The organism is Cupriavidus cauae (genome assembly GCF_026210475.1).
Classification (GTDB): Bacteria; Pseudomonadota; Gammaproteobacteria; order Burkholderiales; family Burkholderiaceae; genus Cupriavidus; species Cupriavidus cauae.
In genome coordinates this window covers 850,467-908,137 of sequence record NZ_CP080293.1, presented here as the reverse complement: position 1 = coordinate 908,137, position 57,671 = coordinate 850,467, and the positions used below count along the sequence as shown (strand labels likewise).

General features: G+C 68.2%; 47 protein-coding genes (1 of these 47 only partly in view). 26 read left to right on the top strand and 21 right to left on the bottom strand.

The genetic code is table 11. The features are described from left to right. Positions 1–248 precede the first annotated feature (248 nt). The 4 genes from gatB to gatC all read right to left on the bottom strand — a co-directional run bounded on the left by gatB (position 249) and on the right by gatC (position 4,422). A complete protein-coding gene (gene gatB / locus KZ686_RS04070) occupies positions 249–1,706 on the bottom strand; it encodes an Asp-tRNA(Asn)/Glu-tRNA(Gln) amidotransferase subunit GatB (protein WP_149317337.1) in 1,458 nt (485 codons plus the stop codon). Between the two features lie 215 nt (positions 1,707–1,921). Beyond that, the gene (locus KZ686_RS04065) at positions 1,922–2,428 is read right to left on the bottom strand and encodes a hypothetical protein (RefSeq protein WP_223819592.1); all 507 of its coding nucleotides are present in this window, start codon (positions 2,426–2,428) and stop codon (positions 1,922–1,924) included. Then, on the bottom strand, positions 2,425–3,948 hold the full coding sequence (gene gatA, locus KZ686_RS04060) for an Asp-tRNA(Asn)/Glu-tRNA(Gln) amidotransferase subunit GatA (protein WP_149317338.1): 1,524 nt from the start codon (positions 3,946–3,948) through the stop codon (positions 2,425–2,427). The genes KZ686_RS04065 and gatA overlap by 4 nt, the downstream gene beginning before the upstream one ends. A 174-nt stretch (positions 3,949–4,122) precedes the next feature. Continuing rightward, positions 4,123–4,422: an Asp-tRNA(Asn)/Glu-tRNA(Gln) amidotransferase subunit GatC gene (gene gatC / locus KZ686_RS04055; RefSeq protein WP_149317339.1), complete on the bottom strand. Its 300-nt coding sequence runs from the start codon at positions 4,420–4,422 to the stop codon at positions 4,123–4,125. 744 nt (positions 4,423–5,166) lie between these two features. Here gatC and KZ686_RS04050 point away from each other — a divergent pair. The 5 genes from KZ686_RS04050 (at position 5,167) to rodA (ending at position 11,622) form a co-directional block, all read left to right on the top strand. Continuing rightward, positions 5,167–6,210, top strand: a complete 1,044-nt coding sequence (locus KZ686_RS04050) for a rod shape-determining protein (protein ID WP_023264573.1) — start codon at positions 5,167–5,169, stop codon at positions 6,208–6,210. A 215-nt stretch (positions 6,211–6,425) separates the two neighbouring features. Then, a complete protein-coding gene (gene mreC / locus KZ686_RS04045; RefSeq protein WP_150083243.1) occupies positions 6,426–7,490 on the top strand; it encodes a rod shape-determining protein MreC in 1,065 nt (354 codons plus the stop codon). Then, positions 7,487–7,999: a rod shape-determining protein MreD gene (gene mreD, locus KZ686_RS04040; protein WP_006579990.1), complete on the top strand. Its 513-nt coding sequence runs from the start codon at positions 7,487–7,489 to the stop codon at positions 7,997–7,999. Before mreC ends, mreD begins: the two co-directional genes overlap by 4 nt. 60 nt (positions 8,000–8,059) lie before the next feature. Beyond that, entirely contained in the window at positions 8,060–10,468 is a 2,409-nt protein-coding gene (gene mrdA, locus KZ686_RS04035; RefSeq protein WP_265633064.1) for a penicillin-binding protein 2, read from the top strand. An 11-nt stretch (positions 10,469–10,479) separates the two neighbouring features. Continuing rightward, complete coding sequence (rodA, locus tag KZ686_RS04030; protein WP_149317343.1) at positions 10,480–11,622, top strand: rod shape-determining protein RodA; 1,143 nt, start codon at positions 10,480–10,482, stop codon at positions 11,620–11,622. Between the two features lie 33 nt (positions 11,623–11,655). Here the strand turns inward: rodA and KZ686_RS04025 are convergent, their stop codons facing one another. Continuing rightward, on the bottom strand, positions 11,656–12,285 hold the full coding sequence (locus tag KZ686_RS04025) for a tetratricopeptide repeat protein (protein WP_262484892.1): 630 nt from the start codon (positions 12,283–12,285) through the stop codon (positions 11,656–11,658). Between the two features lie 400 nt (positions 12,286–12,685). Between KZ686_RS04025 and KZ686_RS04020 the strand changes: the two genes are divergently transcribed. The 3 genes from KZ686_RS04020 (at position 12,686) to KZ686_RS04010 (ending at position 15,914) form a co-directional block, all read left to right on the top strand. Then, positions 12,686–13,672, top strand: a complete 987-nt coding sequence (locus tag KZ686_RS04020; protein ID WP_265633063.1) for a LysR family transcriptional regulator — start codon at positions 12,686–12,688, stop codon at positions 13,670–13,672. Positions 13,673–13,936: 264 nt separating this feature from the next. Further along, on the top strand, positions 13,937–14,932 hold the full coding sequence (locus KZ686_RS04015; protein ID WP_149317346.1) for a Bug family tripartite tricarboxylate transporter substrate binding protein: 996 nt from the start codon (positions 13,937–13,939) through the stop codon (positions 14,930–14,932). A 10-nt stretch (positions 14,933–14,942) separates the two neighbouring features. Then, a complete protein-coding gene (locus KZ686_RS04010) occupies positions 14,943–15,914 on the top strand; it encodes a M14 family metallopeptidase (protein ID WP_149317347.1) in 972 nt (323 codons plus the stop codon). A gap of 42 nt (positions 15,915–15,956) precedes the next feature. Here KZ686_RS04010 and KZ686_RS04005 read toward each other — a convergent pair whose 3' ends face one another. Continuing rightward, positions 15,957–16,949, bottom strand: a complete 993-nt coding sequence (locus KZ686_RS04005) for an Rpn family recombination-promoting nuclease/putative transposase (protein ID WP_265633062.1) — start codon at positions 16,947–16,949, stop codon at positions 15,957–15,959. Positions 16,950–17,263: 314 nt separating this feature from the next. On the opposite strand from KZ686_RS04005, the gene KZ686_RS04000 reads away from it, so the two are divergent. Then, on the top strand, positions 17,264–19,267 hold the full coding sequence (locus KZ686_RS04000; RefSeq protein ID WP_265633061.1) for a methyl-accepting chemotaxis protein: 2,004 nt from the start codon (positions 17,264–17,266) through the stop codon (positions 19,265–19,267). A gap of 84 nt (positions 19,268–19,351) precedes the next feature. Here the strand turns inward: KZ686_RS04000 and KZ686_RS03995 are convergent, their stop codons facing one another. Next, a complete protein-coding gene (locus KZ686_RS03995) occupies positions 19,352–20,008 on the bottom strand; it encodes an Sbal_3080 family lipoprotein (protein WP_265633060.1) in 657 nt (218 codons plus the stop codon). A gap of 360 nt (positions 20,009–20,368) precedes the next feature. Here KZ686_RS03995 and KZ686_RS03990 point away from each other — a divergent pair, with 360 nt between their 5' ends. The 9 genes from KZ686_RS03990 (at position 20,369) to KZ686_RS03950 (ending at position 33,495) form a co-directional block, all read left to right on the top strand. Next, positions 20,369–23,725, top strand: a complete 3,357-nt coding sequence (locus tag KZ686_RS03990; protein WP_265633059.1) for a carboxyl transferase domain-containing protein — start codon at positions 20,369–20,371, stop codon at positions 23,723–23,725. Positions 23,726–23,783: 58 nt separating this feature from the next. Next, entirely contained in the window at positions 23,784–25,565 is a 1,782-nt protein-coding gene (locus tag KZ686_RS03985; RefSeq protein ID WP_150083235.1) for an AMP-binding protein, read from the top strand. A 118-nt stretch (positions 25,566–25,683) separates the two neighbouring features. Beyond that, positions 25,684–26,697, top strand: coding sequence for a Bug family tripartite tricarboxylate transporter substrate binding protein (locus tag KZ686_RS03980; protein ID WP_265633058.1), 1,014 nt, complete (start codon positions 25,684–25,686; stop codon positions 26,695–26,697). An 83-nt stretch (positions 26,698–26,780) separates the two neighbouring features. Continuing rightward, complete coding sequence (locus KZ686_RS03975; RefSeq protein WP_265633057.1) at positions 26,781–27,614, top strand: IclR family transcriptional regulator; 834 nt, start codon at positions 26,781–26,783, stop codon at positions 27,612–27,614. Between the two features lie 183 nt (positions 27,615–27,797). Further along, positions 27,798–29,405 (top strand): ABC transporter substrate-binding protein, encoded by a 1,608-nt coding sequence (locus tag KZ686_RS03970; RefSeq protein WP_226107920.1) that lies wholly within the window; start codon positions 27,798–27,800, stop codon positions 29,403–29,405. A gap of 90 nt (positions 29,406–29,495) precedes the next feature. After that, positions 29,496–30,407, top strand: coding sequence for an ABC transporter permease (locus KZ686_RS03965; protein WP_265633056.1), 912 nt, complete (start codon positions 29,496–29,498; stop codon positions 30,405–30,407). Further along, positions 30,400–31,311, top strand: a complete 912-nt coding sequence (locus KZ686_RS03960; RefSeq protein WP_223819588.1) for an ABC transporter permease — start codon at positions 30,400–30,402, stop codon at positions 31,309–31,311. Before KZ686_RS03965 ends, KZ686_RS03960 begins: the two co-directional genes overlap by 8 nt. Beyond that, positions 31,308–32,333 (top strand): ABC transporter ATP-binding protein, encoded by a 1,026-nt coding sequence (locus KZ686_RS03955; protein ID WP_226107916.1) that lies wholly within the window; start codon positions 31,308–31,310, stop codon positions 32,331–32,333. The genes KZ686_RS03960 and KZ686_RS03955 overlap by 4 nt, the downstream gene beginning before the upstream one ends. Before the next feature lie 130 nt (positions 32,334–32,463). Beyond that, positions 32,464–33,495, top strand: coding sequence for an ABC transporter ATP-binding protein (locus KZ686_RS03950; protein WP_265633055.1), 1,032 nt, complete (start codon positions 32,464–32,466; stop codon positions 33,493–33,495). A gap of 284 nt (positions 33,496–33,779) precedes the next feature. Here the strand turns inward: KZ686_RS03950 and KZ686_RS03945 are convergent, their stop codons facing one another. The 3 genes from KZ686_RS03945 to gcvA form a co-directional block, all read right to left on the bottom strand. After that, the gene (locus tag KZ686_RS03945) at positions 33,780–34,064 is read right to left on the bottom strand and encodes a hypothetical protein (protein WP_150083230.1); all 285 of its coding nucleotides are present in this window, start codon (positions 34,062–34,064) and stop codon (positions 33,780–33,782) included. A gap of 169 nt (positions 34,065–34,233) precedes the next feature. Then, the gene (locus tag KZ686_RS03940; RefSeq protein WP_226107910.1) at positions 34,234–34,947 is read right to left on the bottom strand and encodes an MgtC/SapB family protein; all 714 of its coding nucleotides are present in this window, start codon (positions 34,945–34,947) and stop codon (positions 34,234–34,236) included. A gap of 87 nt (positions 34,948–35,034) precedes the next feature. Continuing rightward, complete coding sequence (gcvA, locus tag KZ686_RS03935) at positions 35,035–35,934, bottom strand: transcriptional regulator GcvA (RefSeq protein ID WP_150083229.1); 900 nt, start codon at positions 35,932–35,934, stop codon at positions 35,035–35,037. A 161-nt stretch (positions 35,935–36,095) separates the two neighbouring features. Here gcvA and KZ686_RS03930 point away from each other — a divergent pair, with 161 nt between their 5' ends. Together KZ686_RS03930 and KZ686_RS03925 are read left to right on the top strand one after the other, a co-directional pair. Continuing rightward, positions 36,096–37,505 (top strand): amidase, encoded by a 1,410-nt coding sequence (locus tag KZ686_RS03930; RefSeq protein ID WP_150083228.1) that lies wholly within the window; start codon positions 36,096–36,098, stop codon positions 37,503–37,505. 1 nt (position 37,506) lies between these two features. Next, positions 37,507–38,751 carry an MFS transporter gene (locus tag KZ686_RS03925; RefSeq protein ID WP_149317361.1) on the top strand — a complete coding sequence of 415 codons (1,245 nt, stop codon included), beginning with the start codon at positions 37,507–37,509 and terminating at the stop codon, positions 38,749–38,751. A 98-nt stretch (positions 38,752–38,849) separates the two neighbouring features. On the opposite strand, the gene mnmE is transcribed toward KZ686_RS03925, so the two are convergent. The 6 genes from mnmE to rpmH all read right to left on the bottom strand — a co-directional run bounded on the left by mnmE (position 38,850) and on the right by rpmH (position 44,165). Next, positions 38,850–40,283 (bottom strand): tRNA uridine-5-carboxymethylaminomethyl(34) synthesis GTPase MnmE, encoded by a 1,434-nt coding sequence (gene mnmE / locus KZ686_RS03920; protein ID WP_265633054.1) that lies wholly within the window; start codon positions 40,281–40,283, stop codon positions 38,850–38,852. A gap of 19 nt (positions 40,284–40,302) precedes the next feature. Further along, positions 40,303–41,313 carry a CHAD domain-containing protein gene (locus tag KZ686_RS03915; protein WP_265633053.1) on the bottom strand — a complete coding sequence of 337 codons (1,011 nt, stop codon included), beginning with the start codon at positions 41,311–41,313 and terminating at the stop codon, positions 40,303–40,305. A 182-nt stretch (positions 41,314–41,495) separates the two neighbouring features. After that, positions 41,496–43,157, bottom strand: coding sequence for a membrane protein insertase YidC (gene yidC, locus KZ686_RS03910; RefSeq protein WP_149317363.1), 1,662 nt, complete (start codon positions 43,155–43,157; stop codon positions 41,496–41,498). 20 nt (positions 43,158–43,177) lie between these two features. Then, positions 43,178–43,438, bottom strand: coding sequence for a membrane protein insertion efficiency factor YidD (gene yidD, locus KZ686_RS03905; RefSeq protein ID WP_149317364.1), 261 nt, complete (start codon positions 43,436–43,438; stop codon positions 43,178–43,180). Between the two features lie 14 nt (positions 43,439–43,452). After that, a complete protein-coding gene (rnpA, locus tag KZ686_RS03900; RefSeq protein ID WP_149317610.1) occupies positions 43,453–43,866 on the bottom strand; it encodes a ribonuclease P protein component in 414 nt (137 codons plus the stop codon). Positions 43,867–44,030: 164 nt separating this feature from the next. Beyond that, positions 44,031–44,165 carry a 50S ribosomal protein L34 gene (gene rpmH / locus KZ686_RS03895; protein WP_006578231.1) on the bottom strand — a complete coding sequence of 45 codons (135 nt, stop codon included), beginning with the start codon at positions 44,163–44,165 and terminating at the stop codon, positions 44,031–44,033. 813 nt (positions 44,166–44,978) lie between these two features. Here rpmH and dnaA point away from each other — a divergent pair. The 3 genes from dnaA (at position 44,979) to gyrB (ending at position 50,876) form a co-directional block, all read left to right on the top strand. Continuing rightward, positions 44,979–46,688, top strand: coding sequence for a chromosomal replication initiator protein DnaA (dnaA, locus tag KZ686_RS03890; RefSeq protein ID WP_149317365.1), 1,710 nt, complete (start codon positions 44,979–44,981; stop codon positions 46,686–46,688). Between the two features lie 322 nt (positions 46,689–47,010). After that, entirely contained in the window at positions 47,011–48,126 is a 1,116-nt protein-coding gene (gene dnaN, locus KZ686_RS03885; RefSeq protein ID WP_023264426.1) for a DNA polymerase III subunit beta, read from the top strand. Positions 48,127–48,350: 224 nt separating this feature from the next. Beyond that, positions 48,351–50,876, top strand: a complete 2,526-nt coding sequence (gyrB, locus tag KZ686_RS03880; RefSeq protein WP_149317366.1) for a DNA topoisomerase (ATP-hydrolyzing) subunit B — start codon at positions 48,351–48,353, stop codon at positions 50,874–50,876. A 122-nt stretch (positions 50,877–50,998) separates the two neighbouring features. On the opposite strand, the gene KZ686_RS03875 is transcribed toward gyrB, so the two are convergent. Both KZ686_RS03875 and KZ686_RS03870 read right to left on the bottom strand, forming a co-directional pair. After that, positions 50,999–51,535, bottom strand: coding sequence for a dihydrofolate reductase family protein (locus tag KZ686_RS03875; protein WP_149317367.1), 537 nt, complete (start codon positions 51,533–51,535; stop codon positions 50,999–51,001). Between the two features lie 115 nt (positions 51,536–51,650). Beyond that, entirely contained in the window at positions 51,651–52,634 is a 984-nt protein-coding gene (locus tag KZ686_RS03870) for a GlxA family transcriptional regulator (protein ID WP_226108170.1), read from the bottom strand. 242 nt (positions 52,635–52,876) lie between these two features. Between KZ686_RS03870 and KZ686_RS03865 the strand changes: the two genes are divergently transcribed. Next, positions 52,877–53,638 (top strand): SDR family oxidoreductase, encoded by a 762-nt coding sequence (locus tag KZ686_RS03865; RefSeq protein WP_265633052.1) that lies wholly within the window; start codon positions 52,877–52,879, stop codon positions 53,636–53,638. A 52-nt stretch (positions 53,639–53,690) separates the two neighbouring features. Here the strand turns inward: KZ686_RS03865 and KZ686_RS03860 are convergent, their stop codons facing one another. Both KZ686_RS03860 and KZ686_RS03855 read right to left on the bottom strand, forming a co-directional pair. Beyond that, on the bottom strand, positions 53,691–55,103 hold the full coding sequence (locus KZ686_RS03860) for a saccharopine dehydrogenase NADP-binding domain-containing protein (protein ID WP_407648532.1): 1,413 nt from the start codon (positions 55,101–55,103) through the stop codon (positions 53,691–53,693). Positions 55,104–55,473: 370 nt separating this feature from the next. Further along, a complete protein-coding gene (locus KZ686_RS03855) occupies positions 55,474–56,397 on the bottom strand; it encodes an NAD(P)-dependent oxidoreductase (RefSeq protein WP_265633402.1) in 924 nt (307 codons plus the stop codon). An 83-nt stretch (positions 56,398–56,480) separates the two neighbouring features. On the opposite strand from KZ686_RS03855, the gene KZ686_RS03850 reads away from it, so the two are divergent. Further along, positions 56,481–56,801, top strand: a complete 321-nt coding sequence (locus tag KZ686_RS03850) for a winged helix-turn-helix transcriptional regulator (RefSeq protein ID WP_149317371.1) — start codon at positions 56,481–56,483, stop codon at positions 56,799–56,801. Next, positions 56,785–57,582 (top strand): aminoglycoside N-acetyltransferase AAC(3)-IVb, encoded by a 798-nt coding sequence (aac(3)-IVb, locus tag KZ686_RS03845; RefSeq protein ID WP_265633050.1) that lies wholly within the window; start codon positions 56,785–56,787, stop codon positions 57,580–57,582. The genes KZ686_RS03850 and aac(3)-IVb overlap by 17 nt, the downstream gene beginning before the upstream one ends. 50 nt (positions 57,583–57,632) lie before the next feature. Here the strand turns inward: aac(3)-IVb and KZ686_RS03840 are convergent, their stop codons facing one another. Continuing rightward, positions 57,633–57,671: the 3' portion of an FKBP-type peptidyl-prolyl cis-trans isomerase gene (locus KZ686_RS03840; protein WP_265633049.1), read on the bottom strand. 399 nt of this gene lie beyond the right edge of the window; the window shows 39 of its 438 coding nt (coding positions 400–438); its start codon lies beyond the right edge, outside the window — the gene reads right to left on this strand; the stop codon is at positions 57,633–57,635.

Genomic DNA, 57,671 nt, shown 5'->3' with positions numbered 1-57,671 from the left:
TCATCGAACGATTTGCGCTGGAGTGTAGCAAACGCAGTTGGTGAGGAGCGGGCAGCCCTCTCCCCAGGCTCTCTCCCGCAGGCGGGAGAGAGGAGAAAAACGCTGTCGGTGTTCTCCCTCTCCCGCCTGCGGGAGAGGGCCGGGGAGAGGGGCCGGGCGATCGATCGACCAGCATGGCGCCAAACCCGCCGCGCCATGAAAAAACCCGCGCCTGAGCGCGGGTTCGTCATCTGCCTGCACCGCGCCTGTCAGCCGAGCTTCTTGCGCAGCAGTTCGTTGACCTGGGCCGGATTGGCCTTGCCCTTGGTCGCCTTCATCGCCTGGCCGACCAGCGCGTTGAACGCCTTCTCCTTGCCGGCGCGGAATTCCTCGACCGACTTGGCGTTGGCGGCCAGCACCTCGTCGATGATGGCCTCGAGCGCGCCGGTGTCCGACATCTGCTTCAGGCCCTTGGCCGCGATGATCGCGTCCGCGTCGCCGTCGCACTCGCCGGCCCACATCGCCGGGAACACGTCCTTCTTGGCGGTGTTGTTCGACACCGTGCCGTCGGCGATGCGCTTGAGCAGCAGCGCCAGCTGCGCGGGGCGGATCGGCGCGCCGTCGATCTCGATGCCCTCGCGGTTCAGCTGCGAGGCGACATCGCCCATCAGCCAGTTGGCCGCGGGCTTGGCGTTGGCCGCGCCGGCTTCGGCGACGACCTGCTCGAACCAGTTTGCCAGCGCCTTCGACGAGGTCAGCACGCTGGCATCGTAGGCGGGCAGGCCATATTGCGAGACGAAGCGCGCCTGCATCGCGGCCGGCAGCTCCGGCATCGCGGCGCGCACGCGCTCGACCCAGGCCGGCTCGATCTCGAGCGGCAGCAGGTCCGGATCGGGGAAGTAGCGGTAGTCGTGCGCGTCTTCCTTGGTCCGCATCGCGCGCGTCTCGCCGGTGTCCGGATCGAACAGCACGGTGGCCTGCTGGATCTCGCGGCCGTCCTCGATCTCGGCGATCTGCCAGCGCACCTCGTATTCGATGGCCTGTTGCAGGAAACGGAACGAGTTCAGGTTCTTGATCTCCCGGCGCGTGCCGAGCTTGTCGCTGCCGACCGGCCGCACCGACACGTTGGCGTCGCAGCGGAAGCTGCCTTCCTGCATGTTGCCGTCGCAGATGCCCAGCCACACCACCAGCGAATGCAGCGCGCGCGCATAGGCGACCGCCTCGGCGGCGCTGCGCATGTCGGGCTCGGTGACGATCTCGAGCAGCGGCGTGCCGGCGCGGTTCAGGTCGATGCCGGTCATGCCGGCGAAGTCCTCGTGCAGCGACTTGCCCGCGTCCTCCTCGAGGTGGGCGCGGGTCAGCTGCACGGTCTTCTCGTAGAACTCGCCCTTGCGGCCCTCCACCTGGAAGGTCAGGCTGCCGCCCTGCACCACCGGGATCTCGTACTGGCTGATCTGGTAGCCCTTGGGCAGGTCCGGGTAGAAGTAATTCTTGCGCGCGAACACGCTATGCGGCGCGACATGGGCGCCGATCGCCAGGCCGAACTGGATCGCACGTTCGACCGCGGCCTTGTTCAGCACCGGCAGCGTGCCGGGCAGCGCCAGATCGACCGGGCAGGCCTGGGTATTGGGCGCCGCGCCGAACGCGGTGGAGGCGCCGGAAAAAATCTTCGAGGCCGTCGATAGCTGCGTATGCGTTTCGAGGCCGATCACCACTTCCCATTGCATGGCGGTATTCCTGTTGGTTCCTTGCGGCGGCGCCGGCATGGGCCGCGTCGCCGTTTGCTTTCGCGTTCTGCGTTGTGCGTTCCGCGTTCTGCGTTGTGCGTTCCGCGTTCTGCGTTGTGTCGCTGTGCGTTCTGCGTTGTGTCGCTGTGCGTTCTGCGTTGTGTCGCTGTGCGTTTCGTCGCTGTGCGTTCCGTCGCTGCGGGTTCTGCCGCGCGTTATTGCGTGCGCGCGCAGGTGCCGGTGCCCGGTTCGAACATGACCGGCCACGCCTCTTCGTAGATGCCCGGCGTGCAGCGGCTCTGGCAATTGGCATGCGCCAGCGTGACGCGGCGCGGGTCCTGCCAGACCAGCAGCTTGCACGCGCTGCCGTCGCGCGCGGCCAGTTCGATATGCGGCTTGCGGCGGGTCTGGCGGAACTCGGCCAGGTCGAAGCTGCACGAGCCGCGCTTGCCGACCCACAGCTTCCACGACAGCTGCTGCACGTTGTTGTCCGACACGCGCAGCTGCGCGTCCTCGCGGAACCCGTCCTCCTCGGTGCGGCGGCAGTCGCCGGCCAGGTCGATATCGCGATCGGCGATCGGTGTCGGACCGCCGATGCGCGGCAGCGGAATGCAGCCGGCCAGCGCGGCCAGCAGCACGGCGGTCAAGCCCAGGCGGCCGGCCGAAAGACCGGCGGACGGACGGCGGGACGGGCGGGTCGAAAGCAGCGCGTTCATGGTCATGCCTGCGAAGGCTGGCGCAGATGCCAGTCGGTAGCCTGCTGGAAGGCGTGCGCGGTCTGCAGCAGCTGCGCCTCGCCGAAGTAGTTGCCGATCATCTGCAGGCCAACCGGCATGCCGCCCTCGCCGAAGCCGCAGGGCACGCTCATGCCGGGCAGGCCGGCCAGGCTGGTCGACAGCGTGAAGATGTCGGCCAGGTACATCTGCACCGGATCGGCGCTCTTCTCGCCGAGCTTCCACGCCACCGTCGGCGCGACCGGTCCCATGATCACGTCGCATTCGCCGAAGGCGCGCTGGAAGTCGTCCGCGATGATGCGGCGGATCTTCTGCGCCTGCAGGTAGTAGGCGTCGTAGTAGCCGTGCGACAGCACATAGGTGCCGACCAGGATGCGGCGCTTGACCTCCCAGCCGAAGCCCTCGGCGCGGGTCTTCTTGTACATGTCGAGCAGGTCGCGGTACTCGGCGGCGCGGTGGCCGTAGCGCGCGCCATCGAAGCGCGACAGGTTCGACGACGCCTCGGCCGGCGCGATCACGTAGTAGACCGGGATCGACAGTTCGGTCTTCGGCAGCGACACCTCGACCAGCGTCGCGCCGAGCTTCTCGTATTCGCGCAGCGCGGCGCGCACCGCGGCCTCGACATCGGCCGACAGTCCGGCGCCGAAGTACTCGCGCGGCAGGCCGATGCGCAGGCCGGCCAGCGGCTGGCTGGCGCTGGCCCCGCCGCGCGGCTGGCCCAGCAGCCGCGTGAAGTCCTCGTCCACGCCGCCCTGCGCCGGCGTCAGCGAGGTCGAATCGCGCTCGTCGAACCCGGCCATCGCATTGAGCAGCAGCGCGCAGTCCTCGGCGCTGCGGGCCATGGGGCCGGCCTGGTCCAGCGACGAGGCGAACGCGATCATGCCGAAGCGCGACACGCGGCCGTAGGTCGGCTTGATGCCGGTGATGCCCGAGAACGCGGCCGGCTGGCGGATCGAGCCGCCGGTGTCGGTGCCGGTGGCGGCCGGCGCGAGGCCCGCGGCGACCGCCGCGGCCGAGCCACCCGACGAGCCGCCGGGCACGCGCGACGCGTCCCACGGGTTGCGCACCGGGCCGAAGTGCGAGTTCTCGTTGGACGAGCCCATCGCGAATTCGTCCATATTGGTCTTGCCCAGCGTCACCATGCCGGCGGCGGCCAGCCGCTCGACCACGGTGGCGTCGAACGGGCTCTCGTAGTCTGCCAGCATGCGCGAGCCGGCGGTCGAGCGCCAGCCGCGCGTGACGAACACGTCCTTGTGGGCGATCGGCACGCCGGTCAGCGGACCGGCCTCGCCGCGCGCGCGGCGTTCGTCGGCGGCGCGGGCCTGGGCCAGCGTCAGTTCGGCGTCGACATGGACATAGGCGTTCAGCGCGCCGGCCTGCTCGATGCGGGCCAGATAGTCACGCGCCAGTTCTTCGGCCGACACCGCGCCGGCGGCGAGCGCGTCGGCGATCTGGCGCAGCGAGGTCACGGTCGAGCCGACCGGGAAGGAGGAAGCGGAAGAAGACATGGAGTGTCGGAAAAGCTTCGGAGAACGGCCGGCGGGGCATGGACGCCGCCGGCGGATCGATTCGGGAGATGCCACCTTGGCGTATCGGTACGTCGATACGGAAATTTCGGGCGACGTCGGCGAGCCGGGTGCGGGACCGTTATCGGGACCTTATCGGGGCCGTTATCGGGAACGTTATTCGATCACCTTCGGCACCAGATACAGGCCGGCCTCGGTGGCCGGCGCGGGACGCTGGTAGTCATCGCGCCGGTTCGGCTCGGTGACGACGTCGTCGCGCAGGCGCTGCTGCATCTCGCGGACCGCCGACAGCGGATGCGCCAGCGGCGCGACGCCGCTGGTGTCCACCGCCTGCATCTGCTCGACCAGCGAGAAGAATTGATTCAGTTGCCCGAGCGTCTGGCCGGCTTCTTCATCGCTGATGTCGATGCGGGCAAGATGGGCGATGCGCTTGACGTCGGTTAGCTCGAGTGCCATGGCGTGGGTGCGAGGAATTCCAGAGGGCCCGGCAGTCCGGCGCAAGGCCGGAACGAAACCGGGAGAAGGACGACCGTGCGGACAGCGTCGGGAGCGCCGGACCGGGCCAGGCGGGCGTGCCTTGGGCGGCGCCGCGTCCGGACCGCTGTCGGGCAGTTGCCGGGCCATTGCCGGGCCATTGCCGGGCCGTTGCCGCGTCGACATCGGCCTGGGGAAAGTGCCGCGCGCGACGCCCCACAATCGTCAGAATTACAGGTTTTTTCAGGGCAATTTGCCGCCGAAACACGCGGAATTATAAGGTATCATTCCGTTTTGCCGCCGCCCCTGGCGGCGCCTTCGCCGCTTGGACCCAGCGTCCGGCCGCTGAAGGACGCCGGACCCGACTGCCCGCGGGGCCCGGACCAGGATCCTCCGATTAGACCGACTCGCCGCTGCCCCCTTGTGGGTGCCGGGTCTGTGGCGCCCGGACCGCCGTCCGGCCATCCGCCAAATGAAGTTTGGCGAACTTTCTGGCGCCGTCTAATCAAAGGTTCCCGTGGGAATGCGTTCCGCCGGCCCGGCGGGCGAAATCCCTCAGGACTGTCGCGGTTCGCCTGGCGCACCGCAACGGCATGGGCGGGACCGTGGATGCGCGGAAGGACGCGCGCCGTTTCCATCGAAGACATATGAATATCGCGGCCGGCGCCAAGGACTGGCGCCGGCCGCTTCGCATACCTGCGAACCCACCAGAAAACAGGACTCCTGATGTTCGGATTTCTCCGCAGCTACTTTTCCAACGATCTCGCGATCGACCTCGGCACCGCCAACACGCTGATCTACATGCGTGACAAGGGCATCGTGCTGGACGAACCGTCGGTGGTCGCGATCCACCTGGGCGGCGGCCCGAACGCCAAGAAGACCATTCAGGCAGTCGGCAAGGAAGCCAAGCAGATGCTGGGCAAGGTGCCGGGCAACATCGAGGCGATCCGCCCGATGAAGGACGGCGTGATCGCCGACTTCACCGTCACCGAGCAGATGCTCAAGCAGTTCATCAAGATGGTGCACGACAGCAAGCTGCTGCGTCCGTCGCCGCGCATCATCATCTGCGTGCCGTGCGGTTCGACCCAGGTCGAGCGCCGCGCGATCCGCGAGTCGGCGCTGGGCGCCGGCGCCTCGCAGGTCTACCTGATCGAGGAACCGATGGCCGCCGCGATCGGCGCCGGCCTGCCGGTGTCGGAGCCGTCGGGCTCGATGGTCGTCGATATCGGCGGCGGCACCACCGAGGTCGGCATCATCTCGCTGGGCGGCATGGTCTACAAGGGCTCGGTGCGCGTCGGCGGCGACAAGTTCGACGAGGCCATCGTCAACTACATCCGCCGCAACTACGGCATGCTGATCGGCGAGCAGACCGCCGAAGCCATCAAGAAGGAAATCGGCTCGGCCTTCCCGGGTTCGGAAGTGCGCGAGATGGAGGTCAAGGGCCGCAACCTGTCCGAGGGCATCCCGCGCGCGTTCACGGTCTCGTCCAACGAGATCCTGGAAGCGCTGACCGATCCGCTGAACCAGATCGTCTCCACCGTGAAGATCGGCCTGGAGCAGACCCCGCCGGAACTGGGCGCCGACATCGCCGAGCGCGGCATCACGCTGACCGGCGGCGGCGCGCTGCTGCGCGACCTGGACCGCCTGCTGGCCGAGGAAACCGGCCTGCCGGTGCTGGTGGCCGAGGATCCGTTGACCTGCGTGGTGCGCGGCTCGGGCATGGCCCTGGAGCGCATGGACAAGCTCGGCAGCATCTTCGCCTACGAGTAAGCCGGTCCGGCAAAAGGATCGTTCCCGTGGCGAAGCGCGCCCTGCCCGCACCGCTGGCCCAGGCCGGCCACGGGCAGGTCCGCCGCCGCGCCACCCTGGCCAAGCCGGCCGCCGCCTGCCGGCGGCCCGCGCGACTCCGCCAATTCCGGTCCGCCCCCGGACGCCCGAGCGCGGCGTGCCGGCGATGCGGACCGCCACCGCCTGCGTACGGCTAAATGGATTACACGCCGCCACCGCTATTCAAGCAGGGCACGTCCGCGTTCGCGCGCCTGGTCATCTTCGTGACGATGGCGCTGGTGCTGCTGGTCGTCGACGCCCGCTTCGATGCGCTGTCCACGGTCCGGCAGGTCGCCGCCACCGTGCTGATGCCGGTCGAGCGCGCCGTGCTGGTGCCGCGCGACATGGCGCGCGCCGCGTTCGACTATCTGCAGTCGTCCGCCGCGCTGGCCAGCGAGAACCGCGAGCTGCGGCGGCGCGCGGTGGCGCAGGCCGACGACGCGCTGCGCCAGGCCCAGCTCGAGGCCGAGAACCGCCAGCTGCGCAAGCTGCTGGACCTGAAGGAGCAATCGGCCACGCCGGTCACGGCGGCCGAGGTGCTGTACGACGCGCGCGATCCGTACAGCCAGCGCATCGTGATCGACCGCGGCAGCCAGCACGACGTGCGGGCCGGCTATCCGGTGATCGACGATCGCGGCGTGGTCGGCCAGGTCACGCGCGTGACGCCGTTCCAGTCCGAAGTCACGCTGCTGACAGACAAGGACCAGGCGATCCCGGTGCAGGTGGTACGCAACGGCCTGCGCAGCATTGCCTTCGGTGGCGGCAAGGCCGGCATGCTGGACCTGCGCTTCATGGCGGCGTCGGCCGATCTGCAGCAGGGCGACCTGCTGGTGACCTCGGGCCTGGACGGGGTCTATCCGGCCGGGTTGCCGGTCGCGCGCATCGTGCAGATCGAACGCAAGGCCGATACCGCGTTCTCGCGCGTCTACTGCGAGCCGGTCGCGGGCGTGCGTTCGCACCGCCAGCTGCTGGTGGTGCGCTACGAGGCCGAGAAGCCCTCGCGCGACCTGCCGGCCGGCGACGACGGCAAGAACGCGGGCAAGGCAGGCAAGACGGACAAGGCAGGCAAGGCCTCGAAAGCCGACAAGCCCGAGAAAGCCGACAAGGCGGAAAAAACCGAGAAGGCGCCCAAGCCCAAGGCGGACGCCGCGGCTACGGCCGCCACAGTTGCTACGGTCGCCGCGGCGCCCGCGGCCGCGCCGAGCCAGGAGCAGAAGCGGTGACCCATCCCCAATACCTGCTGCGGCCGGTCAACCCGGCCTTCATCGCGCTGACCTTCGTGCTGGCGTTCCTGTTCAACCTGCTGCCGTGGGGCGACATCCTGTGGGTGCCGGACATGGTGGCGCTGGTGCTGGTGTTCTGGAACATCCACCAGCCGCGCAAGGTCGGCATGGGCGTGGCCTTCGTGCTGGGCCTGCTGATGGACGTACACGATGCCCGCCTGCTCGGCGAGCACGCGATGGCCTACACGCTGCTGGCCTACTTCGCCATCACGATCCACCGCCGCGTGCTGTGGTTCAGCGTCTATACGCAGGCACTGCACGTGCTGCCGCTGCTGTTCATCGCGCATGCGGTACCGGTGGTGATCCGGCTGCTGATGGGCGCGCCGCTGCCCGGCTGGCCGTTGCTGGTCGCGCCCGGCATCGAGGCGCTGCTGTGGCCGCTGGCCACCGGCCTGCTGCTGGCGCCGCAGCGCCGCTCCATCGACGTCGACGAAACCCGGCCGATCTGACGGCATGGCACTCCGCTCGCAGCCTCTCTCCGTGCCCCGACCGCCCGTCCCCGCAGCACCATGACCGAAATCCGCAACGTCGAACTCGAGCTCGGCCGCTTCCGCCTTCGCGTGGCGGCCGCGGCGCTGTTCGCCGTGATCCTGTTCGGCCTGCTGTTCCTGCGCTTCTTCTGGCTGCAGTGGTACAAGCACGACCAGTATTCGGCCAAGGCCGAGGACAACCGCATCTCGGTGGCGCCGATCGAGCCGAACCGCGGCATCATCATGGACCGCAACGGCATCGTGCTGGCGCGCAACTATTCGGCCTACACGCTGGAGATCACGCCGTCCAAGCTGACGCAGTCGCTGGATGACACCATCGATGAACTGTCCGAACTGATCGACATCCAGCCGCGCGACCGCCGCCGCTTCCGCCGGCTGATGGAAGAGTCGCGCAGCTTCGAGAGCCTGCCGATCCGCAGCCAGCTCAGCGACGAGGAGGTGGCGCGCTTCTCCGCGCAGCGCTTCCGCTTCCCCGGCGTCGACGTGCGCGCGCGGCTGTTCCGCCAATATCCGATGGGCGAATCGGCCTCGCACGTGGTCGGCTACATCGGCCGCATCTCGCAGCGCGACCAGCAGCGCATCGAGGCGATGGACGTGGCCAACGACGCCAATCCGGCCAACTACGACCCGCGCAAGGATGCCGACAACTACAAGGGCACCAACTACATCGGCAAAGTCGGCATCGAGCAGAGCTACGAGACCGAGCTGCACGGGCTGACCGGCATCGAGGAAGTCGAGGTCAGCGCCGGCGGGCGGCCGATCCGCACGCTGTCGACCGCGCCGGCGACGCCGGGCAACAACCTGATCCTGTCCCTCGACATCCGGCTGCAGCAGCTGGCCGAGGCGCTATTCGGCGACCGCCGCGGCGCGCTGGTGGCGATCGAGCCGGCCACCGGCGACATCCTGGCTTTCGTCTCCAAGCCGACCTTCGACCCGAACCTGTTCGTCGAGGGCATCGACACCGCGACCTGGAACGAGCTGAACAATTCGCCGGACAAGCCGCTGCTGAACCGCCCGCTGCGCGGCACCTATCCGCCGGGCTCGACCTACAAGCCGTTCATGGCGCTGGCGGCGCTGGCGACCGGCAAGCGCACCGCCAACTGGGGCATGCACGATCCCGGCTTCTTCACGCTGGGCAACCATACCTTCCGCGACGACAAGCCGGGCGGCCACGGCTGGGTCGACATGTACAGCTCGATCGTGGCCTCGTGCGACACCTACTACTACGCGCTGGCGCGCGACATGGGCGTCAACGCGATCCACGACTTCATGAAGCCGCTCGGCTTCGGCCAGCTGACCGGCATCGACATCGAGGGCGAGAGCCGCGGCATCCTGCCGTCGACCGACTGGAAGCGGCGCGCCTACCGCAAGCCCGAGCAGCAGCGTTGGTATGACGGCGAAACGATCTCGCTGGGGATCGGCCAGGGCTACAACAGCTTCACGATCCTGCAGCTGGCGCACGCGACCTCGATCCTGGTCAACAACGGCGTCGTGATGAAGCCCCACCTGGTCAAGGCGGTCGAGGACGCGGTCACCCGGCAGCGCCGCCTGACGGTGCCGAAGGAAAGCTATCGCCTGCCGTTCAAGCAGTCCGATATCGACGTGATCAAGCGCGCGATGGTCGGCGTCACGCATTCGGGCACCGCGGCGCGCGTGTTCGCCGGCGCCGCCTACGAGTCAGCCGGCAAGACCGGCACCGCGCAGACCTTCTCGCTGAGCAAGGGCGAGAAGTACAACCACCACGCGCTGGCCGAGCACAAGCGCGACCATGCGCTGTACACCGCGTTCGCGCCGGCCGACAAGCCGAAGATCGCGCTGGCGCTGATCGTCGAGAACGCCGGCTTCGGCGCGCAGCACGCCGCGCCGATCGCGCGCAAGGTGATGGACTACTACCTGCTGGGCAAATGGCCCGCCGAGCTGGCCGAGATCGCGCCGCCGGCCGCCGAGCGCGCGCACGGGCTGCCGCCGGTCGATACGCCGAGCGTCTTTACCACCGGCCATACCGCCAGCATCGCCAGCGCGACCGCGATGGGCAACACGCTGGCCAACGAGGACGCGCAAGGCGAGCCGGGCGGCAAGGACGAAGGCGCCAAGGGCACCAGGAATGGCGGCGGCGGCAACCAGGACGGCGCCAGTGCGGTAGCCGCCGCGCCGACCATCGATCCGCAGGCGATCGCGCCCGCCTCGGCGCCGCTGACGCTGGGGGACCGCATGCGCCAGGCGCTCGGCCACAGCAAGCCGCCGCATGACGGCGCGCCCGCGGCTCCGTCCTCGCCATCCGCCCCGGCCGCCCCGGCCGCACCGGGTGCACCGGGCGAGCGCAAGACGCGCCCAGCCACGCCGCCCGCCGCGCCGGGCCCCGCACCGTCTCCCGCATCCCGCACCCGGCAGGCCGCCGCGGCGCCGGGCGCCAACGTCACGCATTGAAGGAGGCGCAGATGGATCGCAGACGCGCCCTGTCCCTGATCAAGACCGCGCTGACCGGCTTCGACAAGCCGCTCGCGCTGATCGTCTTCCTGTTGTTCGCCACCGGCATCGTGGCGCTGTACTCGGCGTCGATCGACGTGCCGGGCCGCGTCGAGGACCAGCTGCGCAATATCCTGCTGTCCTACGCGGTGATGTGGGTGATCGCCTATCTGCCCACGCAGACGCTGATGCGGGTCGCGGTGCCGCTCTATACGGTCGGCGTCGCACTGCTGATCGCGGTGGCGATGTTCGGGCTGATCCGCAAGGGCGCGCGCCGCTGGCTCAATGTCGGCATCGTGATCCAGCCCTCCGAGCTGATGAAGATCGCGATGCCGCTGATGCTGGCCTGGTACTTCCAGAAGCGCGAAAGCGCGTTGCGCTGGTTCGACTTCATCGTCGCCGGCCTGCTGCTGGCGGTGCCGGTGGGCCTGATCGCCAAGCAGCCCGACCTGGGCACCGCGCTGCTGGTGCTGGCCGCCGGCATGTACGTGATCTACTTCGCCGGCCTGTCGTGGAAGCTGATCCTGCCGGCACTGGCGATCCTGGTCACGCTGATTTCCGGGCTGCTGTTCTTCGAGCACGACATGTGCGCGCCGGGCGTCAACTGGCCGGTGCTGCACGACTACCAGCAGCACCGGGTCTGCACGCTGCTCGATCCGACCACCGATCCGCTCGGCAAGGGCTTCCACACCATCCAGTCGATCATCGCGATCGGCTCGGGCGGCCTGATGGGCAAGGGCTGGCTCAAGGGAACGCAGACCCACCTCGAGTTCATTCCGGAGAAGCACACCGACTTCATCTTCGCGGTCTACTCCGAGGAATTCGGCCTGGTCGGCAATGCGGTGCTGCTGGTGCTGTACCTGCTGCTGATCTTCCGCGGGCTCTATATCGCCGCCAATGCGCCGACGCACTTCTCGCGGCTGCTGGCCGGCGCGGTGACGCTGATCTTCTTCACCTATGCCTTCGTCAACATGGGCATGGTCAGCGGCATCCTGCCGATCGTCGGCGTGCCGCTGCCGCTGATCAGCTACGGCGGCACCGCGCTGGTCACGCTCGGCATGGGGATCGGCATCCTGATGAATATCTCGCGGCAGAAGCGGCTGATTCAGACTTGAAGCACGCCGCGCGCTTGCCGGCTCGCCTGTCCGCTACATCGTCGGCGTGCGCGATCTGACGGTCTGCTCCAGCAGCGAGCGCAGCTTGGCCAGCGCGCCGGGGTCGCCGCGCGCCGCGGCCCTGGCGTACCAGATCTTGGCCTGCTCGATATCGCGCTCCACCACCCCCGGCTCGCCGCGCTCGTAGAAGCTGGCGACGATGTACTGCGCCCCGCCGTCGCCCGCGGTCGCGGCCCGCGTGTACCACTCGAAGGCCTTGGCGTAATCGCGCGGCACCCCTCGGCCGATGAAGTAATTGGTCGCCAGCGCGACCTGCGCCTGGATATGCCCGCCCTGGCTGGCGCGCTGATACCAGCGGTTGGCCTCTTCCAGCGACTTGGGCACCAGGTCGCCGCGCTCATGCAATTCGCCCCAGGTGAATTGGGCATGCGTCATCTCGTTGTCCGCCGCCTTCTTCAGCCAGACCAGCGCCTCCTGGGGCTTGGACGCCGTGCCGTCGCCGCGCAGCAGCATCATCGCGTAATTGAACTGCGCCAGCCGGTTGCCCTGCCGCGCCGCCTCCGCGAAGTCGCGCAGCGCGCTCTCGAAAGCGCCGGCCTCGTAGGCGGCCACCGCCTGCCGGGTCAACGTCTCCGCGGGCTGCGGCGGCCGGGGTGCCGCCATCGCGGTCTGCCAACCGCCCAGCAGGATCAGGATGCAGGCGGCGTGGCGGACGAGGCGGCGAACGGTCGGCATGGCGGACTCCCAGCGAGGTCGGGCTTTCCAGCCAGTGTAGGAGTCGGTGCGAAGCGGCGATAGGCTGCGGCGCGGCAGGCGCGAGGCCGGATTGTCGAGTGAATCGGGCGCTCCGGGGCCGCGCCGGACTATTCCGCGGACAAATATGGAGCGATGCTTATCCAACGCCTCCATTCGTCGATGGGATGGTTTGCCCGCCCCTTCCGGCGTCGCCGCATCGGGGCCGCAAACCGTGCATGCCGCTTCGGACGCTCTAGAATGACGCGGCCGCGCACGTTGCGCGCAGCCGCCAGACGCGTCCCGACACGAACCCATCGCCCGCCTCCCCATGCATATCCGTTGGCTCGAAGACTTTGTATGCCTGGCCGAGGCCGGCAGCCTCGCCCGCGCCGCCGAACTGCGCAATGTCACCCCGCCCGCGTTCGGCCGCCGCATGCAGGCGGTCGAGGTATGGGCAGGCGCGCCGCTGATCGATCGCAGCGTGTTCCCGGTCCGGCTGACCGCCGAGGGCCGGCAGTTTCTGGAGGCGGCGCAGTCGGCGCTGCACACGCTCGAGGAAACGCGGCTGGCGCTGCGGGCGGCCCACCGCGTCGACGCCAGCACCGTGGTGATCGCCACCGGCAAGACGCTGTCGCGCTCGCTGGTGCCGGCCTGGCTGGCGGGGCTGCGCCAGGCGCTGCGGCACGATCCGGTGGCCGCGGGCTTTCGCACCCGGCTGTCGACCTTCGCCATGCACGACGCGCTGGCGATGTTCACCGAGGGCGATGCCGATTTCCTGCTGTGCTACAGCCCACCGGACCTGCCGGTGCGGCTGGACGAGGTGCGCTATCAGTTCCATCCGGTCGGGGTCGAGCGGCTGGTCTGCGTCGCCGCCGCCGATGCCGCGGGCGGGCCGTGCTTCCGCCTGCCGGGGCGTGGCAAGAGCGGCGCGCCGGTGCCGACCATCGCCTATGCGGAAACCCTGACGATGGGCCGCATGGTCAATCAGGAGATCGCCCGGCGCAAACTGGCCGGCCGCCTGGACGTGGTGGCGGTCTGCGACTTCGCCGAATCGGTGCACGAGATGGTGCGCCAGCGCATGGGCCTGGCCTGGCTGCCTGCCCGGCTGATCGCCGACGACCTGCACGCGGGCCGGCTGGTGCGCGCCGATATCGGCAGCGTGGCGGAGGCCGGGACGGAGGGTGGCCAACAGGGCGGCCAGCACGGCGGCCAGCCGGGCGGCAATCGCGATCTGGTGCTGCAGATCCGGCTCTACCGTCCGCGCGCGCCGATGCGTCCGCTGGCCGAGGCGTTCTGGCGCGCCGCGACGGCGTGATGCCGCTGGCGGCGGAGGCGATGCCGCGCCGCCTTGCCGAGCCGCTTGCCTGCCCTTCGCCTGCCCTTCGCCTGCCCTTCGCCTGCCCTTCGCCTGCCCTTCGCCTGCCCCTTGCCTGCCCCTGCCGGGTCCGTGATAGGCCCCTTGCCACACGCCTTGCCGATCCGGCAATCGCCATTGCCAAACCCGCATGCGCGGACACGGCGCCGCTCCCTAACATCGCGCCATACCACATCGATAACAGATAGACACGGGAGCGTTGCCATGAAGATCTCGCTGCGGACTGCCACCGCCGCCACCTTGCTGTTTTCCGCCGCCTCGGCGATGTCGCTGCTGCCTGCCGGCGCCGCGCGCGCCAGCGAATGGCCCGCCAAGCCGATCACGCTGGTGGTCGGCTACACGGCCGGCGGCAGCGTCGACCTGGTGGCGCGCACCATCGCGCCCGAGCTCGGCAAGCGGCTGGGCCAGAGCGTGGTGATCGAGAACCTCGGCGGTGCCGGCGGCACCATCGGCGCGGCGCGCGTGGTCAAGGCCGAGGCCGATGGCTACACGCTGCTGATGGGCTCGGGCAGCGAGGTGTCGATCGCGCGCCTGACCAATCCGGCGGTCCGCTACGACGGCGAGAAGGATTTGGCGCCGATCACCTTCGTCGGCACGCAGCCGATGGTGCTGGTCGGCAAGCCGACGCTGCCGGCGCGCAATGCCGCCGAACTGATCGCGCTGGCCAAGGCCCAGCCGGACAAGCTGGCCTACGCCTCGTCGGGCGTCGGCACGCCGCTGAACCTGGCCGGCGAGCTGATCAAGCAGCAGGGCAAGGTCGGTATCACGCACGTGCCGTACAAGGGCGCTTCCGCGATGGCGACGGACCTGCTAGGCGGCCAGATCGATCTGGCGGTAATGGTGCTGTCGTCCGCGCTGCCGCATATCCAGGCCGGACGGGTCAAGGCCTATGGCGTGACCGAAGCCAAGCGCGCCGCGGTGGCACCGGAAGTGCCGGCGCTGGCGGAGACGCCCGCGCTGAAGGGCGTCGACATGGGCGTCTGGTTCGGCCTGATGGCACCGAAGGCCACGCCGCGCGCTGTGGTGGATCGGCTCAACAACGAGATGCAGGCCGTGCTGGCGATGCCGGAGGTCCGCAAGAAGCTGGCCGAGGCCGGCGTCGAGGTCGCGCCCGCCAATCCGGCGCAGTTCGCCGCCTTCGTCAAGCGCGAGACCGCCAAATACCGCACCATCGTGCAGGCGGCCGGCATCCAGCAATAACAGGGACGTTATGAACACGATGACCACGCTCGACGCCTATCCGGTCGAAGTCGCATTTCCCGATATCCGCCCGTATGCCGACGGCAATACCGGCATCACGTATGTCCATCATTTCGACAGCGGCGTGCCGGGCCCGCACGTGATGATCAACGCGCTGACCCATGGCAACGAGGTCTGCGGCGCAATCGTCGTCAAGGAGCTGCTGGACCTCGGGCTCAAGCCGCGCCGCGGGCAGCTGACGCTGGCGTTCGCCAACGTCGACGCCTATCACCGCTTCGATCCGGCAAAGCCCGACGCCTCGCGCTTCGTCGACCAGGACTTCAACCGCGTCTGGACCGCCGCGGTGCTCGACGACGCGTCGCGCGACTCGTCCGAACTGCGGCGCGCGCGCGAGATGCGCCCGCTGATCGATCGCGTCGACCTGCTGCTGGACCTGCATTCGATGCACGAGAAGAGCCTGCCGCTGATCGTGTCGGGCCCGCTCGACAAGGGCGTGGCGCTGGCGCGCGCGCTCGGCGCTCCGGCGCATGTGATCGTCGACGAAGGCCATCCGGAAGGCCGTCGCATGCGCGACTACGCCGGCTTTGGCGATCAGGACAGCCCGAAGAATGCGCTGCTGATCGAATGTGGCCAGCATTGGGAGGCATCCTCGGTCGCGGTGGCGCGCGACAGCACGGCGCGCTTCCTGCTGACCGCCGGCATCGTCGACAGCGGCGACCTGCCTGCCGGCTGGCTGTCGGCGCCGGCCGCGCCGCAGCGCGTGGTGCGCGTCACCGAGCCGGTGGTGGCCACCAGCATGAATTTCCGCTTCGCCGGCCCCTATACCGGCCTGGAGACCTTCTCCGAGCCCGGCACCGTGATCGGGTGGAACGACGGCGCGCCGGTGGTGACGCCGTATCCCGACTGCGTGCTGGTCATGCCGTCGCTGCGCCAGCTGCGTCCTGGCGTGACGGTGGTTCGGCTGGGACAGCTGCTGGCTTGATCCTGCGCGGCAAAGATGCCCCCGAAGAGCATCACCGCGCCCTTATCGTGTCTTGAAGACGGCGTCGAGCGATTCCGCCGTCAGCAGCCGCCCGCTCCATCGCCGGATGTCGGCGGCCTGCGCCGCGTTCAGCTTGGCAACGATATCGGCCGGCAGCGGCCCGAAGCGGCGGGCCAGCAGTTGCTGGAGAACTCGCGCGGCGCCTTCCTGCCGGCCCTTTGCGAGTCCTCGCTTCTCCCCCTTTTTCTCCCCTTTTTTCTCCCCCTTCTGCATGCCCCTCTGCTCGTGCTGGGCTGCCCACTCGTCCATACGTTGTGCCAGTGACATTTCGAGTTCCTCCAGATCGCAGACCCGTGGCAGCGCGAGCTTGCCCTTGCGCTGCCTCAACAATACGCTACGCATCCACATCGCCAAAGTTCGCCTGAGTTCCTTGCGCCCATCGATCCAGCGACGGACCTCTCGAATCACGCGGACAAGACTCCGCTCATTCTTTAGCCGATTGAAACGCATCACGGCGGCCACCAAATTTCGCCGCCGCGAAAGCTGGGCTTCCGTGTACTGGCTCTCGTCGATCAGGTGATAGCGAAAACGCGGAACCGGCAAGTCCGCATCGTGAACGATCAGCCTTTCGACATCCACTGGCGCTCGCCATTTCGTTTCGCCGTTGTACAGCACGATCGGCAACACCGGCGGCAGCAAGCGGCCGGGCAGACATTCCTTGCGCCGGATCAGGTCCTGATACAGAAGCATTAGATAACTCAACACGCGGACCGCCATGAAGGTGTCGACGGTACTCTGGAACTCGATCAGGATGTACAGGTACATCCAATCCTGGCCGGTTCGCACGCGCCAAACCACGTCATCGGCGCGCTCGCGGAAGTCATCGGTCACGTAGCTGCAAGGCATGCGCTCCAGGGTCTGGAAATCGACCTTCCGCCACCAGTGCTTCGGCACAAAGTCCTTCAGCAGGTCCCTGACGAATTCGGGACAGGAGTACAACAGTTTGTACGATACGTCGTCGTGCTTGGCCATCATGCCGTCGTGCGAAGGCGCATTGCGCCGAGGCCGTCAGCATGCCGACACAAGCCCTGTGAAGCTGTCGTAAAAGTTGCCGCCCTATGAGTTACTGATTTGTTGCCGGGCGACGGTAATCCCCTCGTAGAAATCGGTGAACACCCTCATCAAGCCCCGGCCAGTTCCGACCGTAAACCAACCCATGACGACGTGACGGAGATCATGCGTCCGCCGTGCGCCATGTGGTGCCGGCAACTTCCCTTTCGCAGGAAACGGACGTGCGCCCCCTTGCCCCCGCCCCCCTTGCTTCGTCGGCTGCCGGCTTTGCCGGTGCCTTGGCTTCCTCCCCTACCGATACCTCGTCCACCAGCCAGCCGTCGCGCCGCTGGCGCCCTGGCGCCGCGCGGATCGGCACGCGGCTCGCGCTGATCGTGCTGGCCGTGCAGGTGCTGGTATTCGGCCTGTTCGCCTGGGTGCAGTCGGACAGCAGCATGCGCCAGCTCGAGGCGCAGCAGCGCGCGGCGATGAGCGCGCAGAACGAGACGCTGCGCGATCTGCTCGGCCAGTTCGACGACACCATGCTGCAGGAGGCGGACCGCTTCCTGCTGAGCTTCGCCGCGGTGGTGCCCGGCCCGTACGCGGTCGATCCCGCCCAGACCATCGAGGTCGCCGGCCAGCCGACGCCACAGTTCAGCAGCGGCGAGGTCGTGCTGAACAACAACTTCGCGCTGCCGGACCGCTTCTTCTCGACCACCGGCGGCACCATCGCCACGGTGTTCGCGCGCCGCGGCGACGACTTCGTGCGCGTGACCACCTCGCTGAAGAAGCAGAACGGCGAGCGCGCGGTCGGCACGCTGCTCGACCGCGCCGGCGGCGCCTATGCCGCGGTGCAGGCCGGGCGTTCGTACCGCGCGCTGACGTGGCTGTTCGGCAAGCCGTACATGAGCAAGTACGAGCCGGTGCGCGATGCCGCCGGCAAGATCGTCGGCGCGCTCTATGTCGGCGTCGATGTCAGCGCCGAGCTGGCGATGCTGAAAAACCGCATCCGCCGCAAATCGATCGGCACCGACGGCCATTTCCTGGTGGTCGACGCCAGGCCCGGTCCCGACCAGGGCAAGCTGCTGGTCGGCCGCCGCCAGGAGGGCACGGTGCAGCTGGACGCCCGCGACGAAGACGGCAAGACCTGGCTGCGCGAGATGATTGCCGCGCGCCAGGGCAGCCTGACGCATCGGATCGCCTTCGACGGCAGCGCCCCGGCGTTGCGCCTGACGGCGTTCGAGACCTATCCCGAATGGCAATGGCTGATCGTCGGCTCGGTGCCGGTCGACAGCCTGCGCGCCGAACTGATCGCGAATCGCAATCGCTTCCTCGCGGCCGGCCTGGCGCTGGCGCTGCTGGTGTCGGCGGGATTCTGGTGGATGCTGCGCCGGATGGTCAGCGCGCCGCTGGCCGATGCGGCAGCGGCCGCGCGCAGCCTGGCCGCCGGGGACCTGACCGCGCGGCTGGACAGCCCGCGCCGCGACGAGATCGGCGAACTGATGCGCGCGATCGACGGCGTCGGCCAGGGCCTGTCCGGCATCGTCGGCACCGTGCGGGCCAGCGCCGATGCGATCGTCGCCAGCACCGGCGAGATCGCCAGCGGCAACGCCGATCTGTCGGCACGCACCGCGAGCCAGGCCAGCAGCCTGGAGCGCACCGCCGCCAGCATCGAGCAGCTGAGCGCGACGGTGCGGCAGAACGCCGATGCCGCCGTGGACGCCGACGCCACCGTGCGCAGCGCCGCCGATGCAGCCCGGCACGGCGGCGGCACCGTCGAGCGCGTGGTGCAGACCATGGACGGCGTGCATCGCAACGCGCAGCAGGTGGTCGACATCATCGGCATGATCGACGGCATCGCCTTCCAGACCAATATCCTGGCGCTGAACGCGGCGGTCGAAGCCGCCCGGGCCGGCGAGCACGGGCGCGGTTTCGCGGTGGTGGCCGGCGAGGTGCGCAGCCTCGCGCAGCGCAGCGCCACCGCGGCAGGCGAGATCAAGGCGCTGATCGAGCGGACGGTCTCCGATCTGCGCGACGGCCACGCAGCGGTGCAGCAGGCCGGCAGCGCGATGGAAGACATCGTGCGCCAGGTCGAAGGCATCGCCACGCGCATGGCGGAAATCAGCGCGTCCTCGCGAGAGCAGGCGCAAGGCATCGCGCAGGTCAGCGACGCGCTGGCCGAGATGGACGGCGTCACGCAGCAGAACGCGGCGCTGGTGGAAGAGGCCGCTGCGGCGGCCGAAAGCCTCGATCAGCGCGCGCAGCAGCTGCGCGAGGCGGTGCAGGCGTTCAGGCTGGCGTAGCGGCGGGGCCGCGGTCGGCGCTGGAGCGCGCCCCGCTGTTCGGACCGGACAGCGGGGCGTCGCGAACCTGCAGGCGGCCCGGGTTCAGGCTGGCGTAGCAGGGCTTGGGCTCGCCCCGCTGTTCGGCTCGGACAGCGGAGCATTGCGATCCCGCGCCTCCGGATGCGGCAGGCGGCCCGGGAACAGCTGGTCGACCAGCTCGTCGATCTTCTGGGCCGGGTCGATCAGGTGGCTCAGGTTGACGCCGCCCTGGCTGCGCCGCGCATCGTAGACCGCCTTGCCGACGCGCTCGCCCCGGCGATAGACGGTGATGTCGGCGGTCGCCAGGAAGGTGCGCCAGTACGACTGCGAGGTGGCCGCATAGGTCGCCGTCAGCGTACAGGCTGCCACCGACGATCCCGGCGGCAGCGGCCTGGCTTCGAAGCCACGGCGCTGCAGCGATTGCAGCAGCGTCGCCGCGAACGGCGCGCGTCCGGCGGGGCTGTCGATCACGCAGAACGATGCGCCCAGGTCCGGATCGATGCGGACCATCGCCGCGATCGGATCGGCCGGCGGTGCCGCTTCGGCCGGGCTGACCGACTGGTAGGTCGCGCAACCTGTGGTCAGCGCCGTCAACGCGGACAGCATCAGCACGCCGGCACGGGCGAACGAAACGGGAGCGGACGAAACGGGGGCGGACGAAACGGGGCTGGACGAAACGGCGAACGCGGCGCGGCCGCGGCGTGGCAGGGCGGAAGTCATGGCGGTTCCCCTCAGGGTCCGGTTGGTGCGATGGCGCGATGGCAGGCTTAGTCCCGCCGGCATCGCGGCGCGCGCATGGCGGGGTCTCTGCCGGTTAACGGCGACCCGGTGCGAGATCTGTAGACGCAATTTGGTCCGGGCTCCATGGGGCGCGCGCACACGATGGTGCGCGATTTTGGGCGGGAATTCCGCATAGCAGAATTTCGCGGTGGCCGATTATCGCCAACCTCTTTTCCGGGTCCCTCGTTTACGCCCTTGTCCCGCGCGTCGCTCGGCCTGTAGATTCTGCTTTGCAGAATCACATGCCACAAAAAACAATGCGCCCCGCCCGCGCGGCGGCGACATCGAGAGGGGACACTTGTGAAGAAGCTGTTGATCGCCAATCGCGGCGAGATCGCGCTGCGCGTGCAACGCGCGGCCCGCGATCTGGGCATCGCCACCGTCGCCGTCTACGCACGCGACGACGCCAATAGCCGCCACCGCCTGCTGGCCGACGAGGCGGTCGCGCTCGACGGCGAAGGCCCCGCCGCCTACCTCGACATCCCCGCCATCCTTGCCGCCGCACGCCGCACCGGCTGCGACGCGGTCCATCCCGGCTACGGCTTTCTCAGCGAACGCGCCGACTTTGCGCAGGCCTGCGCCGAGGCCGACCTGGTCTTCGTCGGCCCCACGGTCGACCAGCTTGCGCTGTTCGGCGACAAGGGCCGCGCGCTGGCGCTGGCGCGCGAATGCGGCGTGCCGGTGATGCCGGCCACCGAGGGCGGCGCCACGCTCGAAGCGGTCACCGCCTTCTTCGACGAACAGCACGGCGCCGGCATCGTGCTGAAGGCGGTCGGCGGCGGCGGCGGTCGCGGCATGCGCGTGGTGCGCGAGCGCGACGCGCTGGCCGAGGCCTATGCGCGCTGCCGTTCCGAGGCGCGCTCGGCCTTCGGCATCGACGCGGTCTATGCCGAGCGGCTGGTCGTGCGCGCGCGCCATATCGAAGTGCAGATCGCCGGCGATGGCACCGACGTGATCGCCCTCGGCGAGCGCGACTGCACGCTGCAGCGGCGCTTTCAGAAGCTGGTCGAGATCGCGCCGAGCCCGGCGCTGGACCCGGGGCTGCGCGAACGCATCGTCGAGGCGGCCCGTACGCTGGCACGCCGCAGCGGCTACCGCAGCCTCGGCACCTTCGAATTTCTGGTGGAGGAAGCCGAGCCCGACGGCGCGGACGCTCGCGATGTCGCACGCCAGCCCTTCGTCTTCATCGAGGCCAACCCGCGCCTGCAGGTCGAGCACACCATCACCGAGCAGGTCACCGGCGTCGATCTGGTGGCGCTGCAACTGGGCCTCGCGCAAGGCCAATCCTTGCGCGACCTCGGCCTCGATCCGCAACGGCCGCCCGCGGCGCGCGGCTTTGCGATCCAGGCCCGCATCAACGCCGAATCGATCGATGCGCAGGGGCTCGGCCGCCCGGCGCAGGGCCGGCTGGAGCGCTTCGATCCGCCGACCGGCCCGGACGTTCGCGTCGACACGCACGGCTATACCGGCTACGCGCCGTCGCCGCAATACGACACGCTGCTGGCCAAGCTGATCGTGACCTCCGGCAGCGCACGCTTCGCCGACGCGGTGCGGCGGCTGCAGCGGGCGCTGGGCGAATTCACCATCCGCGGCATCGCCACCAATCTCGACCTGCTGCGCGCGCTGGCCGAGCGCGAGGACTTCGCCAGCCAGCGGATCCATACCCGGCATGTCGAGGCGGTGTTGCCCGAACTGCTGAGCCGCGCCGCGCAGCTCGAAGCGCAGAGCCGCGCGCTGCAGGCGGTGCAGGACGGCGCCGGGTGTGCCAGTGGCGCCATTCCCGCGGTCGCCGCCACGCCGGTCGGCGCCAGCAGCTTCGACGAGCAGCTCGGCGAGGGCCTGCACGCGGTGCGCGCGCCGATGGCCGGCCGCCTGGTCGAGGTCAGCGTCGCGGTGGACCAGCTGGTGCAGGCCGGCCAGACCGTCGCGGTACTCGACGCGATGAAGATGGAACACGCGATCGTCGCCGAGCAGCCGGGCCGCGTGATCGACCTGCGTGCCGAGGCCGGCGAGCAGGCGGCCGAAGGCCAGGTGCTGCTGGTGCTCGAACCGGCCGAGGCTGGCGCGCACACCGGCGGTGACGTCGAGCAGGCCGACCCCAACGCGATCCGCGCGGATCTGCAGCGCGTGATCGATCGCCATGCCTTCCTGTACGACGAGGCGCGCCCCGACGCCGTAGCCCGGCGCCGCGCGCGCGGCCAGCGCACCGCGCGCGAGAACGTCGCCGACCTGTGCGATGCCGGCACCTTCGTCGAGTACGGCGCGCTCGCGGTGGCCGCGCAGGCCAGCCGCCGCAGCGAGGCGGACCTGATCGCCAATACGCCGGCCGACGGCCTGATCACCGGCATCGGCGGCATCAACGGCGCGCTGTTTCCGGCCGAGCGCTCGCGCTGCGCGGTGCTCGCCTACGACGCCACCGTGCTGGCCGGCACGCAGGGCAAACGCAATCACACCAAGACCGACCGCATCCTGCAGGTCGCATTGCAGAACCGGCTGCCGACCGTGATCTTTGCCGAGGGCGGCGGCGGCCGGCCCGGCGACGTCGACTTCCCGACCGTGGCCGGCCTGTTCCAGCCGTCGTTCGCCGCCTTCGCCGCGCTCAGCGGCGAGGTGCCGGTGATCGGCATCGCCTCGGGCCGCTGCTTCGCCGGCAACGCGGCGCTGCTCGGCTGCTGCGACCTGATCGTCGCCACGCGCAACGCCAATATCGGCATGGCCGGACCCGCGATGATCGAGGGCGGCGGGCTCGGCGTATTCCGTCCCGAGGACATCGGCCCGGCCGCCGTGCAGCACCACAATGGCGTGGTCGATCTGCTGGTCGACGACGAGGCCGCCGCGGTGGCCGCGGCCAAGCACTATCTTTCGATGTTCCAGGGTGCCGTCGCCGAATGGCAGGCGCCCGATCCGCTGGCGCTGCGGCGCGTGGTGCCGGAGAACCGGCTGCGCGTCTATGACACGCGCGCGGCCATCGCCGGCATCGCCGACGTCGGCAGCGTGCTGGAGCTGCGCAGCGGCTTCGGCACCGGCATCCATACCGCGCTGGCCCGCATCGAGGGCCGGCCGGTCGGCATCCTCGCCAACAACCCGCGGCATCTGGGCGGCGCGATCGATGCCGACGCCGCCGACAAGGCCGCGCGCTTCATGCAGATCTGCAATGCGCACGGCCTGCCGATCGTCTCGCTGATCGACACGCCGGGCTTCATGGTCGGCCCCGAGGTCGAGGCGCGCGCGCAGGTGCGCCACGTCTCGCGGATGTTCGTGATCGGCGCCAAGCTGCGCGTGCCCTTCCTCGCGGTGGTGCTGCGCAAGGGCTATGGCCTGGGCGCGATGGCGATGGCCGCGGGGGGCTTTCGCGCGCCGACCTTCACGCTGTCGTGGCCGACCGGCGAGTTCGGCGGCATGGGCCTCGAGGGCGCGGTGCGGCTGGGCTTTCGCAAGGAGCTCGAGGCGCTGCCCAAAGGACCGGAACGCGACGCGCTGTACCAGAAGCTGGTCGCGCAGATGTACGAACGCGGCCATGCGATCAACGCCGCCGCGGCGCTCGAACTCGATGCGGTGATCGATCCTGCCGCGACGCGGCAGTGGCTGGTGACCGGGCTCGATGCGGGCGCATCGCACCCCAACCGGCCGCTGCGGCAGTACGTCGACGCCTGGTAAGGAAACGTCCCCGCAGCTCTTCCATCGACCCGAACAAGAACGCAACAGGAGACAGCAGATGGACCGCGAGCAGTCGAACCCACCAGCATTGCCCGACGCTTCCGTCGAAGAGGCGCAGTTCTTCGAAGATCTGGAAGCGCGCCACCGCAGGATCTGGCCCGCCGGCCTGCCCACCGCGCCGGTCTATCCGCACGGCGAGGTCGCGCTCGGTGACTACCTGCGCGCGTGGGCGCGCCGGCGCCCCGCGCATCCGGCGCTGATCTACTACGGCACCGAGGTCGGCTACGCCGAGCTCGACGACCTCAGCGAGCGCTGCGCCGCGCTGCTGGCCTCGCACGGCATCGGTGCCGGCGACCGTGTCGCGGTGATGATCGGCAACTGCCCGCAATTCCATGTGGTGTTCTACGGCATCCTGAAACTCGGCGCCGTCTACGTGCCGGTCAACCCGCTGTTCAAGGAAGAAGAGCTGCGCTACGAGCTGAACGACTCGGGCGCCACCGCCATCGTCGTGCTGGACCAACTGGCGGGCATGCTGATGGCGGTGAAAAGCCAGACCCGCATCCGCACCGTCTTCACCACCAGCCAGGGCGAGATGCTGCCGGCGCAGCCGACCGTGCCGCTGCCGCCGGGGCTCGACGCGCCGCCACGGCGCATCGACGGCGCGACCGACCTGATGCCGGCAATCCGCGCCACCGCGCCGATCGCGCTGCCGCCGGTCGATCTCGACGCGCTGGCCGCGCTGAACTACACCGGCGGCACCACCGGCATGCCCAAGGGCTGCATGCACACGCAGCGCGACATGGTCTACACGGCCGCCGCCTCGTACGCGCTGACCGGCGGGGTGGACGCCGCGCGCATGGCCGAGGGCTCCGACGACGTGATGCTGAACTTCCTGCCGATGTTCTGGATCGCCGGCGAGAACCTGGGGCTGATCTATCCGATCTTCAGCGGGGCCACCGTGGTCGTGCTCGCGCGCTGGGACCCGGTCGCCGTGATGGCGGCGATCGACCGCTACCGCGTCAACCGCACCTTCGTCGTGGTCGACAACGCCGTCGAGCTGATGAACCACCCCGAGCTGCCGCGCTACGACCTTCGCTCGCTGCGGCATACGCGCGCGGCCTCGTTCATCCGCAAGATCACGCCGGACATCCGCCGGCGCTGGTTCGAGCTGACCGGCAGCGTGCTGGCCGAGGGCGCCTGGGGCATGACCGAGACGCACACCAGCGACACCTTCACCACGGGCATGCAGGACGACGACATGGACCTGCGCGGGCGTCCCGTGTTCGTCGGCCTGCCGGTGCCCGGCACGCGCATCAAGATCTGCGATTTCGAGACCGGCGCGCTGCTGCCGATCGGCGCGGAAGGCGAGATCGTCGTCAGCACGCCGTCGCTGTTCAAGGGCTACTGGGGACGGCCGGATGTCGACGCCGAGGTGTTTCGCGACGGCTGGTTCCGCACCGGCGATATCGGCGCCTACGACGAGGACGGCTATCTGCACTTCCTCGGCCGCCGCAAGGAGATGCTGAAGGTGCGCGGCATGAGCGTGTTCCCGTCGGAACTGGAGGTGCTGCTGTCGCGCCATCCCGCGGTGCTGGGCTCGGCCGTGGTGGGCCGGCCCGACCCCGACAAGGGACAGATGCCGGTGGCCTTCATCCGGCTGCGGCCGGAACACGCCGCGACGGTGGACGCCGACACGCTGCACGCCTGGTGCCGCGAGCAGATGGCGGTCTACAAGGTGCCGGAGATCCGCATCGTCGACGAGCTGCCGCTGACCGCGACCGGCAAGGTGCGCAAGGTCGAGCTGCAGGCGCAACTGGAGGCGGAGCAGGGACAGCAATAAGGCGGCCCTGGGCCCGCACCAAGCGCAGGGAGACCACGGGCGCGACGCCGCGCAGGCCTTGCGCGCATAGCGATCGAAAGGGCGCCGCACGAGCGCCCCACGACAACAGGAGACAAACATGAACCCGTCCCGCCGCAAGCTGCTGCAGACGTCGGCCGCGCTCGCCGGCAGCCTGGCCTTGCCCCGCCTGGCCGGTGCGCAGGCGCTCACTACGACTGCTGCTGCCACCGCCGCCAGCGCCACCATCGACGGCGCGATCCGCATCGTGCTGCCCTACCCGCCCGGCGGCTCGACCGATGCGATCACGCGCTTCATCGCCGACCGGCTTGGCGCGGCGCTGAAGCAGACCGTGATCGTCGAGAACCGCCCCGGCGCGGCAGGCATGATCGGCGCCGCGCAGGTGGCCAAGTCGCCCGCCGACGGCCGCACGCTGCTGTTCACCAACACCGCGCTGATCCAGAGCCCGCTGATCCAGCCCAAGCCGCTCTACGACCCGATGACGGACTTCGATCCGCTGTCGCTGGTCGCCGACGCCGCGCAGGTGTTCGTGGCCAATGCCGATCTGCCCGTCAAGTCGCTGCGCGACTACGCGGCCTGGGCCAAGGCGCATCCGGGCTCGGCCTACGGCAGCCTGGGCGTCGGCTCGACCGGGCATCTGTACGGCGAGCTGTTCAAGCGGCGCGCGCAGGTCGAGATCGTGCACGCCGCCTACAAGGGCGATGCGCCGGCGATCGCCGATCTGCTGGCCAAGCAACTGCCGGCCGGCTTCGTTTCCACCGTGGTGGCGCGCACCTATGGCGAGGCGGGCCGCATCAAGGTGCTGGCGACGCTCGGCACCACTCGCGTGCCATCGATGCCCGATGTGCCGACCTTCGCGGAATCGGGGTACCAGGGCTTCGAGGCGATCGGCTGGATCGGCATGCTGGCGCCGCATGGCTGCGCGCGGCCCGTGATCGACCGGCTGTCGGCGGAAATCGCGCGCATCGTGCGTTCGCCCGACGGCTCGCGGATGCTGACCGAGGCCGGCATGCTGCCGCGCGGCACCAGCGCCGACGAGTTCGCGGCGCTGCTCAAGCGCGACCAGAAGGTGTGGCAGGCGCTGGTGCAGCAGACCGGCATCCGCGTCGGATGAGCGCGGCACCGGCAGCGCCGAACGCAGCGACGCCAGGAGCCGGCGGGCGACCCGGCGAGCAGTCCAACAGGAGTCCATTGCCCATGCGCGAGACCTCGACCTCGACGTCGTCCTCCTCCTTGACCTCGTCCCCGATCACCAGCCGGGCCGAATCGAAGGAAGACCGGCATTTCGTCACGGCGCTCGCGCGCGGGCTCGAAGTGCTGGCGTGCTTCCGCTCCAGCGACCGTGCCCTCGGCAATCAGGAGATCGCGCAGCGCTGCCGCCTGCCGAAATCGACGGTGTCGCGCCTGACCGCGACGCTGATCCGACTCGGCTATCTGACCCATTACGAAGGCACCCACAAGTACGCGCTCGGCACCGCCTGCCTGGGGCTGGGCAGCGCGATGCTGTCGCGGCTCGACATTCGCAAGGTGGCGCGGCCGTTGATGCAGGAACTGGCCGACTTCTCCGGCGGCACCGTGTCGCTGGGCGCGCGCGACCGGTTGTCGATGATCTATGTCGAGCACTGCCGCAGCTCGGCGGCGATCTCGCTGACGCTCGATATCGGCTCGCGCATTCCGGTCTCGACCTCGGCGATCGGACGAGCGTGGCTCGCGGTGGCATCCGAGGGCGAACGCGACGCGCTGCTCGAACAGATACGCGAGCTCGACGACGTGGCATGGCCGCGCATCCGCCAGGGCATCGAACAGGGGCTGCAGGACCACGGCACGCTTGGCGTGGCCTGCTCGTTCGGCGACTGGCAGAAGGACGTCAACGGCATCGGCCGCGGCTTCGACCCGGGCAACGGCATGGCGAGGATGGCGCTGAACGTCGGCGGCCCGTCGTACAGCCTGTCGCCCGAATTCCTGCTCAACGAAGTGCGGCCGCGCCTGCTGGAAGTGGTGCGGCAGCTGGAGTCGACCTTCCCGAAATAGCACCGACATGGCATCGCCGTAGCACCGCAATCGCATCGCAGTCGCATCGCAATCGCACCGCAATCGCACCGCAATCGCATCGGCATGGCACCGGCAAGGTAGCGGAATCGCAACCGGCTATCGCACGGTCCCGTTCTTCAACAAGAAACGCGCCGTCCCGTTCGGCGCAACAGGAGGCGCAATATGCAACAGCACCCGGCATCGGCTCGCTCGAAGCTGACGATCACGATCGGCGCCCTGGCGCTCGGCGCGTTGACGGCCCTGGGGGGCACCGCCCAGGCGGCCCCGGCGACCGGCAGCCTGACGGTGGCCTTCGGCGCGGAGTCCACGACGCTCGATCCCGTGCGCATTTCCGCGGGCGTCGACCATTATTTCGTCGGCCAGATCTTCGAGATGCTGGTGCGCCGCAACGCCTCGCTGCAGGACGAGAACTGGCTGGCCGAAAGCTGGAAGCTCGAGACCGGCAAGGACGGCAAGCCGGTGCTCGACGTGCGGCTGCGCAAGGGCGTCAAGTTCCACAACGGCGATCCGCTGACGGCCGAGGACATGGAGTTTTCCTGGCAACGGCAGCGCGATCCGAAGGGCAGCTTCTTCTCGCACTACGTGTCGTCGGTCGAGCGCTTCGAGATCGTCGACGCGCATCGCTTCAAGCTGCATTTCAAGGAGCCCGACGCGCAGTTCCTGGTCGGCAATCTGCAGCTGTGGGCGATGCCGAAGAAGTACATCCAGAAGGTCGGCGAGGAGGAGTTCGCCAGGAAGCCGGTCGGCACCGGCCCGTGGAAGTTCGTCTCGCGCACCGTCAAGGACGAATTGAAGCTCGAGGCCTTCGACGACTACTGGAACAAGAACAAGCGCCCCGGCGTGAAGACGCTGACGATCAAGGTCATTCCCGAGGACCTGACCCGCGTGGCGGCGTTCAAGACCGGCAAGGTCGACTGGATCGACAACGTACCGCCGTCGATGATCGAGGAGTTCAGGAAGATGCCGGGCGTCAAGACCGCAACGCTGGTCAGCGGCAACAACCTGTTCCTGAACTTCAACACGCAGATGCCGAAGTCGCCGTTCAACGACGTGCGCGTGCGGCAGGCCGCGGCGCATGCGATCGACGTCGACGCGATCATCAAGCGGGTGCTGTTCGGCCAGGGCGAGCGCTATGCGCAGGTCGGCAAGGGCTCGAACGGCTACGATCCGGCGCTCAAGCCGTATGCCTACGATCCGAAGCGCGCGCGCGAACTGCTGAAGCAGGCCGGCTATCCGAACGGCTTCGACACGCCGTGCTACAACCTGACCACGCCGCGCGAACCGGGCGTCAAGGAGGTCGGCGAGGCGATGTACGCGTATCTGAGCTCGGTGGGCATCCGCTGCCAGGTCCGCAATCTCGAGTATGGCGCGTGGATCAGCCTGGGCAAGCGCGGCCGCAGCGGTCCGCCGGAGATGGATGGCGTGCTCAGCTGGATGTGGTCGCAGGGCCTGCCCGGCGATCCGGGGCTGGCCTGGTCTGGCCATCTGCACAGCTATCAGCCCGGCGGCTGGGGCACGTACTCGTACACCAACGATGCCGAGGTCGATGCGCTGATCGAGAAGCAGCGCCAGACCATGGATCCCGCGGCACGTACCGAGCTGCTCAAGCAGATCGCGCGGCTCAAGCACGAGCGCGTGCTCGGCGGCCTGCCGACCTATCGGCCGCTGGTGACCTTCGCCTGGCGCGAGGACAAGGTGCATTACGTGCCGTGGCCGATCCGGGATTACTGGCGAGCGTTCCAGGAGGTGAGCCTGAAGCAGGCGCAGTGATGCGTCGACGCGAGCCGTCATTCGGGCCGATGCGCGAATGACGGCAGTTCGGTTCGTCGGTCCCCACCCCGGTCTCTTACGGAGGCTCGCATGTCCATCGCAAAACGGCTGCTGCACGGCCTGGTCAGCATCCTGGGCGCCAGCGTCATCATCTTCCTGATCTCGCGCCTGTCGGGCGATCCGCTGGCGTTGCTGCTGCCCGCGGACGCGCCGCCCGACGTCATCGAGCAGACGCGCCAGCATCTCGGCCTCGATCAGCCGCTGGTCGCGCAATACCTGAAGTTCCTCGGCCATGCGCTGACCGGCGACTTCGGCAACTCCTACCGCTGGCAGGAGCCGGCGCTCGGCCTGATCCTCGACCGCCTGCCGGCGACCGTCGAACTGGCGCTGGCGGCCCTCGCCTTCTCGATTGCGATGGCGGTACCGTTCGGCGTGCTGTCCGCCGTTCATCGCGGCAGCTGGTTCGATCGCTTCGCCAAGGTCTTCGCGATGGTCGGGCAGGCCATGCCGAACTTCTGGGTGGGGCTGCTGCTGATCCTGTTCTTCGCGGTGCAGCTGAACTGGCTGCCTGCCTTTGGGCGCGAGTCGTGGTCGAGCCTGGTGCTGCCGGCGATCGCGCTGGGCTGGTACCCGGTCGCGGCACAAACCCGCATCGTGCGCTCGGCAATGCTCGATGTGCTCGACAGCGACTACATCCGCATGGGGCGCACGATGGGCCTGCCCGAACGCGTGCTGGTGTGGAAGTACGCGCTGCGCAATGCGGCCATTCCGCTGGTCACCATCCTCGGCGTCTACTTCGCCGCGATGCTCGGCGGCGCCTTCGTGGTCGAGGTCATCTTCGCCTGGCCCGGCGTCGGCCGCACCGTGGTCGAGGCCGTGTTCGCGCGCGATTTTCCGGTGGTGCAGGCCGGCGTGATGCTGACTTCCGTGCTCTTCGTGCTGTCCAACCTGCTGGTCGACCTGAGCTACAGCCTGATCGACCCGAGGATTCGCCATGGCTGATCTGACTGCTGCGAAAACGGCTTCGGCGGCCGACAGCGCCATCGCCGGCGCGCCCCTGCGCCGGCGCGGCGCGATCGCCTGGGGCACGCTGCCCTGGTTCGCGCTGCTGGTCTTCCCCGTACTGGTCGTCTGCGCGCTCGGCGGCGAACTGCTGCTGCCGCACGATCCCAATGCGCTGGACCTGGGCATCGCCTTCCTGCCGCCGGCCTGGCTCGATGGGGGCAACTGGGCCTATCCGCTGGGCACCGACAACATGGGCCGCGACCTGCTGACGCGCATCATGGCGGGCACCCGGATCTCGCTGGTGGTGGCGCTGTACGCGATCCTGATCTCGGGCGGCATCGGCACGGCGGCCGGCATGCTGGCCGGCTACTTCGGCGGCCGGCTCGATGCGCTGATCATGCGGCTGGTCGATATCCAGATGTCGATTCCCTCGCTGGCGCTCGCGCTGGTACTGGCCGCGGTGCTCGGCCCGGGCTTCGAGACCGTGGTGCTGGTGATCGTGATCACCTACTGGACCTGGTATGCGCGCATCGTGCGCGGCGAGGTGATGTCGCTGAAGCAGCGCGATTACGTCGCGCTGGCGCGCGTGGCCGGCTGCGGCACGCCGACCATCTTCCGCCGCCACCTGCTGCCGAACCTGCTGAACACGCTGCTGGTGCTCGCCACGCTGCAGGTCGGGCAGGTGATCATCTTCGAGGCCTCGCTGAGCTTTCTCGGTCTCGGCATCCAGCAGCCCGACGTGTCGTGGGGCCTGATGCTGGCCGACGCGCGCAACTACATCACCAACGCCTGGTGGGCGATCACGATGCCGGGGCTCGCCATCATGGCGACCTGCCTCGCCTCGAACCTGCTGGGCGACTGGCTGCGCGACCGCTTCGATCCCAAGAGGAGGCAGCTATGAGCCATGCCGACATCGCGACCGCGCGTGCTTCGACCGACGCCGTCAGGGGCGCGCCGATGCTTGACGTGCGCAATCTGACCACGCACCTGACGCTGCGCCGCGGGGTGGTACGCGCCGTCGACGGCGTCGACCTGCATGTGCACGAAGGCGAGACGCTTGGCGTGGTCGGCGAGTCGGGGTCCGGCAAGTCGATGACGATCCTGTCGATCCTGCGGCTGCTGCCGCGGCAGACCGGCGCACGCATCGGCGGCAGCATCGTGCTGGACGGCCAGGACCTGCTGCAGGTCTCCGAGAAGACCATGAGCGAGGTCTATCGCGGCCGCAAGATCGCGATGATCTCGCAGGACCCGCTGACCTCGCTCAATCCGGTCTTCACCATCGGCGACCAGGTCGGCGCGCCGCTGCGCCACCACGGCATCGCCCGCGGCGAGGCGGCGCGGCGGCGCGTGGTCGAGGTGCTCGACAGCGTGCGCATCCCGTCCCCCGACGCGCGGCTGAACGACTATCCGCACCAGTTCAGCGGCGGCATGCGGCAGCGTGTGGTGACCGGCATGGCGATCGCCAGTGCGCCGCGGCTGCTGGTGGCCGACGAGCCGACCTCGGCGCTCGACGTGACCATCCAGGTCCAGATGATGGCGCTGTTTCGCAAGATCCAGGCGCAGACCGGCGTCGGCATCATCCTGATCACGCACGACCTCGGCGTGGCCGCCAGCATCTGCCACCGTGTCGCGGTGATGTACGCGGGCCGCATCGTCGAGACCGCCGATGTGCGCACGCTGTACAAGCGGCCCGCCCATCCGTACACGCAGGCGCTGCTGAACTCGATTCCGCATTTCGGCCAGAAGAAGGAGCGGCTGTTCGCCATCCAGGGCAGCCCGCCGAGCCTGATCGATCCACCGGCCGGCTGCCGCTTCGCCGCGCGCTGTCCGCATCGCAAGCCGCTGTGCGACGACGCGTATCCGCCCGAGGTCGAGCTCGAATCGGGCCATCGCGTCGCGTGCTGGCTGGCGAGCGGCACGTAGGGGCGAAGGTCGAAGGTCGAACGCCGAACGTCCGAACGCAGAACGCCGAACGGCCAACGCCCAACGCAGAACGCCGAATGTCCGGACCGGACCTTGCTCCCGGAACATTGCAGCCAGCGCAGGAGTGCCCATGTTGCTCGAAGTGCAGGACCTGAAGAAACACTTCCCCGTGCGCGGCGGCGGCGCCGTGCGCGCCGTCGATGGGGTCAGCTTTGCCGTCGACGCCGGCCAGACCTTCGCGCTCGTCGGCGAGTCGGGCTGTGGCAAGACCACCATCGCGAAGCTGCTGCTCCTGCTGGAAAAGCCCACCGGCGGCGCGATCCGCTTCGATGGCCAGGACGTGCTGACGCTAAACCGCAAGGCGGTGCAAGGCTACCGGCGGCAGGTGCAGGCGGTGTTCCAGGATCCGTCGTCGTCGCTCAATCCCCGCCTGAAGGTGCGGATGCTGCTGGGCGAGCCACTGCTGGCGCATGGCCTGGGCGGCGATCGCGCGGCGCTGCAGCGCCGGCTGCTCGAACTGCTGGAGATCGTCGGCCTGCCGCCCGGCGCGCTCGAACTCTATCCCCATGAGTTCAGCGGCGGCCAGCGCCAGCGCATCGCGGTGGCGCGCGCGCTGGCGCTGCAGCCCAGGCTGATCGTGCTCGATGAACCGACCTCCGCGCTGGACGTGTCGATCCGCGCCCAGATCGTCAACCTGCTGGCCGATATCCAGCGCAGCTTTGGCCTGGCCTATGTGGTGATCGCCCACGATCTCGCGCTGGTCGAGCACTTCAGCAGCGCGGTCGGCGTGATGTATCTCGGCGCGATGGCCGAGAGCGGCCCCAGCGAGGCGGTGTTCGGCGCGCCGCGCCATCCGTACACGCAGGCACTGCTCGGTTCCGCGCCGCGTCCCGATCCGGATCATCAGCCGACCGAGGGTCTGATCGTCGGCGAGATCGGCTCGGCGCTGGCGCCGCCCTCCGGTTGCCGCTTCCATCCGCGCTGCCCGCATGCGATGCCGGTATGCGGGCAGCAAGCGCCGGCGATGCGAGCGATGGGCACGGTGGAGGTGGTGGGTGGCAGGGATGCGGGACTGGCCCATCTCGCGGCCTGTCATCTGCTCGACGGCGGCCGTGCAACGGTAAGCGTGGAGCTTGTGAACGACGTCGCGACGATTCCGTGACTCCGTGACTCCGTGACTCCGTGACTCCGTGATTCCTGATTCCGTGATTCCGTGATTCCGTGATTCCGTGATTCCGTGATTCCGTGGTGCCGTGGTGCCGTGGTGCCGTGGCCGGCGTAACGAGCGGGTCAAAAAAAAGCCAGCCGACAGGCTGGCCAAGAACCAAGGAGACACACAAACGCGCATAAACGACGCGCGCAAAACGGAACAAGCACTACAAGGTACTGCGGAACTCGCTGCGGACTGGCGTCAAGGGATGGTCCGCGTCGCCAACCGGATTGGCGTCAACCTACGAAGGCCTGGCGGCAGCGCAGCGCCATCACCTGCGCCTCGAAGGCGCGTGCCGCGAGTTCGGCAAGGTGGGCGGTGCGGCGGCGCCGCGAAGGCGTGTCGGACTGCGCGGCGTTGGTGGCCTTTGCGGCCTTCCTGCTGTTGGCGGTGTTCGCGGTGTTCGTGGTCTTGCTGCTTTCCGCGTCCTCGTTCAAGTGCCAGGCGGCGCGGGTGACGGACAGAATCCGGGCAAATGCCCGGGCATGCTCGACAGGCATGCCGACAAGGGCCGGGGCCATGATTGCTTACCTCTGAGTTGTTCGGTACGGCGTGACAAATCAATATCAACCGTAACTGAACGATACACAGGGGTCCGGCTGCTCCTTATCAAGCGTGCGCCGAAAGCAATGTGGGTCTAGTCCTACAAAAAACGTGGCCCGGAAATTTGGCGGAAAACCACCCTCGCAGTCAGGTCGTACTTGGGCTCCAGAACGCCTGCCGCACCGCCGGCAGCGCCGCCAGCCGCTGCACCAGACGGTCCAGCGCATCGCCATCGAAGGAGCTCGCCACCAGCGTCGCCTCGATCTCGACCTCGTCGTGCCCGAACGGCTGGATGTCGAGATCGTGTACCGGGTAACCGCCGCGCTCCAGCGCCTCCTCCAATTGCGCCATCACCGCCTTCTGCTGGCCGCGCTCGGCGATCACGTGGACCGTGCCGGTGACCTCGACCGATTCCACGTCGAGCGGCTTGCGATTGATCGCATCGACGATGGGCCGCAGCAGCGTGTTGGCCGCCAGCACGAACACCGTCGCCAGCATCGCCTCGAGAATCAGATCGGCGCCGGCCGCCGCACCGACGCCGGCCGAGCCCCACAGCGTCGCCGCGGTATTGAGCCCGCGCACATTGCCCTCCTCCCGCATGATCACGCCCGCGCCGAGAAAGCCGACCCCTGACACGACATAGGCCATCACATGCACCGCGCCATCGTGCCCGTGCAGCCGGTTGGCGACGTCGACAAACACCGCGGCGCCGACCGCGACCAGCACATTGGTCCGCAGCCCCGCGGTGCGCTGCCGGTACTGCCGCTCGAAACCGATTGCACCGCCGAAGACGAATGCGGCCGTCAGGCTGACCAGCGTATCCAGCAGCGAGGAGAGATTGACGTTGTGGAAGGCTTCCATGCGGGCTCCTGACGCGATGTGACCGCCAGCGCAGGGCGCCATCTTGCGATCGCCATGCGCACCGATATCGAGGAGAGGATGCGTCGGTTACGAAGAGCCGGCGCGGCCCGCCTCGCCCAGAATCCATTCGCGAAACGCGGCAATCTTCGCGCGTGCGTGGCTTTCCTCGGGGTAGACCAGGTAATACGCAAAGGCATCGAGCAGCGTGACGTCGGCGAGCCGGACCAGCGAGCCGTCGGCCAGTTCGCGCGACACCATCGCGGCCGGCAGCAGGCCGGCGCCCTGCCCGGCCATCACCGCCTTCCACAGCAGGCTCGAATCGTCGAACGACGGTCCGCGCGGGCGCTCGATCTCGTCGATGCCCTGCGCCTGGAACCACAGATGCCAGCCCTTGCGCTCGGTGTCGTGGACCTGCGGCCAGCGCAGCAGATCGGCGGGCGTGGCCGGCATGCCGAGCTTGCGCACCAGCGCCGGCGCGGCCACCGGCACGATCTCCACGGCGAGGATCCGCTCGCTGTGCAGGCCGGGATATTGGCCCAGGCCGTGCCGGACCGCGACGTGCACGCCGTCGCGGGTGAAGTCGGCCAGCGCGGTGGTGGTGATCACGTGCAGGTCGATGTCCGGATGCGCCTGCTGGAACGACTGCAGGCGCGGCACCAGCCACGCGGCCGCAAAAAAAGGCGTGACGCTGACGTTCAGCAGGCCGGTGTCGGCGGGCGCCGCGATGCGGCCCGTCGCCTCCTTGATCTGCCGGAAGGCGTTGCGCACCGGCGGCAGATAGGCCCGCCCCGCTTCGGTCAGGTAGATGCCGCGGTTCACGCGCTGGAACAGCTTGACGCCCAGGTGCGACTCCAATGCCTTGACCATCTGGCTGACCGCGCCGGCCGTCACGCACAGCTCCTCGGCGGCGTGCTTGACCGACAGATGCCGGGCCGCGGCCTCGAAGGCCCGCAAGGCATTGAGCGGCGGCAGCTTGTGGTTTGACATTAGATTTTCTAAGGCGAAAAGCGTACGAATTCTGGTTTGCGGGCGTGCAGCGGAAAAGTTAAGTTTGGGGCGTTATCTGGCCACGTCAGCGCAGCATCGGGTACGGTCTGGCGCAGGGCCGGTTCAATTCTACTTAACCTTCGATGGCATCCGATAAAAACATGGCGACCGCCTGGCATCTGCTTTCCATCGCCGAACTTGCCCCACAAATCCGGCGGCGCGAGGTCTCGCCGACTACCGTGGTCCGCGTGCAGCTCGATCGGATCGCTGCGCTCGACGGCGCGCTGCACAGCTACGCACTGGTGATGGCCGACGCGGCGATGGCGCAGGCGGAAGCCGCCGAGGCCGAGATTGCCGCGGGCCGGTATCGCGGCCCGCTGCATGGCGTGCCGATCGGTATCAAGGACCTGTGCTGGACCGAGGGCGTGCCGACCGCCGCCGGCATGGCGATCCATCGCGACTTCCGTCCCGACCGGGATGCCACCGTGGTCCGCCGGCTCAGGGACGCGGGCGCGGTGCTGCTGGGGAAGCTGCAACTGACCGAAGGCGCGTATTCGGACCATCACCCCTCGGTGACCGCGCCGGTGAACCCCTGGCACGCCGACTACTGGCCCGGCATCTCGTCCAGCGGCGCCGGCGTGGCCACGGCGGCCGGCCTTTGCCATGGCGCCATCGCGTCGGATACCGGCGGCTCGATCCGCTGGCCCTCGGCCGCCAATGGCGTGACGGGGCTGAAGCCGACCTGGGGCCGGGTCAGCCGGCATGGCGTGTTTGCGCTGGCGCCGTCGCTGGATCATGTCGGCACCATGGCGCGCAGCGCGGCGGATGCCGGTCTGCTGCTGCAGGCCATCGCCGGCGTGGATCCGGAGGACCCGACCGCGCTGCACGACCCGGTGCCCGACTGCCTCGGCGGGATCGCGACGGACCTGCGCGGCGTACGCATCGGCATCGATGCGGACTGGAACGGCGACGGGGTCGATGCCGAAGTCGGGGCCGTCGTCGGCGCGGCCGCCGAGGTATTGCAAGCGCTCGGCGCGTCCCTGGTCGATGTCCGCGTTCCCGACGCGGTGCGCGCCGGCAGCGGACTGACCGACGACTGGGCCGCCAACTGCGCGGTCGAGGCGGCCGTCGCGCATGCCGCCACCTACCCCGCGCGCCGGGATGAATACGGGGCGGTGCTGGCCTCGGTGATCGAAGCCGGACGCGCGCTGTCCGGCATCGACTATCAACGGATCCTGCTGCGCCGTGCGCAATTGCGCGGCCGCATGGTCGCGCTGCTGCGAACCGTCGACCTGCTGCTGACGCCGGTGCATCCGTATGCGCCGCTGTCGCTGGCCGCGGTACGCACGCTTGGCGAACAGCCGGCGCTGATCGCCGGGCTGCAACGGTACACTTGTCCCTTCAACCTGACCGGCCATCCGACCCTGACGCTGCCAGGCGGTTTGTCGCGGCAAGGGCTGCCGATCGGCTTTCAACTCGTCGCCCCGCATCTGGGCGAAGCGATGCTGGTACGCGCGGGCGCCGCCTTCCAGGGCGCCACCGGCTGGCATCGCCAACATCCGGTGAACTGACATGACGACACTGGTGTTCAAGCAGCGCGTGTTCTACGGCTGGTGGGTGGTGGCGGCCGCGTTCGCGGTGACCTTCGTCGGCTTCGGCAGCGCCTATACCTTCAGCGCGTTCATCGAGCCCTTGCAGCGCGAGTTCGGCGCGTCGCGCGGCGCGGTGTCGCTGGTGTTCTCGCTGGCGGGCTTCCTGTATTTCGCGCTGGGCATCGTCAGCGGGCCGCTGGCCGATCGCTGGGGTGCGCGCCGCCTTTGCATCGCGGGGATGCTGCTGGTCGGCGCGGGCCTCGCGCTGGCGAGCGTCGCGCGCAATATCGTCGAGGTCTATGCGGCCTATGGGCTCGGCGTGGGACTGGGCGTCGGTCTGGCGTATGTGCCGGCGGTGGGCGCGGTGCAGCGCTGGTTCGTCAAGCGCCGCGGCCTCGCTTCGGGGCTCGCGGTCAGCGGCATCGGCGTCGGCACGCTGGCGATGCCCCCGCTGGCCGCGCTGCTGATCGACGGCATGGGCTGGCGCGACGCCTATCTGACGCTGGGCGTGCTGGCCGCGGTGCTGGGCGTGGGCGCCTCGCTGCTGCTGGAGAACGATCCGCGCGAGCGTGGCCTGGCGGCGGACGGCGAGCCATTGCCGGCCCATGCTCACGCCGCGCCGCCGTCGGGCGATCTATCGGTGCGCGACGCGGTACGGACGCGCCAGTTCATCAGCCTCTATGCGGCCTGCCTGATCGCCTCTTTCGGCGTGTTCGTGCCCTTCGTCCATCTGGTGCCGCACGCGCAGGACCTCGGCATTGCGCAGGGCTCGGCGGTGCTGCTGCTGGGCGTGATCGGCATCGGCAGCACGGCCGGGCGCTTCTTCCTCGGCAGCCTGGCCGACCGCATGGGCCGCCAGCGCTTCCTTTTGTGCACGGTGATCGCGCTGGCGTTCACGCTGGTGATCTGGGCCGTCGCCACCGGCTTCTGGATGCTGGCCCTGTTCGCCTTCCTGTTCGGCGCCTGCTACGGCGGCTGGGTCGCGGTGCTGCCGGCGGTGGTGATGGACCTGTTCGGCGGCCGCAATGTCGGCGGCATCATCGGCGTGCTGTACACCAGCGTGGCCTTCGGCACGCTGATCGGCCCGAGCGCGGCCGGTTATGCGTTCGACGCCAGCCGCAGCTATACGTTGCCGATTCTGGCGGCGGTGGCGGCGAATCTGATTGCGGGGGGAATTCTGATGGTGGCGGCGCGGGGGACGAAGCGGGGCTCGGCACAGGGCTGATGCCAAACCATCAGCCTACCCATCGTCAGCCTACCGATCGTCAGCCCACCAACGCGTCAGTCCACCAACGCGTCAGTCCACCAGCCCAAGGGGCAGCGTTATTTGCCGATGCAGAACCGCGTGAAGATCGTCCCCAGCAGATCGTCGCTGGTGAACTCGCCGGTGATGCTGTTCAGGTGTTCCTGCGCCAGCCGCAACTCCTCGGCGAACAGGTCCAGCGCCTTGTCCTGCTGATCGGCGCGTTCGGCGGCGAGGTCCAGATGCGACTGGGCGCTGCGCAGCGCGTTCAGATGGCGCTCGCGCGCGAGGAAGGCGCCCTCGTTGCCGGCCTGCCAGCCGATCACGCGCAGCAGTTCGTGGCGCAGCAGGTCGATGCCGGCGCCGGTGCGCGCCGAGATCCAGATTTCGGTGGGGTTGGGGCCGTTGGCGACCACCACGTGGGGACGGTTGCCGCCGAAGGTGATGGCGCCGACCGCGGGCGCCAGGTCGATCTTGTTGACGACGCGCAGGATCGGCGCGCCGGGCGGCAGATGGCCCGACAGGCGGTCGTCGATCGCGTCGTCGATCTCTGATAGGCCGTGCTGCAGATAGTCGGTGGCGTCGATCAGATGCAGCACCACGTCCGCGCGGCCGATCGCTTCCCAGGTGCGCTCGATGCCGATGCGTTCGACCTCGTCGACCGCATCCTCGCGCAGGCCTGCGGTATCGATGATATGCAGCGGGATCCCTTCGATCTGGATGGTCTCGCGCACGCGATCGCGCGTGGTGCCGGCGATCGGCGTGACGATGGCGAGCTCCGCGCCGGCCAGCGCGTTGAGCAGCGAGGACTTGCCGACGTTGGGCTGGCCCGCCAGCACCACCGACAGGCCCTCCCGCAGCAGCGAACCCTGCCGCGCCTGCGCCAGCACGCCGCCCAGCGCGGTACGAATGGTATCGAGCTGGCCGCGCGCATCGGAGGCCTCGAGGAAGTCGATCTCTTCCTCCGGGAAGTCCAGCGTGGCCTCGACCAGCATGCGCAGATGGATCACCTGCTCGACCAGCGCGCGAATCGCATCGGAAAACGCGCCTTCCATCGAGCGCGCCGCCGAGCGCGCGGCCGCCTCGGTGCTGGCCTCGATCAGGTCGGCGACGGCCTCGGCCTGGGCCAGATCGAGCTTGTCGTTCAGGAAGGCGCGGCGGGTGAATTCGCCGGGTTCGGCCAGGCGCAGGCCGACTTCGCGGCCGGCCTGCAGGCAACGCGTCAGCAGCATCTGCATCACCACCGGACCGCCGTGGCCCTGCAGCTCGAGCACGTCCTCGCCGGTGTACGAATGCGGGCCGGGGAAGAACAGCGCGATGCCGTGGTCGATCACCTCGCCCTTGCCGTCGAGGAAGGGCAGATAGGTGGCGCGGCGCGGCGTCAGCGGCTGGCCGCAGATCGCGCGGGCGATCGTGCCGGCTTCGGGTCCGGACACGCGGACCACGCCGATGCCGCCCCGTCCGGGCGCGGTGGCGATGGCGGCGATCGTGTCGATGCTGGGCTGGGCGGTCATAGGGCGGTATTGTCGCAGATCAACGCGGCGCCGGCGTCACTGGTTGGGCGGGCTTCGGGCGGGCGGGCTTCGGTTGGGCCGCCTTCGGTTGGGCGATCTTCGGTTGGGCGATCTTCGGTTGGGCGATCTTCGGTTGGGCCACCGGTTGAGGGGCCATCGGTTGCGTGGCGATCGGTGGCGAGCCGGTTCGTGTCATCCCCATCTCGGCCGGCTCGAACGAATCCTCCGCGCGCGGGCCGGACAGCAGCGCAGACAGCAGGCTGCGGGCGCTGGCGGCATCCGTCTGCGCGCCGAGCCTGGCCTGACGGGCGACCAGCTTGCGATGAACGCGTCCGGTGTAGCGCCCGGGCAGCACCGGGCCGACCGCCTCGATCGCGTAGCGCAGGCGCTTGCCGGCGACGCGCAGCGCGTGCAGGACGTCGGCGGCCGGCGCGAGCGTCAAGTCCGCTTCGGTGCCGAGATCCCGCCAGCGCGCCTTCAACGCCCGCACGCTGCGCCGCGCCTTGCGCACGCGCCGGCGCGCCAGCCGGCCCAGCGGCGCATTGGCCTTGCCCGGGATGCCGTCGACGGCGCGGTGCCGCAGCGCGGCCAGATCGTCGTCGAGCACCGGCAAGGTCTGGCTGCGCTGCGCATGCAGCACCGACAGCAGCGTCGCGCGCGCCGCCTCGCGCCGGGACTGCGCGGTGTCCAGCAGCGCCAGCAGCACCGGATCGCCCGGTTGGCGCGACAGCGCGGGCTGCAGCGTGTCGGCGATCAACACATCCCAGTCGCGCACCGGCCCGGTGGCCCGCATCAGGTCCCGCAGCACGATGCGCCAGCGCGCCGCCAGCGCGCCCGGCAGCGCGGGGGCAAAGACCCAGCGCACGGCACGCAGGTGGCGCACCGCCACGCGCAAGGCATGCAGGTCGTCGGGCCGGTCGCGCCGGTCCATGGCGCGCAGCGCGTCGGCGATCCGCTGCAGATCGGCGGCGGCCAACGCGGCAAAGGCGTCGAGCGCGCGCATCCGGCGTTTCAGTGTGAGAGTGCCCATGTCGCCCTGTCGCGGTCGGAGCCGGCAGCCCGCGCCGGCCCGCTATCAATGCACCTGGCTACAGTGTAGGAAACGACCTCGCCCGATGCGGCGCATGGTCGTCTTTCGCCCTGGCGGCCGCCCAAAGAAAAAGCCCGACGCTTTCGCGTCGGGCTTCTCGTGTGGCGAGGTGCCGGTCGGGCTCAGCCCTTGGCCGGCGCCGGAGTCTTGCCCTTGCCCAGCATCCGGTTGATCTGCCATTGCTGCGCGATCGACAGGATGTTGTTGACCACCCAGTACAGCACCAGGCCGGCCGGGAAGAAGAAGAACATCACCGAGAACACCAGCGGCATGATCATCATGACCTTGGCCTGGATCGGGTCCGGCGGCGTCGGGTTCAGCTTGGTCTGCACGAACATCGACACGGCCATCACGATCGGCAGGATGTAGAACGGGTCGGGCACCGACAGGTCCTTGATCCAGCCCAGCCACGGCGCGCCGCGCATCTCGACCGACGACAGCAGGACCCAGTACAGCGCGATGAACACCGGGATCTGGATCAGGATCGGCAGGCAGCCGCCGAGCGGATTGACCTTCTCGGTGCGGTACAGGCCCATCATCTCCTGGTTCATCTTCTGCGGGTCGTTCTTGTAACGCTCGCGGATCGCCGTCATGCGCGGCTGCAGGTCCTTCATCTTGCCCATCGACTTGTAGCTTGCCGCGGACAGCGGGAAGAACACCAGCTTGATCAGCACGGTCAGCGCGATGATCGACCAGCCCCAGTTGCCCAGGATGCCGTGCAGCTTCTCCAGCAGCCAGAACAGCGGCTTGGCGAGGATGGTCAGCCAGCCGTAGTCCTTGACCAGCTCCAGGCCCGGCGCGATCTGCTCGAGCATGTGCTCTTCCTGCGGGCCGGCGAACAGGCGCGCGTCGGTCGACACCGTCGCGCCCGGCGCGATCTCGCCCAGCGGCTGCTGCACGCCAACGCGATACAGGTTCGGGTCGATCTGCTCGACGTAGAAGCTGTGCTGCTTGCCGGTCTGCGGCAGCCAGGCCGAGGCGAAGTAGTGCTGCACCATCGCGACCCAGCCGTTGTCCGACGGGGCGGGCAGCGTGACCTTGCCCTTGGCGATGTCCTCGAAGCTGATCTTGTGGTACTTGTCCGCGTCGGTGTAGACGGCCGGACCGGTGAAGGTGCTGTAGAACTGCGACTGCTCGACGTGGGTACCGTCGCGCGCCAGTTCCATGTACAGCGTCGGCGAGACCGGCTGGGCGCGGTTGTTCGTCACGTCGAAATGCGTCGCGACGACATAGCTGCCCTTCTGGAAACGGTAGGTCTTGGCGAAGCGCACGCCGTCCTTCTCGGCGGTCAGCACGACGTCCAGCGAACCGGCATTGCCCAGGTCGCGCGGACCCGGCGCGGCGGTGAACACCGTCGTGTGGTTCGGCAGGTCGCCGTTGATCAGGCCCGAGCGCGCCATATAGGTATGCGCGGCGCTGCGCTGGAACAGCACGACCGGATTGCCGGCCTCGTCCTTGTGGCGCAGCAGTTCGAGACGAGACAGGATGCCGCCCGCGGTATCGATCTCGGCACGGACCACGTCGGTCGTGATGACGATCTTCTCGCCGGCCGGCGCAGGCGCCTGCGGCGCGGCTGCCGGGGTGCCGGTCGGGGACGCGCCGCCCACCGCCTTGGGCACGTCGCTGCGCGCCTGCGGGGCGCTCGCCGGCGTGCCGGTCGCGGCGGGTTGCGAGGCGCTCGGGAAGAACATCGAGGCGTGGCCGTTGGCGCGCTGCCAATTGTCGTAGAGCAGCACGAGGGACATCGAGAAGATGACCCAGAGGATGGTGCGTTTGATATCCATGTCTCGCTGTATCTGGGAATTCAGGGTCTGGGCAGCCGGACGCTGACCGTCGGACGGCCGGCGTCGCGCGAAGGCGGCACCGGATCATACCCGCCTTGCGCGAAGGGATGGCAGCGGCACAGCCGGCGGGCGGCCAGCCAGCTGCCGCGCGCGGCGCCATGAGCGACGATGGCTTCGCGGGCGTAATCGGAGCAGGTCGGCAGGAAGCGGCACTGCGAGCCCAGGTACGGACTCAGCGCGATCTTGTAGAAGCGCAGCAGGGCAAGCAGGATAGGCTTCATGTCGGTGCCCTCGATCAGGCGCCGGAAGGCGAGGTGAGCGCAGCGGGCGGAGCGGACGGCAGGGGCCGGGCGGCGACTTCCATCAGCTCGGCCAGTTCGGCCTGGCAGGCCAGCCGGACTGCACGGCGGCTGGGGAATTCGGTGCGCGGGAACTTGGCCTGCAATCGCAGCAACACGTCGCGGCCGACCAATTGGTCCTGCCGCTGGCGGAACAGTTCCCGCACCATGCGCTTCACCAGATTACGCTCGGCGGCGCGCGGCGCAAACTTCTTGCCGACCACGATGCCGAGCCGCGCCTGCGGCTGGCCGTTGGCGCGGACGTAAAGCACGAAATGGGCGCTGCGCCGCCGCGGGCGCAAAGCAAAAACGGATGAAAACTCATCCGTCTTTGTGAGCCTCGCGGCTTTGGGGAAGGCATGGGTCGGCACGCTGGTCAGACTGGCTGGCACGCGTTGCCGGGCCGTCCTGGGGGCAAGGCAAGAAGGGACAGCGGCAAGGGCGGCGGCCGGGACACGACCGCGCCGCGTCCCGCCATCATGCGCCGGCGGTTGCCGGCTGCATCGATGCGGGCCGCCGTCCCGTCACCCGGCCCTTAGACTGCCAGGCGCTTGCGGCCCTTGGCGCGGCGCGCGTTGATCACGGCGCGGCCGCCACGGGTCTTCATGCGCACGCGGAAGCCATGGGTACGCTTGCGGCGGGTAACGGAAGGTTGGTAGGTACGTTTCATGTTGCACTCTCTGGTTGATCTGGGCACGCCCGGCCGGCCAGGGGCCTTGGCTGCCGCGTATGGTTCGCATGGGGGCCGCCGCGGATGCGGTACTGCCGACGCTTGTGATTGTCCTGAAGCTGACCTGACGCCGGCCTTGGGTGTCGCGATACAGGTCTCGCGACGCAGGCTGGGCGGGATGACCGCGCGGCTGGCGCGGGCGACCCGAGCTCAGGTCCGCCGCCGCTCAAGAAATGAAGCGGGTCAGACCCGGCGATGCGCATACGTGATCCCCTGCCGCATCGCAGAACCCGCCATTTAACGGATTTTCTGCGCGCCTGTCAAGGCTGCTGTGGGAGGATGCCGCTGTGCGGGTGCACGCATGGCCGATGACGGCCGTTTTCTTGTCCACAGTGGTGCGAAGCACATTTTAGAGTGGCCCAAACACCGCTTTTTTTGCGTGATGCGAAGGACAATCCCCTTTTAAATCAAGCGATTGGCCTCTATAAGTGCCGGCTGCGGCGCTGCAAGGTTGCAGGTTGTGCACAGTCATCCACCGAATTTTCACCAGTTGTCCACAGACTTATCCTTTGTGGATAACTTGGGCCGGGGGGTACAATCCCGGTCCAAACACAACACGGCCTGCGTGGCGCACGCACAACCCGAGGTGTGCAGGACATGACGGTTAGGCGGCTTGGCGGGCGGGGGATCCGACAAGCCGGCTGCGGTAGCGGTCATGCCGGCACTCGGGAGACAGCGGCGCCCTTTTTTATTGGGACTCGAAAGACTGCTGACGTGACGCCAGGCAGCCGTGGCACTACCCAACAACAACCGATGCAAGATTTCTGGCAGGCGGCAGCCGCGCAGCTCGAGCGCGAACTGACGCCTCAACAGTTCAAAACCTGGATCAAGCCGCTCGCGCCGGTCGCGTTCGATGAGAACGCCCTGTCGCTGCGCATTGCCGCGCCCAACCGCTTCAAGCTCGACTGGGTCAAGAGCCAGTTCTCCGGGCGCATCACCGCGCTGGCCTGCGAGTACTGGGAAGCGCAGGTGAGCGTCCACTTCGTCCTCGACCCTACGGCGTCGGGGCGTGCGGCAGCGAACGGCTATCAGGCCCCCGGCAATCCGGGCGGCCCGTACGGTCCTGCCCAGGATCCGGCCGCCCCCGGCGGCGTGGGTCCGGCCGCCCATCTGGCGCCGGCCTACGGCGCGGGCCAGGCGATGGGCCAGCCGCCGGCGCACGGCGGCCAGGGGCCCGGTCCGGGCGCGCTGATGTACGGCGCGCCGGAGCAACCCGGTGCCGGCGTTGCCGCGCCGGCGGGCTATGGCGGCATCCACGGCGGCATCGGCGCCGGCATGGGCAACCCGCAGGCCGCTCCCTACCCCGGTGGCGGCCAGCCGATCGGCGCCGACGTGGTCGATGTCGACGTGCCGCAACTGGACCCGGCCGAGGCCGCGGCCCGCTCGTATCGCGTCGCGCAGCAACCGATGCCCGGCCAGCAGCCGGCCGACACGGTCCACGAGCGCTCGCGGCTCAATCCGATCCTGACCTTCGACAATTTCGTCACCGGCAAGGCGAACCAGCTGGCGCGCGCCGCGGCAATCCAGGTCGCCAACAATCCGGGCAAGTCGTACAACCCGCTCTATCTGTATGGCGGCGTCGGGCTGGGCAAGACCCACCTGATCCACGCGATCGGCAACTTCATGCTGATGGAGAACCCGCGCGCCCGGATCCGCTATATCCATGCCGAGCAGTACGTCTCCGATGTGGTCAAGGCGTATCAGCGCAAGGCGTTCGACGAGTTCAAGCGCTATTACCACTCGCTCGACCTGTTGCTGATCGACGACATCCAGTTCTTCTCCGGCAAGAACCGCACGCAGGAAGAATTCTTCTACGCGTTCGAGGCGCTGATCGCCAATCGTGCCCAGGTCATCATCACCAGCGATACCTATCCGAAGGAAATCACCGGCATCGATGATCGGCTGATCTCGCGCTTCGACTCGGGCCTGACCGTCGCCATCGAGCCGCCCGAGCTGGAAATGCGCGTCGCGATCCTGATGAAGAAGGCCGCCGCGGAAAACGTTTCGGTGCCGGAGGAAGTGGCCTTCTTCGTCGCCAAGCATCTGCGCTCGAACGTGCGCGAACTGGAAGGCGCGCTGCGCAAGATCCTCGCGTTCTCGAACTTCCACGGCAAGGACATCACGATCGAGGTCACCCGCGAAGCGCTGAAGGACTTGCTGACCGTACAGAACCGGCAGATTTCGGTAGAAAACATTCAGAAGACCTGCGCCGACTTCTACAACATCAAGGTCGCCGACATGTATTCCAAAAAGCGGCCTGCCAATATCGCGCGGCCGCGGCAGATCGCGATGTATCTGGCCAAGGAACTGACGCAGAAGAGCCTGCCCGAGATCGGCGAGCTGTTCGGGGGGCGCGACCACACCACCGTGCTGCACGCGGTACGCAAGATCGCCGACGAGCGCAGCAAGGATGCCCAGCTCAATCACGAACTGCACGTTCTGGAACAGACCCTGAAGGGTTGAAAACCCGGCGCCGGGGATTTTGCGGGACGGCCTGCGCGGGCTGGCATACTGTGGTCTGCGCGCCGCGCGCTGCCGCGGGACGCGGAAAAGCCCGGTGGCGACCCGCAAACCCGCGCGGGACAAGGCTTTGCGGGCCGCCGGCAAATATTGGGGGATCGTGGCTTTTCATGCACAATATGCAGACCAGCCACACATCGTCCGGCTTTGCCGAGCCGCCCGATCCGAGGTAAAATGCGACATTAACTCCTTGATTCCTAAGTGATTTTGGAGTTGTCCAAGACACCCGGCGGACGCTGACTATAAACGACGAAGGACATATTCAATGCAATTGGTCAAAACCTCGCGAGACAATCTGCTGCGTCCGCTGCAAATCGTGAGCGGCATCGTGGAGCGCCGCCACACCCTCCCGATCCTGGCCAACCTGCTGATCCGCAAGTCCGGCGCCAACGTCTCCTTCCTGTCCACCGATATCGAAATCCAGATCACCACGCACGCCGAATGCGGCGTCGGCAGCGACGACGTGGCCACCACCGTGGCCGCGCGCAAGCTGCTCGATATCCTGCGAGCGATGCCCGACGGCGATGTCGCGCTGTCGCTGTCGGACAAGCGGATGACGGTGCAATCGGGCAAGAGCCGTTTCGCGCTGCAGACGCTGGCCGCCGAGGAATTCCCGACGGTCGCCGAAGCCACCGAATTCAACGCCAGCGTCACGCTGCCGCAGAAGACCTTCAAGCATCTGCTGGCGATGGTGCATTTCGCCATGGCCCAGCAGGACATCCGCTACTACCTGAACGGCATGCTGCTGGTGGTCGACGGCAAGAAGCTGATGGCGGTCGCCACCGACGGCCACCGCCTCGCCTATTGCGCGGTCGAGCTCGAACAGGAAGCGGCGGGCGCCGGCGCGCGCCAGGAAGTCATCATCCCGCGCAAGACCATCCTGGAACTGCAACGCCTGCTCGAGGACAACGACGACCCGGTGCAGGTGCAGCTGGCCGCGAACCAGATCAAGTTCACCTTCGCCAATGTCGAGCTGATCTCGAAGCTGGTGGAAGGCAAGTTCCCCGATTTCCAGCGCGTGATTCCGAAGGGCTACAAGAACGCCTTCGCGATCGATCGCATCAAGCTGCAGCAGGCGCTGCAACGCACCGCGATCCTGACCACCGACAAGTTCAAGGGCGTGCGCTGCATTCTCGATACGCATACCCTGAAAATCAGCTCGACCAACGCCGATCAGGAAGAGGCGCAGGAAGAGCTCGAACTCGATTATTCGGGCGATGCGCTCGATATCGGCTTCAACGTGACCTATCTGCTCGACGTGCTGGGCAACCTCAAGAGCGAGCAGGTCCAGGTCAGCCTCGGCGACTCGAATTCGAGCGCGCTGATCACCGTGCCGGAAGACGACAACTTCAAGTACGTCGTCATGCCGATGCGCATCTGATGTTCCGGTAAAGGATCGCAAGATACGCAGAATCCGGAGCATCGAACGGCAGGCTACGGCTCTCGCAGGGGGCAAACAGCCCGTGCGACCGACCCGCAGTAGCAGGGGCAGGATCATGGCGATCCGCCCCTTTGCCGTTTTTATGTAACCGCCATGCGGAGGGCCGATGGCCGCGTCGTAACCCGGCGCGCCGCGCTCCCCGCATTTGCCGTGAGTAGGAAAACATGACCCAACAGCAGAACCCGCAACAGGAAAACAGCTACGGCGCCTCCTCGATCCAGATCCTGGAAGGCCTGGAGGCGGTACGCAAGCGGCCGGGCATGTATATCGGCGACACCTCGGACGGCACCGGCCTGCATCACCTAGTGTTCGAGGTGCTGGACAACTCCATCGACGAAGCGCTGGCCGGCTACTGCACGGAAATCCAGGTCACGATCCACACCGACAACTCGATCTCGATCATCGACAACGGCCGCGGCATTCCGTCCGGCATCAAGTTCGACGACAAGCACGAGCCCAAGCGCAGCGCCGCGGAAATCGCGATGACCGAGCTGCATGCGGGCGGCAAGTTCAACCAGAACAGCTACAAGGTCTCGGGCGGCCTGCACGGCGTCGGCGTGTCCTGCGTCAACGCGCTGTCGAAATGGCTGCGCCTGACGGTGCGCCGCGACGGCCAGGCGCATTTCATCGAATTTGCCCAGGGCGCGGTGCAGAACCGCATCGTCGAAACGGTCAACGGCCCGGACGGACAGCCGGTCGAAGTCTCGCCGATGAAGGTGCTCGGCCCGACCGACAAGCGCGGCACCGAGGTCCACTTCCTCGCCGACCAGGAAATCTTCACCAACGTCGAGTTCCACTACGAGATCCTGTCCAAGCGCATCCGCGAACTGTCGTTCCTGAATAACGGCGTGCATATTCGCCTGACCGACCAGCGCACCGGCAAGGAAGAGGATTTCGCCTTCTCCGGCGGCGTGAAGGGTTTCGTCGAATACATCAATCGCGCCAAGTCGGTGCTGCATCCGAATATCTTCTACGCGAATGCCGAGAAGGAAGGCATTACCGTCGAAGTGGCGATGCAGTGGAATGACGGCTTCAACGAGCAGGTGCTCTGCTTCACCAACAATATTCCGCAGCGCGATGGCGGTACCCACCTGACCGGCCTGCGCGCGGCGATGACGCGCGTCATCAACAAGTACATCGAAGAAAACGAGATCGCCAAGAAGGCCAAGGTCGAGACCACCGGCGACGACATGCGTGAAGGCCTGTCGTGCGTGCTGTCGGTCAAGGTGCCCGAGCCCAAGTTCAGTTCGCAGACCAAGGACAAGCTGGTGTCGTCCGAAGTGCGGCTGCCGGTCGAGGAACTGGTATCGAAGGCGCTGGGCGACTTCCTGCTGGAAACGCCGAACGACGCCAAGATCATCTGCGGCAAGATCGTCGACGCCGCGCGCGCGCGCGAAGCCGCGCGCAAGGCCCGCGAAATGACCCGCCGCAAGGGCGCGTTCGACGGCATGGGCCTGCCCGGCAAGCTCGCCGACTGCCAGGAACGCGATCCGGCGCTGTCCGAACTGTTCCTGGTCGAGGGCGACTCCGCAGGCGGCTCCGCCAAGCAGGGCCGCGACCGCAAGTTCCAGGCGATCCTGCCGCTCAAGGGCAAGATCCTGAACGTCGAGCGCGCGCGCTTCGACAAGATGCTGTCGAGCCAGGAAGTGCTGACGCTGATCACCGCGCTGGGCACCGGCATCGGCAAGGACGACTACAACCTCGACAAGCTGCGTTATCACCGCATCATCATCATGACCGATGCGGACGTCGACGGCTCGCACATCCGCACGCTGCTGCTGACCTTCTTCTACCGGCAGATGCCCGACATCATCGAGCGCGGCTATGTCTATATCGCGCAGCCGCCGCTGTACAAGGTCAAGCACGGCAAGGACGAGCGCTATATCAAGGACGACAACGAGCTGAACGCGTACATGCTGCGCCTGGCGATGGAAAAGGCCAGCCTGCTGCGCCCGGACGGCAGCGAGATCACCGGCGAAGCGCTGACCGAACTGGCGCGCCAGTACCAGCTCGCCGAAGCGGTGATCGGCCGCCTGTCGCGCGTGGTCGACAGCGACGCGCTGCGCGCGATCGCCGACGGCGTCGAACTGAACCTGGACTCCGCCGAAGCCGCCGAGGCCTCGGCCCGCGCACTGAAGGCCAAGCTGTCGGAAATGCACGCCAAGCGCCTGAACGGCGCCGCGGTCAATGACGACGGCACCGCCGACGTCTACGCGCAGTTCGACGAGAAGAACGAGAAGCACCGCCTGATGGTGGCCCGCCGCCATCACGGCAACGTGCGCCTGTCGCACATCGATTCCGACTTCGTCCATGGCGCCGACTACGCCGCGCTGGCGCTCGCCGCCAAGACCTTCCAGGGCCTGATTCCGGTCGGCACCAAGGTTCGCCGCGGCGAAGGCGAGAAGATGCGCGAGCAGACCGTCAACGACTTCCACGGCGCGATGCAGTGGCTGCTGTCGGAAGCCGAGCGCGGCGTGTCCCGCCAGCGCTACAAGGGCCTGGGCGAGATGAACCCCGAGCAGCTGTTTGAAACGACGCTGGACGTCACGCAGCGCCGCCTGCTGAAGGTGCAGATCGAGGACGCGATCGCGGCCGACCAGATCTTCACGACGCTGATGGGCGACGAGGTCGAGCCGCGCCGCAACTTCATCGAATCGAATGCGCTGGTGGCACGCAATATCGATGTGTGATCGCGCAGCGCCGTAGCACGGCGGCCTGTTCAAGCCGAGGCAAGACGCCCGACCGTTCAACGGCCGGGCGTTTTTTTATGGCCGGCTCAGAAGATTCAGAAGACTCGGGGCATTCAGGACATTCAAGGCATCACCCGATAAGTCGACTGCACCAGCCCCGAAGGAAAGCTGCGGCTCGATACCAGCGCAAGGTCGATGTCGTGCGGCAGTGCGCCGAACAACGGCCTGCCGGAGCCGATCAGCACCGGCACCGTGGTGATCACCATGTCCGCGATCAGGCCGTCGCGCAGGAATGACTGCACCAGCTGCCCCCCATCGACATAGACGCGACGTACGTTCTCGCGCGCCAGTGCCTCCATCGCTTCCGTGGGCGTCCAGTTGGCGAAGCGGACCTTGCCCTTCAGCGCCTCGGGCACCGGCGTATCCGCCAATTGCCTGGACAGCACGAGCACGGGCCGGTCGTAAGGCCATGGATCGAAGCTCAGCACCTTCTCATAGCTGCCGCGTCCCATCACGATCAGGTCCTTGTCCGCGATGAATTCCGTGTAGCCATGGTCCTCGTCGGGATCGTCGCGCTGCAGCAGCCAGCCGATATCGCCGTCGGGGCGGGCGATGAAGCCATCGAGGCTGGTGGCGATGAAGACGTGTGCGGTGGTCACTGGTTTGCCTCCTTGTGTGCGGACCGTATTGTTGTCCGCGTATGCCCGTGGCACAAGACTCGCCACGGCACTGTTGCAGGTCGGTCGGCTGCCAGGCCGCGCACTATGCCGCGCACTATGCCGCGCGCAATGCCCCTGCGCCCGCAAAGCCGTCGCCGCCGCGGCGCGCCCGCGCTTCCCGTACCAGCGCCTGCGGCGGCCTGCCGAGCGAGCGCAGGAAGGCCCGCCGCATCCGTTCCTCGTCGCCGAATCCCGTTTGCGACGCGACTCTGCCGATCGAGGTCTCTCCTGCCTCGATCAGCGCATGGGCCGCCTCGAGCCGGAGCTTCTCGATCGCCTTTGCCGGCGACATGCCCGTCTGCGCCTGGAACGCCCGGCTGAAATGCCGCTTGCTCCAATGCACGTGCTCGGCAAGCTGTTCGACCGATAACGGCTCGTGCAGATGTTCGCGCGTGAAGTCGAGCGCGAGCCGGATGCGATCGGACTTGGGCTCGAGCGCAGCCAGCGTGGAGAACTGCGATTGCCCGCCCGTACGGCGGTAATGCACCACCATCATCCGCGAGATGGATTTGGCCAGCGCATCGCCGAGGTCCGCCATCACCAGGGCCAGCGCGAGATCGATGCAGGCCGTCATGCCCGCCGACGTCCACACCGGCCCGTCGTTGACGAAGATCTTGTCCTCATCGACCTGCACCGCGGGAAAACGCTGCTGCAGTTCGCGCGCCAGCGCCCAGTGCGTCGTGGCCCGGCGTCCGTCCAGCAGTCCCGCCTCCGCCACGATGAAGGCACCGGTGCAGATGCTGGCGATGCGCCTGGCGCGTGGCGCCGCTCGTCGCAACTGGGCGATCAGCGCGGGCTCGGTGGGGGCCTGCGTCGTGGTGCCGGCGACCAGCAAGGTGTCGTAGTGCCGCCGGCCGATTGCCTGCGTCTCGATCTTGACGCGCGACGATCCGGCCACCATGCCGCCGTCGGCGGACACCACCGCAATCTCGTAGCGCGGTTGCGACGACAGCTCGTTCGCCAGCTCGAAGACGGTCAGTGCCGCCATGTCGAGGATCTGAAAGCCGGGATAGACGACCAGGGCAATGCGCGCGCTCATGATGTCCCCTTTGGAGGGTTCCGCCGATTGGATGCCGGCCATTGTAGCGGCAGGGCCGCCAATCGGCCGGCCTTTCTCCGTGTCCCTTATTGCGGTTTTTTGGTCATTTGAGCCATCGCCGGTTTCCACCAGAATGAGCTCGGACGGCAACGCATCGGGCACCGACGGCACGGCAGGGCCAATGGGCTCCAGTGCGAGCTGCCGAATCCCCTTTGACCGATACAGCGATACAGGACATCGACATGCAACTCACCGACAACACCATCTTCATCACCGGCGGCACCTCCGGCATCGGCCGCGCCCTGGCGGAAGCGTTCCACAAGCTCGGCAACCAGGTCATCATCGGCGGCCGCCGCAAGCATCTGCTGGACGAAGTGACCAAGGCCAACCCGGGCATCGACGCGGTGGAGCTGGATATCGCCGACCCCGCAAGCATCGCGCGCGCGGCAAGCGAGCTGACTGCCCGCCATCCCGGGCTCAACGTGCTGATCAACAACGCCGGCATCATGCCCTTCGATCAGGCCGACGCCGCGATCGACGAGGCGACCATGCAGGCCACCGTCACCACCAACCTGCTTGGCCCGATCCGCATGACCTCGGCGCTGATCGAACACCTGAAGCGCCAGCCGCGCTCGGTGGTGATCCACAACACGTCGGTGCTGGCCTACGTGCCGCTTGCCAACACCGCGGTGTACTCGGCGACCAAGGCCGCGCTGCATTCCTACGCGCTGTCCCAGCGCTTCATGTTGCGCCACACCTCGGTGCGCGTGCAGGAAATCGCGCCGCCCTGGGTCAACACGGACCTGATCCAGAAGAGCGACGACCCGCGCGCGATGCCGCTCGATGCCTTCATCGAGCAAACCATGGCGGCCCTGGCGACCGATGCGGAAGAAGTGCTGGTCGAAGCGGCACGTCCGTTGCGCGACAACCCCGGCGCCGCAGAGCATGCGTTCGTCAATGGCTTCAACGAGAGCATCGCGGCCACGCCGATCCCGGTGGGCTGAGACGGTCCGGCGGCGAGCGGCGAGCTGACGATCCGCAGCCGGGCCGCCGTCGCTAGTCCAGCAGGAAGTCCGCGATCACCAGGGACCTCGCCCCCGGCTTCGGCTGCCAGTCCGTGACATGCCCGCCCAGTGGCGCCCACCAGGGCGCTGCGTCGGCGAGTACGGAGAGGAAGTCCACCGCTTCGGACTCCACCACGCCGCGCCGCGGATTCGCCAGCACCCAGCGCATCCCGGCCACCAGGCTGGAGGCGACCTGCAGGCTGGTCGCCGAGTTGTATGGCGCCAGCGCGCGCGCTCGCTCGATGCCGAGGTGCGAGCCGTACCAGATGCCGCCGTATCGGCCGCTGAGCAGCAGCACGCCGAGTTCGTCCTCGCCGCTGACAATTTCGTCGCGCAGGATGCGTGCGCCGCGTACGCGCGTGGCGGCCCGGTCGTCGAGCCACTGCATCGAGGCGAGCGTGGCGGCGGTGGGGCGGTAGGCGTAGTAGACGGTGGGACGATACGGGGGCCGGCCGGCTGCATCGGCTGCATCGGCTGCATCGGCTGCATCGGCTGCATCGGCCGCACCGGCGCCCTGGGCACCATCGTCGGTAAGGTAGGCCGCGATCGAGATCGATTCGTTGTGCGTGATCAGGTAGGCGTCGAACGGTCCGTGCGCCGGCGACCATGAGCGAACGCGTGTGCGATGTCCCGGCCGATTGATCGCGATCGCCGCACCGCAGCCGTCACTGTGGCGGTAGCCGCCGGGGGGCAGCGCGGGCTCATGCGTTCCCCATCCGAGTTCCGCGTCCTGCAGGCATTCGGTGATGAAGCCCTCCGCGGACCAGGTGTTGGCGAATTCGCCATCGCGCGGGAAGCCCGGCGCTTGCTGGCTATCGTATTCGCTGATCTGGATGACCCGTAGATCGAGACGGCGTGCGAGCGCGGCCCAGCCGGCGCGATGCCGCGGTTCGACCGCCTCCAGCCCGGCATGGCCCGCCAGCTCCATCAAGGCCGCCTTGACCAGCACCGACACCATGCCCGGGTTGGCGCCATGCGCCACCAGCGCAGTCGGCAGCGTCTCGCGGCCGCGGGCGAATGCCAGCATCCGTTCGCGCAACGCGTAGTTGCTCAGCTGCGAGGCGGGGGCGTCGCCGGCATAGTCCCAAGGCTCGATGCCGGCGTCGATGTAGAAGGCACCGCGGTGCTGCGCCAGTGCGATCAGGTCGCGGCTGCAGACGGAAGGCGCCAAACTCACCAGAAAGGTCCCCGGGCGCAGCAGCGGGCCAAGGACGGGCGCGAAATTGTCCGCGGTAATGCCGGCCTCCACCGCGCGCAGATCGTGCGCCGCCACGACCTGCCGACGGCGATCGTCGAGCGAGCGATCCACCACGGTGATGGCCGCCCGTGGCCAGGTTCGCTGCAGCAGCGGCAGCACGGCCTGCCCGATACAGCCAAAGCCGACGATGACGATTTGCTCGATCACGTTGAACTCTTCCGCTCGACAACGGCGATGCCGGTCATCTCGCGCGCCAAGACCGCGCCGCAGCGGACCGAATCGGGGATACCGATCGATTCGATTCCTTATATCCAGACTGGCGAAGGCAATGGTATCGCCGCGTGCGGCCACTGCCAACGGGCATCGATTTCGCAGTGCGCGCCGGCAACTCAGCTGCCGGCCGCCATTCCGCCGGGTGATGCCTAATATGCCGGACGCATCATTGTTGCCCCGCTTCAGGTCCGGCAAGATCAGTCTCCAAGCCGGAATAGCCCGGGCTGGCGCGCCATGCACACGAGGCGGCGCGCCACGCCCGCAGCCTTGCCACAAAGAATGGAGACAGCTCGACGTGAGCGGCTCAACAGACGGACGTCGGTGCCGCCGCGCCCCTCAAGATCTTCGTCACGGCCGCGAACTCTTCGTTCGCATGTCCCGCTTCTTCCGCGTCGCGCAGCAGCTGCGCAATCAGCGCGGGCAATTCGCTCCGTAGGCCCTGACGACGCATCGCCTCTTCGATGCGCCGGGTGGCATCGACCGAGATCGACAAGGGACTCTGCGAGATCGCGAAATCGCCCTTCTCGATGACATTGCCCTCATGACGCAGGAATGCGCCGAACGAGGGAGACATCGCTTCGACGATGCCACCATAGACACCGACGTCGAGCCCCTCGGCCTGCGCCAGCGCGGCGCCCTGGAAGAAGCCCATCGACGCACCATAGACGTACGACAGCGTCGCCAGATCCATGGTGGCCGCGGCGGCAGCGTCTTCGCCGAGGTAGACGATATTGCCGCCGAGCGCCGCCAGCAGATCGCGCGCATCGGCATGTGCCGCACGGCTTCCGGAAACGAGGATGGTCGTATCGGGCTGGCCCATCTGCTCGGGCGCGACCTGGATGGCGCCGTCCAGATAGCCGGCACCCACCTCGCGCGCCACGGCCGCCAACTCCTTCGCGTCCTGCGGGCTTCCGGTGGTCAGCTGCAACACCAGCTTGCCCTTCAGCGCCGCCTTGACCCCGGCTGCCGACAGGATGGCGTGCGTGGCCGCGTAGTCGTGCACGCAGATGACGACGGCTTCGGCTGCAGCCGCCGCCTGTGCGGCCGTATCCGCGACGATGGCGCCATGGCTCGCCAACGATGCGGCCTTGTCCGGCGTGCGGTTCCACACATGCACTTCCATGCCCGCCTGCAACAGCAGGCTGGCGAGTTTCGTTCCCATCTGGCCGAGGCCGATCACGGCTACCGTTTTCATCTGCGCACTCCATTCGTGTAAGCGTTGGCGCAGTATGCGAATGTACGGTTTTGATGGTCAAGTACGCACTAAAATGACAGGTACTATCCAATTGGTAAGTATTGGAGTTGAATCGAATGAAACGCAGCCAGCCTTACAACTGCGGCATCGGCCCTGCTTTCGAAGTGATCGGCGGCAAATGGAAGGCGCTGATTCTGTACGAGCTGCATGCCAAGCCCTTGCGGACCGGAGAGCTTCGCCGACTGCTCGATGGCATCACCGAGAAGATGCTGATCCAGCAATTGCGCGAGATGGAGGCGGACGGCATCGTGCGCCGCGAGGTGTTTCACGAGGTACCGCCGCGTGTGGAATACTCTCTGACGCCGGCCGGCCGGGCATTGAATCGGGCGTTGGGGCCGGTCGCCGAATGGGGACAAAAATATGCGGCATCCCGATGATCCGCGCGCGTGGCAACAGGCCGAGTTGGTGACCCAGTTGCGCGCGCTCGGCGTGCCACCCGGCGCCGTGCTGCTGGTCCACGCGTCGTTCCGCTCGATCAGGCCCGTGCAAGGGGGCCCACAAGGATTGATCGAGGCGCTGCGGGAAGCGGCCGGCCCTGCCGGCACGCTGGTGATGCCGTCGTGGGGCGATGACGATGACGCGCCCTTCGACCCGGCCGCCACGCCGGCAGCGGCGGACCTTGGCGCGGTCGCCGATGCCTTCTGGCGACTGCCCGACGTGGTTCGCAGCCACCACCCGTTTGCCTTCGCGGCGGCGGGACCGCAGGCGCATCGAATCACCGCGGATCCCTTGCCGTTGCCGCCCCATATTCCGGCCAGCCCGGTCGGCCGCGTGCACGAGCTCGATGGACAGGTGCTGCTGCTTGGCGTGGGCCATGACGCCAACACCACGATCCATCTGGCCGAACTGATGGCCGGCGTGCCTTACGGCGTGCCGCATCACTGCACGGTGCTGCGGGACGGCAAGCCGGCTCGCATCGACTATCTCGAAAACGACCACTGCTGCCAGCGCTTCGATCTGGTGGACGGATGGCTCAAGGAAAAGGGCCTTCAGCGTGAAGGCCCAGTTGGCAATGCCGGCGCCCGCTTGATGCGGGCGCGGGACATCGTCGATGTCGTGCGGCAGCAGTTGGCTCGCGATCCGCTCGTCTTCCTGCATCCGCCTCAGGGTGGCTGCGAGGAGTGCGATGCCGCGCGGCGGTCGGTCAGCACCAAGTAGCGACCGACGTAGCGAATGACGTAGCGGGAGATGTTGCCGGAATGGCGCGTTCAACCGCCAATGCCGAGCAGCTCCACCTCGAAATTCAG

What these genes read in the sequence shown, in the direction of transcription:
- KZ686_RS03915 (WP_265633053.1), bottom strand. Translation starts at nt 41,313, where the DNA reads ATGGGCACTCTCACACTGAAACGCCGGATGCGCGCGCTCGACGCCTTT.
- gatB (WP_149317337.1), bottom strand. Translation starts at nt 1,706, where the DNA reads ATGCAATGGGAAGTGGTGATCGGCCTCGAAACGCATACGCAGCTATCG.
- gatC (WP_149317339.1), bottom strand. Translation starts at nt 4,422, where the DNA reads ATGGCACTCGAGCTAACCGACGTCAAGCGCATCGCCCATCTTGCCCGC.
- KZ686_RS03940 (WP_226107910.1), bottom strand. Translation starts at nt 34,947, where the DNA reads ATGGAAGCCTTCCACAACGTCAATCTCTCCTCGCTGCTGGATACGCTG.
- rodA (WP_149317343.1), top strand. Translation starts at nt 10,480, where the DNA reads ATGGATCGCAGACGCGCCCTGTCCCTGATCAAGACCGCGCTGACCGGC.
- yidD (WP_149317364.1), bottom strand. Translation starts at nt 43,438, where the DNA reads ATGAAGCCTATCCTGCTTGCCCTGCTGCGCTTCTACAAGATCGCGCTG.
- KZ686_RS03850 (WP_149317371.1), top strand. Translation starts at nt 56,481, where the DNA reads ATGAAACGCAGCCAGCCTTACAACTGCGGCATCGGCCCTGCTTTCGAA.
- KZ686_RS03865 (WP_265633052.1), top strand. Translation starts at nt 52,877, where the DNA reads ATGCAACTCACCGACAACACCATCTTCATCACCGGCGGCACCTCCGGC.
- KZ686_RS04005 (WP_265633062.1), bottom strand. Translation starts at nt 16,949, where the DNA reads ATGATGGCCAAGCACGACGACGTATCGTACAAACTGTTGTACTCCTGT.
- KZ686_RS03975 (WP_265633057.1), top strand. Translation starts at nt 26,781, where the DNA reads ATGCGCGAGACCTCGACCTCGACGTCGTCCTCCTCCTTGACCTCGTCC.
- KZ686_RS04020 (WP_265633063.1), top strand. Translation starts at nt 12,686, where the DNA reads ATGCATATCCGTTGGCTCGAAGACTTTGTATGCCTGGCCGAGGCCGGC.
- KZ686_RS03870 (WP_226108170.1), bottom strand. Translation starts at nt 52,634, where the DNA reads ATGAGCGCGCGCATTGCCCTGGTCGTCTATCCCGGCTTTCAGATCCTC.
- KZ686_RS04010 (WP_149317347.1), top strand. Translation starts at nt 14,943, where the DNA reads ATGAACACGATGACCACGCTCGACGCCTATCCGGTCGAAGTCGCATTT.
- KZ686_RS03980 (WP_265633058.1), top strand. Translation starts at nt 25,684, where the DNA reads ATGAACCCGTCCCGCCGCAAGCTGCTGCAGACGTCGGCCGCGCTCGCC.
- yidC (WP_149317363.1), bottom strand. Translation starts at nt 43,157, where the DNA reads ATGGATATCAAACGCACCATCCTCTGGGTCATCTTCTCGATGTCCCTC.
- gyrB (WP_149317366.1), top strand. Translation starts at nt 48,351, where the DNA reads ATGACCCAACAGCAGAACCCGCAACAGGAAAACAGCTACGGCGCCTCC.
- KZ686_RS03960 (WP_223819588.1), top strand. Translation starts at nt 30,400, where the DNA reads ATGGCTGATCTGACTGCTGCGAAAACGGCTTCGGCGGCCGACAGCGCC.
- mrdA (WP_265633064.1), top strand. Translation starts at nt 8,060, where the DNA reads ATGACCGAAATCCGCAACGTCGAACTCGAGCTCGGCCGCTTCCGCCTT.
- mreC (WP_150083243.1), top strand. Translation starts at nt 6,426, where the DNA reads ATGGATTACACGCCGCCACCGCTATTCAAGCAGGGCACGTCCGCGTTC.
- gatA (WP_149317338.1), bottom strand. Translation starts at nt 3,948, where the DNA reads ATGTCTTCTTCCGCTTCCTCCTTCCCGGTCGGCTCGACCGTGACCTCG.
- rpmH (WP_006578231.1), bottom strand. Translation starts at nt 44,165, where the DNA reads ATGAAACGTACCTACCAACCTTCCGTTACCCGCCGCAAGCGTACCCAT.
- dnaN (WP_023264426.1), top strand. Translation starts at nt 47,011, where the DNA reads ATGCAATTGGTCAAAACCTCGCGAGACAATCTGCTGCGTCCGCTGCAA.
- gcvA (WP_150083229.1), bottom strand. Translation starts at nt 35,934, where the DNA reads ATGTCAAACCACAAGCTGCCGCCGCTCAATGCCTTGCGGGCCTTCGAG.
- KZ686_RS03970 (WP_226107920.1), top strand. Translation starts at nt 27,798, where the DNA reads ATGCAACAGCACCCGGCATCGGCTCGCTCGAAGCTGACGATCACGATC.
- KZ686_RS03965 (WP_265633056.1), top strand. Translation starts at nt 29,496, where the DNA reads ATGTCCATCGCAAAACGGCTGCTGCACGGCCTGGTCAGCATCCTGGGC.
- mnmE (WP_265633054.1), bottom strand. Translation starts at nt 40,283, where the DNA reads ATGACCGCCCAGCCCAGCATCGACACGATCGCCGCCATCGCCACCGCG.
- KZ686_RS03925 (WP_149317361.1), top strand. Translation starts at nt 37,507, where the DNA reads ATGACGACACTGGTGTTCAAGCAGCGCGTGTTCTACGGCTGGTGGGTG.
- KZ686_RS03955 (WP_226107916.1), top strand. Translation starts at nt 31,308, where the DNA reads ATGAGCCATGCCGACATCGCGACCGCGCGTGCTTCGACCGACGCCGTC.
- KZ686_RS03950 (WP_265633055.1), top strand. Translation starts at nt 32,464, where the DNA reads ATGTTGCTCGAAGTGCAGGACCTGAAGAAACACTTCCCCGTGCGCGGC.
- KZ686_RS04065 (WP_223819592.1), bottom strand. Translation starts at nt 2,428, where the DNA reads ATGACCATGAACGCGCTGCTTTCGACCCGCCCGTCCCGCCGTCCGTCC.
- KZ686_RS04015 (WP_149317346.1), top strand. Translation starts at nt 13,937, where the DNA reads ATGAAGATCTCGCTGCGGACTGCCACCGCCGCCACCTTGCTGTTTTCC.
- KZ686_RS03930 (WP_150083228.1), top strand. Translation starts at nt 36,096, where the DNA reads ATGGCGACCGCCTGGCATCTGCTTTCCATCGCCGAACTTGCCCCACAA.
- dnaA (WP_149317365.1), top strand. Translation starts at nt 44,979, where the DNA reads ATGCAAGATTTCTGGCAGGCGGCAGCCGCGCAGCTCGAGCGCGAACTG.
- KZ686_RS04050 (WP_023264573.1), top strand. Translation starts at nt 5,167, where the DNA reads ATGTTCGGATTTCTCCGCAGCTACTTTTCCAACGATCTCGCGATCGAC.
- KZ686_RS03995 (WP_265633060.1), bottom strand. Translation starts at nt 20,008, where the DNA reads ATGACTTCCGCCCTGCCACGCCGCGGCCGCGCCGCGTTCGCCGTTTCG.
- KZ686_RS04025 (WP_262484892.1), bottom strand. Translation starts at nt 12,285, where the DNA reads ATGGCGGCACCCCGGCCGCCGCAGCCCGCGGAGACGTTGACCCGGCAG.
- KZ686_RS03985 (WP_150083235.1), top strand. Translation starts at nt 23,784, where the DNA reads ATGGACCGCGAGCAGTCGAACCCACCAGCATTGCCCGACGCTTCCGTC.
- KZ686_RS03945 (WP_150083230.1), bottom strand. Translation starts at nt 34,064, where the DNA reads ATGGCCCCGGCCCTTGTCGGCATGCCTGTCGAGCATGCCCGGGCATTT.